The 54,507-nt window shown below is 70.7% G+C and carries 59 protein-coding genes and 1 pseudogene (1 of these 60 only partly in view); 25 read left to right on the plus strand and 35 right to left on the minus strand.

All coding sequences use genetic code 11. The annotated features are described in order from the left end of the window. Positions 1–153 precede the first annotated feature (153 nt). The 4 genes and pseudogenes from ABZS69_RS56675 to ABZS69_RS56690 all read left to right on the plus strand — a co-directional run bounded on the left by ABZS69_RS56675 (position 154) and on the right by ABZS69_RS56690 (position 1,927). On the plus strand, positions 154–651 hold the full coding sequence (locus ABZS69_RS56675) for a hypothetical protein (protein WP_355390094.1): 498 nt from the start codon (positions 154–156) through the stop codon (positions 649–651). Between the two features lie 103 nt (positions 652–754). Continuing rightward, positions 755–941, plus strand: a pseudogene (locus ABZS69_RS56680) (acetate--CoA ligase family protein); the annotation flags it as partial. Between the two features lie 90 nt (positions 942–1,031). Next, positions 1,032–1,154, plus strand: a complete 123-nt coding sequence (locus ABZS69_RS56685; RefSeq protein ID WP_355390096.1) for a hypothetical protein — start codon at positions 1,032–1,034, stop codon at positions 1,152–1,154. A 167-nt stretch (positions 1,155–1,321) separates the two neighbouring features. After that, positions 1,322–1,927: a CBS domain-containing protein gene (locus tag ABZS69_RS56690; RefSeq protein ID WP_355389927.1), complete on the plus strand. Its 606-nt coding sequence runs from the start codon at positions 1,322–1,324 to the stop codon at positions 1,925–1,927. Between the two features lie 103 nt (positions 1,928–2,030). On the opposite strand, the gene ABZS69_RS56695 is transcribed toward ABZS69_RS56690, so the two are convergent. The 4 genes from ABZS69_RS56695 to ABZS69_RS56710 form a co-directional block, all read right to left on the minus strand. Beyond that, positions 2,031–2,888, minus strand: coding sequence for a universal stress protein (locus ABZS69_RS56695; RefSeq protein ID WP_355389928.1), 858 nt, complete (start codon positions 2,886–2,888; stop codon positions 2,031–2,033). Beyond that, a complete protein-coding gene (locus ABZS69_RS56700) occupies positions 2,885–3,100 on the minus strand; it encodes a hypothetical protein (protein ID WP_355389930.1) in 216 nt (71 codons plus the stop codon). Before ABZS69_RS56700 ends, ABZS69_RS56695 begins: the two co-directional genes overlap by 4 nt. A gap of 61 nt (positions 3,101–3,161) precedes the next feature. Further along, positions 3,162–3,686 carry a hypothetical protein gene (locus ABZS69_RS56705; protein ID WP_355389932.1) on the minus strand — a complete coding sequence of 175 codons (525 nt, stop codon included), beginning with the start codon at positions 3,684–3,686 and terminating at the stop codon, positions 3,162–3,164. Between the two features lie 181 nt (positions 3,687–3,867). Then, positions 3,868–5,562, minus strand: coding sequence for a GAF domain-containing protein (locus ABZS69_RS56710; protein WP_355389934.1), 1,695 nt, complete (start codon positions 5,560–5,562; stop codon positions 3,868–3,870). Positions 5,563–5,770: 208 nt separating this feature from the next. Between ABZS69_RS56710 and ABZS69_RS56715 the strand changes: the two genes are divergently transcribed. After that, complete coding sequence (locus tag ABZS69_RS56715; protein WP_355389936.1) at positions 5,771–6,412, plus strand: response regulator transcription factor; 642 nt, start codon at positions 5,771–5,773, stop codon at positions 6,410–6,412. A 43-nt stretch (positions 6,413–6,455) separates the two neighbouring features. Here the strand turns inward: ABZS69_RS56715 and ABZS69_RS56720 are convergent, their stop codons facing one another. The 3 genes from ABZS69_RS56720 to ABZS69_RS56730 form a co-directional block, all read right to left on the minus strand. After that, complete coding sequence (locus tag ABZS69_RS56720; RefSeq protein WP_355389938.1) at positions 6,456–7,667, minus strand: hypothetical protein; 1,212 nt, start codon at positions 7,665–7,667, stop codon at positions 6,456–6,458. A 97-nt stretch (positions 7,668–7,764) separates the two neighbouring features. After that, positions 7,765–8,601, minus strand: a complete 837-nt coding sequence (locus ABZS69_RS56725; protein ID WP_355389940.1) for an FKBP-type peptidyl-prolyl cis-trans isomerase — start codon at positions 8,599–8,601, stop codon at positions 7,765–7,767. Between the two features lie 319 nt (positions 8,602–8,920). Further along, entirely contained in the window at positions 8,921–9,340 is a 420-nt protein-coding gene (locus tag ABZS69_RS56730; protein ID WP_355389942.1) for a hypothetical protein, read from the minus strand. 261 nt (positions 9,341–9,601) lie between these two features. Here ABZS69_RS56730 and ABZS69_RS56735 point away from each other — a divergent pair, with 261 nt between their 5' ends. Together ABZS69_RS56735 and ABZS69_RS56740 are read left to right on the plus strand one after the other, a co-directional pair. Next, positions 9,602–10,933: an ATP-binding protein gene (locus ABZS69_RS56735; protein ID WP_355389944.1), complete on the plus strand. Its 1,332-nt coding sequence runs from the start codon at positions 9,602–9,604 to the stop codon at positions 10,931–10,933. A 120-nt stretch (positions 10,934–11,053) separates the two neighbouring features. Beyond that, positions 11,054–11,971 carry a glycerophosphodiester phosphodiesterase gene (locus ABZS69_RS56740; RefSeq protein WP_355389946.1) on the plus strand — a complete coding sequence of 306 codons (918 nt, stop codon included), beginning with the start codon at positions 11,054–11,056 and terminating at the stop codon, positions 11,969–11,971. Positions 11,972–12,051: 80 nt separating this feature from the next. Here the strand turns inward: ABZS69_RS56740 and ABZS69_RS56745 are convergent, their stop codons facing one another. From ABZS69_RS56745 to ABZS69_RS56775, 7 genes are all read right to left on the minus strand, one after another. After that, positions 12,052–13,218: an aminotransferase class V-fold PLP-dependent enzyme gene (locus ABZS69_RS56745; RefSeq protein ID WP_355389948.1), complete on the minus strand. Its 1,167-nt coding sequence runs from the start codon at positions 13,216–13,218 to the stop codon at positions 12,052–12,054. Further along, entirely contained in the window at positions 13,215–13,952 is a 738-nt protein-coding gene (locus tag ABZS69_RS56750) for an amino acid ABC transporter ATP-binding protein (protein WP_355389950.1), read from the minus strand. The genes ABZS69_RS56745 and ABZS69_RS56750 overlap by 4 nt, the downstream gene beginning before the upstream one ends. Beyond that, complete coding sequence (locus ABZS69_RS56755; RefSeq protein ID WP_355389952.1) at positions 13,949–14,596, minus strand: amino acid ABC transporter permease; 648 nt, start codon at positions 14,594–14,596, stop codon at positions 13,949–13,951. The genes ABZS69_RS56750 and ABZS69_RS56755 overlap by 4 nt, the downstream gene beginning before the upstream one ends. Further along, positions 14,596–15,408 (minus strand): transporter substrate-binding domain-containing protein, encoded by an 813-nt coding sequence (locus ABZS69_RS56760; protein WP_355389954.1) that lies wholly within the window; start codon positions 15,406–15,408, stop codon positions 14,596–14,598. Before ABZS69_RS56760 ends, ABZS69_RS56755 begins: the two co-directional genes overlap by 1 nt. 215 nt (positions 15,409–15,623) lie before the next feature. Next, complete coding sequence (locus tag ABZS69_RS56765; RefSeq protein WP_355389956.1) at positions 15,624–15,974, minus strand: DUF3703 domain-containing protein; 351 nt, start codon at positions 15,972–15,974, stop codon at positions 15,624–15,626. Continuing rightward, positions 15,971–16,669: a cation transporter gene (locus ABZS69_RS56770; protein WP_355389958.1), complete on the minus strand. Its 699-nt coding sequence runs from the start codon at positions 16,667–16,669 to the stop codon at positions 15,971–15,973. The genes ABZS69_RS56765 and ABZS69_RS56770 overlap by 4 nt, the downstream gene beginning before the upstream one ends. Further along, a complete protein-coding gene (locus ABZS69_RS56775; protein WP_355389959.1) occupies positions 16,666–17,043 on the minus strand; it encodes a metalloregulator ArsR/SmtB family transcription factor in 378 nt (125 codons plus the stop codon). Before ABZS69_RS56775 ends, ABZS69_RS56770 begins: the two co-directional genes overlap by 4 nt. A gap of 192 nt (positions 17,044–17,235) precedes the next feature. On the opposite strand from ABZS69_RS56775, the gene ABZS69_RS56780 reads away from it, so the two are divergent. After that, on the plus strand, positions 17,236–17,880 hold the full coding sequence (locus ABZS69_RS56780) for a DUF4142 domain-containing protein (protein ID WP_355389961.1): 645 nt from the start codon (positions 17,236–17,238) through the stop codon (positions 17,878–17,880). 118 nt (positions 17,881–17,998) lie between these two features. On the opposite strand, the gene ABZS69_RS56785 is transcribed toward ABZS69_RS56780, so the two are convergent. From ABZS69_RS56785 to ABZS69_RS56825, 9 genes are all read right to left on the minus strand, one after another. Next, complete coding sequence (locus tag ABZS69_RS56785; RefSeq protein WP_355389963.1) at positions 17,999–18,847, minus strand: F510_1955 family glycosylhydrolase; 849 nt, start codon at positions 18,845–18,847, stop codon at positions 17,999–18,001. Positions 18,848–18,861: 14 nt separating this feature from the next. Next, positions 18,862–20,409 carry a multicopper oxidase family protein gene (locus ABZS69_RS56790; protein ID WP_355389965.1) on the minus strand — a complete coding sequence of 516 codons (1,548 nt, stop codon included), beginning with the start codon at positions 20,407–20,409 and terminating at the stop codon, positions 18,862–18,864. A gap of 66 nt (positions 20,410–20,475) precedes the next feature. Beyond that, positions 20,476–20,865: a hypothetical protein gene (locus ABZS69_RS56795; protein ID WP_355389967.1), complete on the minus strand. Its 390-nt coding sequence runs from the start codon at positions 20,863–20,865 to the stop codon at positions 20,476–20,478. Positions 20,866–20,965: 100 nt separating this feature from the next. After that, positions 20,966–21,898, minus strand: a complete 933-nt coding sequence (locus tag ABZS69_RS56800) for a M56 family metallopeptidase (protein ID WP_355389969.1) — start codon at positions 21,896–21,898, stop codon at positions 20,966–20,968. Then, on the minus strand, positions 21,895–22,251 hold the full coding sequence (locus tag ABZS69_RS56805) for a BlaI/MecI/CopY family transcriptional regulator (protein ID WP_355389971.1): 357 nt from the start codon (positions 22,249–22,251) through the stop codon (positions 21,895–21,897). Before ABZS69_RS56805 ends, ABZS69_RS56800 begins: the two co-directional genes overlap by 4 nt. A gap of 105 nt (positions 22,252–22,356) precedes the next feature. After that, positions 22,357–23,610, minus strand: a complete 1,254-nt coding sequence (locus ABZS69_RS56810; protein ID WP_355389973.1) for a hypothetical protein — start codon at positions 23,608–23,610, stop codon at positions 22,357–22,359. A gap of 46 nt (positions 23,611–23,656) precedes the next feature. Beyond that, a complete protein-coding gene (locus ABZS69_RS56815) occupies positions 23,657–24,328 on the minus strand; it encodes a DivIVA domain-containing protein (RefSeq protein ID WP_355389974.1) in 672 nt (223 codons plus the stop codon). A gap of 163 nt (positions 24,329–24,491) precedes the next feature. Beyond that, on the minus strand, positions 24,492–24,677 hold the full coding sequence (locus tag ABZS69_RS56820) for a hypothetical protein (protein ID WP_355389976.1): 186 nt from the start codon (positions 24,675–24,677) through the stop codon (positions 24,492–24,494). Positions 24,678–24,704: 27 nt separating this feature from the next. Continuing rightward, the gene (locus tag ABZS69_RS56825) at positions 24,705–25,316 is read right to left on the minus strand and encodes an SH3 domain-containing protein (protein WP_355389978.1); all 612 of its coding nucleotides are present in this window, start codon (positions 25,314–25,316) and stop codon (positions 24,705–24,707) included. Positions 25,317–25,711: 395 nt separating this feature from the next. Between ABZS69_RS56825 and ABZS69_RS56830 the strand changes: the two genes are divergently transcribed. From ABZS69_RS56830 to ABZS69_RS56855, 6 genes are all read left to right on the plus strand, one after another. Further along, the gene (locus ABZS69_RS56830; RefSeq protein ID WP_355389979.1) at positions 25,712–26,737 is read left to right on the plus strand and encodes a cation diffusion facilitator family transporter; all 1,026 of its coding nucleotides are present in this window, start codon (positions 25,712–25,714) and stop codon (positions 26,735–26,737) included. 142 nt (positions 26,738–26,879) lie between these two features. Next, positions 26,880–27,293 carry a metalloregulator ArsR/SmtB family transcription factor gene (locus tag ABZS69_RS56835; RefSeq protein WP_355389980.1) on the plus strand — a complete coding sequence of 138 codons (414 nt, stop codon included), beginning with the start codon at positions 26,880–26,882 and terminating at the stop codon, positions 27,291–27,293. Then, positions 27,293–28,192, plus strand: a complete 900-nt coding sequence (locus ABZS69_RS56840; RefSeq protein ID WP_355389982.1) for a cation diffusion facilitator family transporter — start codon at positions 27,293–27,295, stop codon at positions 28,190–28,192. The genes ABZS69_RS56835 and ABZS69_RS56840 overlap by 1 nt, the downstream gene beginning before the upstream one ends. Positions 28,193–28,339: 147 nt before the next feature. Then, positions 28,340–29,551: a trypsin-like peptidase domain-containing protein gene (locus ABZS69_RS56845; RefSeq protein WP_355389984.1), complete on the plus strand. Its 1,212-nt coding sequence runs from the start codon at positions 28,340–28,342 to the stop codon at positions 29,549–29,551. A 217-nt stretch (positions 29,552–29,768) separates the two neighbouring features. After that, positions 29,769–30,506, plus strand: a complete 738-nt coding sequence (locus ABZS69_RS56850; protein ID WP_355389986.1) for a thioredoxin domain-containing protein — start codon at positions 29,769–29,771, stop codon at positions 30,504–30,506. After that, positions 30,487–31,098, plus strand: a complete 612-nt coding sequence (locus ABZS69_RS56855; RefSeq protein ID WP_355389988.1) for a vitamin K epoxide reductase family protein — start codon at positions 30,487–30,489, stop codon at positions 31,096–31,098. Before ABZS69_RS56850 ends, ABZS69_RS56855 begins: the two co-directional genes overlap by 20 nt. A gap of 52 nt (positions 31,099–31,150) precedes the next feature. Here ABZS69_RS56855 and ABZS69_RS56860 read toward each other — a convergent pair whose 3' ends face one another. Further along, on the minus strand, positions 31,151–31,948 hold the full coding sequence (locus ABZS69_RS56860) for an alpha/beta fold hydrolase (protein WP_355389990.1): 798 nt from the start codon (positions 31,946–31,948) through the stop codon (positions 31,151–31,153). Positions 31,949–32,076: 128 nt separating this feature from the next. On the opposite strand from ABZS69_RS56860, the gene ABZS69_RS56865 reads away from it, so the two are divergent. Next, entirely contained in the window at positions 32,077–32,667 is a 591-nt protein-coding gene (locus ABZS69_RS56865; protein ID WP_355389992.1) for a DUF2218 domain-containing protein, read from the plus strand. A 29-nt stretch (positions 32,668–32,696) separates the two neighbouring features. Here ABZS69_RS56865 and ABZS69_RS56870 read toward each other — a convergent pair whose 3' ends face one another. After that, complete coding sequence (locus ABZS69_RS56870) at positions 32,697–33,275, minus strand: helix-turn-helix domain-containing protein (RefSeq protein ID WP_355389994.1); 579 nt, start codon at positions 33,273–33,275, stop codon at positions 32,697–32,699. A gap of 134 nt (positions 33,276–33,409) precedes the next feature. Then, complete coding sequence (locus ABZS69_RS56875; protein WP_355389996.1) at positions 33,410–33,619, minus strand: heavy metal-associated domain-containing protein; 210 nt, start codon at positions 33,617–33,619, stop codon at positions 33,410–33,412. A 149-nt stretch (positions 33,620–33,768) separates the two neighbouring features. Here ABZS69_RS56875 and ABZS69_RS56880 point away from each other — a divergent pair, with 149 nt between their 5' ends. Then, positions 33,769–34,911, plus strand: a complete 1,143-nt coding sequence (locus ABZS69_RS56880; protein WP_355389998.1) for an FAD/NAD(P)-binding oxidoreductase — start codon at positions 33,769–33,771, stop codon at positions 34,909–34,911. Positions 34,912–35,016: 105 nt separating this feature from the next. On the opposite strand, the gene ABZS69_RS56885 is transcribed toward ABZS69_RS56880, so the two are convergent. Continuing rightward, the gene (locus tag ABZS69_RS56885; protein WP_355390000.1) at positions 35,017–35,781 is read right to left on the minus strand and encodes a methyltransferase domain-containing protein; all 765 of its coding nucleotides are present in this window, start codon (positions 35,779–35,781) and stop codon (positions 35,017–35,019) included. Between the two features lie 46 nt (positions 35,782–35,827). On the opposite strand from ABZS69_RS56885, the gene ABZS69_RS56890 reads away from it, so the two are divergent. Both ABZS69_RS56890 and ABZS69_RS56895 read left to right on the plus strand, forming a co-directional pair. After that, positions 35,828–36,232, plus strand: a complete 405-nt coding sequence (locus ABZS69_RS56890; protein ID WP_355390002.1) for a MerR family transcriptional regulator — start codon at positions 35,828–35,830, stop codon at positions 36,230–36,232. Positions 36,233–36,307: 75 nt separating this feature from the next. After that, complete coding sequence (locus ABZS69_RS56895; RefSeq protein ID WP_355390004.1) at positions 36,308–38,671, plus strand: heavy metal translocating P-type ATPase; 2,364 nt, start codon at positions 36,308–36,310, stop codon at positions 38,669–38,671. A gap of 67 nt (positions 38,672–38,738) precedes the next feature. Here the strand turns inward: ABZS69_RS56895 and ABZS69_RS56900 are convergent, their stop codons facing one another. Genes ABZS69_RS56900 through ABZS69_RS56915 form a run of 4 tightly spaced genes read right to left on the minus strand, consistent with a single transcriptional unit; the run spans position 38,739 to position 42,476 of the window. Beyond that, positions 38,739–40,952, minus strand: coding sequence for a heavy metal translocating P-type ATPase (locus ABZS69_RS56900; RefSeq protein ID WP_355390006.1), 2,214 nt, complete (start codon positions 40,950–40,952; stop codon positions 38,739–38,741). Positions 40,953–40,980: 28 nt separating this feature from the next. After that, on the minus strand, positions 40,981–41,955 hold the full coding sequence (locus tag ABZS69_RS56905) for a hypothetical protein (RefSeq protein WP_355390008.1): 975 nt from the start codon (positions 41,953–41,955) through the stop codon (positions 40,981–40,983). Then, complete coding sequence (locus ABZS69_RS56910; RefSeq protein ID WP_355390098.1) at positions 41,952–42,164, minus strand: copper ion binding protein; 213 nt, start codon at positions 42,162–42,164, stop codon at positions 41,952–41,954. The genes ABZS69_RS56905 and ABZS69_RS56910 overlap by 4 nt, the downstream gene beginning before the upstream one ends. 30 nt (positions 42,165–42,194) lie before the next feature. Further along, positions 42,195–42,476: a metal-sensitive transcriptional regulator gene (locus ABZS69_RS56915; RefSeq protein ID WP_355390010.1), complete on the minus strand. Its 282-nt coding sequence runs from the start codon at positions 42,474–42,476 to the stop codon at positions 42,195–42,197. A 414-nt stretch (positions 42,477–42,890) separates the two neighbouring features. On the opposite strand from ABZS69_RS56915, the gene ABZS69_RS56920 reads away from it, so the two are divergent. The 6 genes from ABZS69_RS56920 (at position 42,891) to ABZS69_RS56945 (ending at position 49,750) form a co-directional block, all read left to right on the plus strand. Beyond that, the gene (locus tag ABZS69_RS56920) at positions 42,891–44,501 is read left to right on the plus strand and encodes an ABC transporter substrate-binding protein (RefSeq protein WP_355390012.1); all 1,611 of its coding nucleotides are present in this window, start codon (positions 42,891–42,893) and stop codon (positions 44,499–44,501) included. Next, positions 44,498–45,496: an ABC transporter permease gene (locus tag ABZS69_RS56925; protein WP_355390014.1), complete on the plus strand. Its 999-nt coding sequence runs from the start codon at positions 44,498–44,500 to the stop codon at positions 45,494–45,496. The genes ABZS69_RS56920 and ABZS69_RS56925 overlap by 4 nt, the downstream gene beginning before the upstream one ends. Then, entirely contained in the window at positions 45,493–46,344 is an 852-nt protein-coding gene (locus ABZS69_RS56930; RefSeq protein ID WP_355390016.1) for an ABC transporter permease, read from the plus strand. The genes ABZS69_RS56925 and ABZS69_RS56930 overlap by 4 nt, the downstream gene beginning before the upstream one ends. Next, a complete protein-coding gene (locus ABZS69_RS56935; protein ID WP_355390018.1) occupies positions 46,341–48,038 on the plus strand; it encodes an ABC transporter ATP-binding protein in 1,698 nt (565 codons plus the stop codon). Before ABZS69_RS56930 ends, ABZS69_RS56935 begins: the two co-directional genes overlap by 4 nt. Positions 48,039–48,147: 109 nt before the next feature. Further along, entirely contained in the window at positions 48,148–48,900 is a 753-nt protein-coding gene (locus ABZS69_RS56940; RefSeq protein ID WP_355390020.1) for a (2Fe-2S)-binding protein, read from the plus strand. A gap of 115 nt (positions 48,901–49,015) precedes the next feature. Further along, positions 49,016–49,750 carry a polysaccharide deacetylase family protein gene (locus tag ABZS69_RS56945; protein WP_355390022.1) on the plus strand — a complete coding sequence of 245 codons (735 nt, stop codon included), beginning with the start codon at positions 49,016–49,018 and terminating at the stop codon, positions 49,748–49,750. A 44-nt stretch (positions 49,751–49,794) separates the two neighbouring features. On the opposite strand, the gene ABZS69_RS56950 is transcribed toward ABZS69_RS56945, so the two are convergent. Together ABZS69_RS56950 and ABZS69_RS56955 are read right to left on the minus strand one after the other, a co-directional pair. Then, a complete protein-coding gene (locus ABZS69_RS56950; protein ID WP_355390024.1) occupies positions 49,795–50,640 on the minus strand; it encodes a hypothetical protein in 846 nt (281 codons plus the stop codon). A gap of 146 nt (positions 50,641–50,786) precedes the next feature. Next, entirely contained in the window at positions 50,787–52,793 is a 2,007-nt protein-coding gene (locus ABZS69_RS56955; RefSeq protein WP_355390026.1) for a heavy metal translocating P-type ATPase, read from the minus strand. Between the two features lie 66 nt (positions 52,794–52,859). Here ABZS69_RS56955 and ABZS69_RS56960 point away from each other — a divergent pair, with 66 nt between their 5' ends. Further along, entirely contained in the window at positions 52,860–53,243 is a 384-nt protein-coding gene (locus tag ABZS69_RS56960; protein WP_355390028.1) for a metalloregulator ArsR/SmtB family transcription factor, read from the plus strand. 78 nt (positions 53,244–53,321) lie between these two features. Here ABZS69_RS56960 and ABZS69_RS56965 read toward each other — a convergent pair whose 3' ends face one another. Beyond that, positions 53,322–54,086: an alpha/beta hydrolase gene (locus ABZS69_RS56965; protein WP_355390030.1), complete on the minus strand. Its 765-nt coding sequence runs from the start codon at positions 54,084–54,086 to the stop codon at positions 53,322–53,324. A 28-nt stretch (positions 54,087–54,114) separates the two neighbouring features. Next, positions 54,115–54,507 carry the 3' portion of a hypothetical protein gene (locus ABZS69_RS56970; RefSeq protein ID WP_355390032.1) on the minus strand. Its footprint extends 285 nt past the window's final position, so 393 of the gene's 678 nt are visible here — the last part of the coding sequence; its start codon lies off the right edge, out of view; the stop codon is at positions 54,115–54,117.

The following is a 54,507-nucleotide window of genomic DNA, read 5'->3' on the forward strand; positions in this document are numbered from 1 at the left end:
GGGCAGGGTGCGGCGGAGTCGGAGCTGCTGCAGGTGTGCCGTACGGCCGGGATGCGGCTGATCGGCCCGAACTGCCTGGGCGTGGTGAACACCGGAGCCTGGCTGAATGCCAGCTTCCTGCCGCACCGGCCCGTCCGCGGGCGTGTGGCGTTGATGTCGCAGTCCGGCGCCGTGGGCGCGGCCCTGTTGGATCGGCTGGATGTGTCGTCGTTCGTGTCGGTCGGCAACAAGGCCGACGTCAGCGGCAACGACCTGCTCGAATACTGGGAGGACGACGACGACACCGGGGTGATCGCGCTGTATCTGGAGTCGTTCGGCAACCCGCGCAGGTTCGCCCGCATCGCTCGCCGGGTCGGCAAGCGCAAGCCGGTTCTGCTGGTCAAGAGCGGCCGCGGCGAGGCCGGCGGCAGGGCGGTACGCTCGCACACCGCCGCCCGCCGACGCCTGCGAGGCCCACGGCCTGATCGTTCCGGAACTGCCGCCTGGGTTGCTGGAGGCACGTGCCGCCGCCGCGCTGGGCAACCCGGTCGACCTGACCGCCGACGCCGGCGCGGCCGAGATCGGCGCCGCCGTCGAAGCGCTCGCCGCTTCGCCCGACGTCGAATGGCGCCGACTCCCCGTCGAACCCGTTCCGGTTCCTCCACCGGCTGATGAAAAGACCGCCCGACAGATCGTCCGCTCGGAGTTGGCGGCGCGCCCGGAGGGCGGCTGGCTCTCCCCCGCCGGCACGGCCCGGCTGCTCTCCTGCTACGGCGTGACGCCGGCGGAGTCCGTCGACGTGGACGGGCCTGAGGCCGCGGCTGCCGCGGCCTCCCGCATCGGGCTGCCGGTCGTGCTCAAGACCACGGGCCCCGTGCACAAGAGCGATGTCGGCGGGGTACGGCTGAACCTCCGGACGCCAGATGAAGTACGGCAGGCGTATCACGACATGTCGGCACGGATCGGCGCTGAGATGACCGGAGCGATCGTCCAGCGCATGCTGCCCGGCGGCGTGGAGATCATCGTCGGCGCTGCTCGAAGACCTGCCCGAGGTGGCCGAACTCGACCTCAACCCGGTCATCGTCAGCCCGGACGGACCGGCCACGGTCGACGCCCGGATCAGGGTGGCGCCCTGCGACAAGCCACCCTCGCCACTGCTTCGGAGACTTCGCTGACCAACGACCGTCCCGTTCGGGACCTCCGCCCCTAAAACGTCGGCCATTCGCGAGATGCGATGGAAGTGACACGACAAGGAGGAAGGCATGAACGCCATCGTGCACCGGGAGCGCGGACTCCTCCCGGAGCTCTCCGGGGCCGACTCCACGAGGGAGGGCAGGTAGCCATGCTCGTACGCGAGGTCATGAGCAGCCCGGCCATCACGGTCCGCCACACCGACCCGGTGCGGCGGGCGATCCGGCGGCTCTACGGTCACAACATCACCGCTGCTCCGGTCGTCGACGAAAGCGATCTCCTCGTGGGCGTGGTCAGCGAGTTCGACCTGCTGCGCGGCGAGTTCGAGCCCGACCCCCGCGCCACCGTACGGCCCGCTCCGAGCTCCCATGAGCCCCCGCCGCGCCAGGTGATGGAGGTCATGACCAGTGACGTCGTCACCGTCACCGAGACGACCGATGTCACCTCCGCCATCGACCTCATGGTCGGCAAGCGCGTCAAGAGCCTGCCCGTACTCCGCGGCCACGAGGTCGTCGGCATGGTGAGCCGCTGCGACCTGATGGCCATGCTCGCCCGCCCCGACGGCGAACTGCGCGAGGCGGTGGTCGCCGCCCTGCGCGAGCAGTATCCCTCCGGCCCGAGCTGGGAGGTCGCCGTCCGCGACGGCGTGGCCGAGCTGAGCGGGCCACCCCACGAGCACGCCGACCACATCGCCGACCTGCTCGCCCGCACCGTGCCCGGCATCGTCCGGGTCAAGCACCGTCGGGGATCCCCATGAGAACCATCGACGGGCCAGGGCAGCAGGGCCTGCGTGGACCGGAGTGCCGCGCATGCTCAGGGCGACGGCACGCGGCAAGCACGTACCGGTGAGGGGATTACGGTCAGGGCCGTCTCCCCGGCGTGCCGATCACGGCCACCGGGCAGCGCGCCCTGTGCAGAACCCCGTGGCTGACCGAGCCCAGCACCGCCGCGGTGAACCCACCCCGGCCGCGTGACCCCACGACGACGAGATCGGCCGCCTTCGACGCCTCGACCAGGGCCGGAACCGGGTGTCCTGGCACGATCGACTCGACCAGCTCGACCTCGGGGTATTTGTCCCGCCAGGGCGCCACCCGCCGCCCGATCTCGGCCGCCTCGTCAACGGGAATGGGACCGTATCCGGCAGGATGCGGGGCGAGTACGGGGTACCGCCTGCCGTAGAGCACGCGAACCCGCGCCGTGCGAGCGGTCGCTCGGTGGAGGGCGTACGCCATCGCGCGGTCCGCGTCCGGGGAGCCGTCGTAGCCGACCACGATCTCACCACGTTCCTCGCGCGGGAGCACCCGGACGACCACCAGTGGGCTGTCCGTGTGTCCGGCGAGCCCGAGCGCGACCGATCCGACCGCCAGCCCGGCGTATCCGCCCAGCCCTCTGCTGCCCACCACCAAGGTCTCGGCCGTCTCCGACTCGCTCCTGAGCCGCTCCATCACCGCACCGGTGACCAGGGCGATCGAGATCCGCGTCCCCGGGGCGAGCGTACGCGCCCGCTCGGCCGCGCCGTCGAGCAGCAGATTGCACCGCTCGGTCAACGTCTCCTTGCCACTGGCGGCGGTGAGCGGGTGCTCGGCCGCCCAGGGCTCGCGCACGTTCACGATGCGCAACGGCAGGCCAGTACGTTCGGCGTCCTCGGCGGCCCAGGCGAGGGCCGTCCCCGCGGCCTTCGATCCATCCACGCCCACGACGATTGCTCGGTTCATCATCGACCTTCTTCGGAGACGCTCGCCCAGGTGTCGGTGTTCGACGGTGATCCGCCCTCGCTTCCTTCGACCGGCCCCACGCCGCCCTTGTGGACCGCCTGCACGTCGTCGGTCCTGGCCGGCAGCGTCACCGTCCGGGAGATCTCCCACCTCTCCAGCTCACACCCGACGCGTCTGTGGCGGCAGGGGAGGAAGTCCTCGTTGCCAGGGACCATCGGCCGAAGCAGGCGCGACGCCCGCCTCCGGTGGCCGGAGGCGGGCGTGTGGCGGTCGGCACTACTTCAGCCAGGGGGTGCGCTGGACGATCGGCAGGTTGCCGAGTCCGAGCGTGGTGCCCGCGCCGGCGAGGGCGAGGCCGATGAGCACGATCGAGTAGACGATGTGCTCGTCCATGAACGGGTTGTTGGCCAGCGGCAGCTCCGCCGCCCACATGAGGACCAGCATCAGCGTGCCGGCGCCGGCGACGACGCGGGTGCCGATGCCCAGGACCAGCGCCAGGCCGATGCCCAACAGGCCGGCCATGAACAGCCAGTCCACCCAGGTCTGCCCGGCGAGGGCGCCGAAGAAGCCGCCGAGCGCGTTCTCACCGGTGCCCTTGAGGAAGCCGGTCGTGGGGCTGCCGCCCTCGATCCAGGCGCGGTTGGCGGGAGTGGCGAAGCCCCAGCCGAAGGTCTTGTCCAGGAACGCCCACAGGAAGATCCAGCCAATCGAGATCCGGGCGATCGCCCAGACGTAGTCGACCGGGTGCTTGCCGGCGGGGGTGGCGGTCTGTCTGGCGGGCGTGTTGACGGTGGTGGCCATGACGGCCCCCTTTCGCTGCGGATGCGTCGTCCTTCTCGCACCTCAAGCACACCGTCTGCGGCTGTTGAGAAGCAGTGCCGTACGGCCCTTCAGCGTCGGGACCTTCGTCCCGTCCATGCGCGGGGAGGCGGTCAGCGGTCCACTCAAGGTGGCCTGCAGCCGGTTGGAGGCCGGCTCGATCTCACAGCGGGATCTGCCAGCGCAGCCGGGTGCCTCCCCCGTCGGGCGTCTCCAGCTTCGCGGCCCCGCCCAGCCGGGTGGCGCGTTCCTCGATGTTGCGCAGGCCGCTGCGACGTCCCGCCTCTCCCAGGCCGATGCCGTTGTCGGTGACCACCAGAACGAGTTCGCTGCGCGCGACCTCGACGAGGACGTCGGCGCGGGTCGAGTGGGAGTGGCGGACCACGTTGGACAGGGCCTCGCGCAACACGGCCAGCAGGTGCTCGGCGAGCGGTTCTGGCACCAGGGTGTCGATCTGCCCCTCCATGCGCAGGCCGGGCATGAATCCCAGATGGCCGCCGGCGCCCTCCACCAGTTCCACGATCTGCCCCCGCAGACTGGGCGCGGCCTCCCCGCCCGAGCCTTGCAGCGCGAAGATGGACGAGCGGATCTGCCGGATCGTCTCGTCCAGCTCGTCGATCGCGTACTGGACCCGCTTGGCCGCCTCCGGCCGCTCGACCAGCCGGATCGTGCTCATCAACGTCATCGCCGTCGCGAACAGCCGCTGGATGACCACGTCGTGCAGATCCTTGGCGATGCGGTCGCGGTCCTCCAGCAGGCCCAGCCGTTCGGCGTCCTTGCGTGCCTCGGCCAGCTCCAGCGCGATCGCCGCCTGGCCGGCGAACGCCTCCAGCATCTGCTGATCCGCCCCGCTGAACGGCAGCCGCCCGCTCCGCTTGGCCAGCACCAGCACCCCGCGCACGTTCGGCGCGCCACCGAGCGGCACCATCATCCCGGACCCGTACCCCAGCCGACGCAGCGGCGAGTCAGGGTACGGTGCGCTCTGCAGGTCCACATCGGAGAGCGGATCACCCTTGGCGAACACGTCTCCCGCGAGCGTGGCCGACACCTCGAAAACCGTGCCCAGCAGTTCGTGCGCGCCCTCCCCCTCCACGACCTCGGCGATCAGGGACTGTCTCGACGGGTTCGGCAGCAGCACCTGGACCAGGTCCGCGTCGCTCATCTCGCGGGCACGGGCCGCCACCACGCTCAGCACCTGCTGCGGGTCGGCACCAGAAAGCAGGTTCGTGGTGACCTCCGAGGACGCCTGCAGCCAGGTCTCACGCCGCCGCGACACCTCATACAGCCGGGCGTTCTCCACGGCGACGCCGGCGGCGGTGGCCAGCGCTATCACGACGGCCTCGTCCTCCTCGTCGAACTCGCCGCCGCCACGCTTCTCGGTCAGGTAGAGGTTGCCGAACACCTCGTCCCGCACCCGTACGGGGACGCCAAGAAACGTCCCCATCGGCGGGTGGCCCGGCGGGAAGCCGTACGACTCGGGATGGTCGGAGATGCGGCCCAGTCTGAGCGGCCGCGCGTCCTTGATCAGCAGGCCGAGCAGGCCCAGGCCGTGCGGCCAGTGCTCGATCCTGGCGATCTCCTCCTCGGTCAGCCCCACCGGGATGAACTGGAGCAGCGTGTCCTCGTGGCCCACCACGCCCAGCGCGCCGTAACTGGCGTCCACCAGCTTGGTCGCGGTCTCCACGATGCGGCGCAGCACCGTCTCCAGGTCGAGGTCGCTGCCCACCGACACGACGGCTTCGAGCAGTGCGTGCACCCGGTCCCGGGTGGCCAGCACGGCGCTGAGCCGTACCTGCAGCTCGGCCAGCAGGTCATCCAGCCGCATCTGCGGGATCAACGGGCGGTGCTCGCTTTCCATATCGATCAGTCTCGCACCGCGTCACAACGCCGCCTACCCTCCATCGGCAGGTGCGGGCGGGCGCTCACCGCGTTCCGAAGGTGAAGGTCCCCGGCGTCTTTCCTCCCTCCGAAGGCTGCCGGGATCATGGACGACAGCCGCGCCAAACGACCGGCTTTGGGACTTTGGCCTCTTTGTGAGCCTTGAACGGGTGACTAACGTCGGGGGCATGATTCGTGTGTTCCTCCTTGACGACCACGAGGTCGTACGGCGCGGGGTCGCGGCCCTGCTGGACTCCGAGGACGACTTGGAGGTCATCGGAGAGGCGGGCACCGCCGAGTCGGCCATCGCCCGCATCCCCGCGCTGAAGCCCGACGTGGCGGTGCTGGACGTCCGACTGCCGGACGGCAGCGGCGTGGACGTCTGCCGGGAGGTGCGCTCGCAGTTACCGGGGCTGGCGTGCCTGATGCTGACCTCGTTCGCCGATGACGACGCGCTGTTCGACGCGGTGATGGCCGGGGCCTCCGGCTACGTGCTCAAGCAGATCCACGGCTCCGACCTGGTCGGCGCCGTCCGCACGGTCGCCTCCGGGCAGTCGCTGCTCGACCCGCAGACCACCGCCGCCATGCTGCAGCGGTTACGCGAGCAGGCCGCCCGCAAGGACCCCCTCGCCGCGCTGACGGAGCAGGAGCGGCACATCCTCGACCTGATCGGCGAGGGGCTGACCAACCGGCAGATCGGCGAACGGATGTTCCTGGCGGAGAAGACGGTCAAGAACTACGTCTCCAACCTGCTGGCCAAGCTCAACATGCAGCGCCGCACCCAGGCCGCCGCCCTCTCTGCCCGGCTGCGTGACGACCGGCGCGCCTGACCCAGGCAGCGGATCCCCAGGAGCAGAGGGCTACCACGTGCGGTCAGTCGCCGTGCAGGCCGTCCGGGTCGCAGTAGTCGACCTCGTTCGTCGGCCTGAAGGAGGAGACGATGATCTCGCGCTTGAACGGGCCGCCCTTCGGCACGTCCTCGGCCGACACCTCCAGCGTGAAGTGCTGCATCGCCCGCAGCGCGCGGCCGCCGACGACGACCGGACGGCGCACCAGGTAGATGGCGGACCAGGGGCAGCAGTAGTAGCTGCCGAACGGCTTCCCGCCGGCATCGGTCGCGAAGACGATCGCGCCGCTGTGCCGCGCGGCGTCGATCTCGGCCTGGATGCGCAGCGTGAGAGCGGGGGCAGGGTCGTAGTCCCACATCTCCTTGATCGCCTGACGTGCCCGCGGATCGGCCTGCCAGAAGCTCCGCTTCTGCGGGTCGGTCAGGCACCACGGGTCGAAGTCGCGGACGTCGGCGACCCCCAGGTCGGCGGGCGGAACGACCTGCCGTGCACCGGGCCCCTTGTAGGCACCGATCAGCCCGGGCATCGCGATGAGCTGGCCGAGGTGGTAGTAGATCTCCAAGGCGCGCTGCAGGCGCTGCTCGATGGCCTCGTGCATGCGCGCGGCAGGGTTGGTGTCCAGCAGCCCCTCGGCGTAGTCGGCGGCCGTCGCCGCCTCGGCGGCCAGCTGGCGCAGCCGTTCCAGCGCGTAGCGGTGCCTGTCGGCGTCGGAGACGGTCTGCTCGAAGACACCGAGCGCGACCTCGGCGTGCCGGCGGACGGCGCGCGCGGCGGCGAGCATGCCGTGCAGGTGCGGCAGCGGGCACGGGCTGGCCTCGGCCCATTCGGGCAGGTCGGCGGGGAGCAGCACTTCTTTCTCCACCAGGTAGCGGGAGTTGCCCGCGGCCTGGCGCGCCCGTGACACCCAGCTCTCCACCTGGGCGAAGCAGGCGTCGACCTGCAGAGCGGTGACCTGCGGCACGTAGCCGACGGTGCTCGGGTCGGCGGCGTAGTCCGCGTCGAGCAGGTGCTCCCCGATGGCCTGCAGGACGAACGCGTTCCAGGTGCACAGCAGTTGCCCGGCGGCCGCCTGCGGGCCGTGCCACAGGTTCACTCCTTCGGCGGCCAATCTGGAGCGCAGTGCCTCGGCCTGCTCCAGTTCGGTGTAGACGAGCCCGCCCGCCCGGCGATAGGCCTCAAGCTCGTCGGCCCGGACCTCCCCCTTGAACGCCGCCGTCATCCGCGTCATGAACGACATGCATGCCTCCCCGTTGCCCCGTTTCGTCGTAGCGTACGGGCGAACATGATCCCCCAGGCGGGACATTTCGATCACGACTTGCGAACATCGCGGCGTCTCAGTACGCGCCCAGAATGTCGATGACGAAGACCACGGTGTCGTCGTCCTTGATCCCCGCCCCCTCCGGGGCCTTCTTGCCGTACCCGTCCGCGGGCGGGATGACCAGCAGCACCCGGCTGCCGACCGTCTTGCCGGTGAGCCCTTCGAGGATGCCGGGAATCGTGCCGGTCAGCGACGACAGCGGCGCCACCTCCCCCCTGTTCCAGGAGGAGTCGAACACCTTTCCGCCCCGCCAGATCTGCCCCTGATAGTGGGTGATCAGCATCTGGTCCGCGCGGATGGCCGGGCCGTCTCCCTCGATCAGGGTCTCCGCCCGCAGTTCGCCAGGAGGATCCGACGCCGGGATCGCCACCGCCGGAGCCCCGCCCGCCGGCCCTGCCGTGACCTGCGGGAGTCCCGGGCCGGCCGGGCGAACGCGCCCGGCCGCGGTGGCGGTCTTCGGGTAGGCGGCGAGCAGGTCGACGACGTAGACGAGCGTGTCGGCACCGGTCACCCCGGTCTCCGCGTTACCACCGGCCCCATAGCCGTCCTTGGGGGGAATCGACATCACCACCCGGCTGCCGACCTTCTTGCCGAGCAGGCTCTTGCCCAGGCCGGGAATGAGCTCTCCGATCCGCATCACCGCGGGCTTGCCTCGGTCATGGCTGTTGTCGAGCCCTCTGTGAGACGTGCCGGTCCAGGCGTAGCTGGCGAACTGGACGACGGCCAGGTCTCCCTGGGCCACGGCCGGGCCGTTGCCCGCGATCGCGGTCACGGCTTCGAGGTCCTCGCCCGGCTGCTCTCCCTCGGCGAAGGTCACCTGCGGCTGCTCACCGAAGGCCCCGGTGACCGTCAAAGGGTCCTTTCCCGGGAGCAGGGAGGACGTGACCCCTGCGACGAACGCCAGAACGGCCACCACCCCGCACGCCAGGACGATCAGGCGTGTCGAGCGCCTGCGTTTCGTGTGGCCGCCGGCACTCCCCCGCAGGCCGGAAGCGGATGTGACTTCAGCGAGGTGCCCCATCAGGCCTGTTCCCCTCCCACGGTTCGCCGATCATCGACAGCTACGCACCGTCGCCGCCGGTGGTTCAACCACCGGGGCGGACCGGTGCGGCGACGCCCCCGGCTCCGGATGATCGCCTCAAGCGCGACCGCCGAAGTGAGTGTGGCCGGTCTCAAGCACCTGACGGAGTGGCGCTCTGGCCTGTCTGCAGTTCGCCGCCCAAGGTCTTGCGCAACGTCTCCAGGACGGCGGGCGCGGCCGAGACGACCCAGCGGCGTCCGACGAGGTGGGAGCCGCCGTACATCTGCGCGTAATCCAGCCACTCCCGCCTGCCCTGCTCCGTCGTGAAACTCGTGACCACGTAGTTGCCGTCAGCCGTCCTGCACACCCCCTCGCGCAACTCGGCCGCCTTGGTCCGCATGGCGGGCTTGCACCCGACCTTCGCGGCGAGTTCCTCGGCGCTCAGGGCGGCCTCCTGGTAACGGCCGGGCGCAGGGCTTGCCATGGCCACGGGCCGGGCCTCCGAACCGCACCCGGCGACCAGTACGAGCGCGGCCAGCGCGCCGATGACACCCTGCGACGAACCTGGCATGGCGAACCCTCCCACAAGCGACCGATGGGAGATACGCCCGGCACCATGCCCGCAGTTCAGTCAGGAACGAGGATTGTCCGCACCACATAGAGTTATGCGAAACCCCCTTCTCCCGGGGCCTTCCTCGCCGACCGGCAATCCGGCATATGTAAAGGTCAACGGCGATTCTTTTGCGAATCCCCTCTCCGGGTAGGTGTCACAGTTAGTGACACGGGGGATCGAATGGCGGCACGACTGTTTCCGCGCTCGATCCGAGCGCGCGTGACCACGCTCGCGACCTTGATAGCGGCGTTGGTCTTCACCGTCACGTCCACCATCGCTCTCGCCACCGTGCCGTCGAACCTGCGCGGACTCGTGCATACCAGGGTGGAACTGGCCGTACACAAGGTCGCCGACCAATCCCATACCAGTCGCCTTCCGGCGAAGCTGGAGACGCCGTCGCACGTGCATCTGCTGCAGGTGGTCTCCGAGGACGGCAAGGTGCTCGCCGCCTCCCCCGATCCGCACGGAGCCTCGCCCGTGATGACCCTCCAGCCGGACAGGCGCGAGAGAATCCACGTCGCCGAGCGTCAACTGCCGCCCGTCCGGGGGGAGGACGGCGGCGAGTACCTCGTGATAGCCAGGCCCGTGCACACCCCGCAGGGCCGTGTCATGGTGTACGGCGCGGCCTCGCTCGCCGAGGTCAACCGGGTGCTGGCGTGGCTCCACGTGCTGGTGTTCCTCGGCGGGCCGCTGATGCTGGTGATAGTCGGCGCGACGACGCGGGCGGTGGTCGGGCTCGCCCTGCGTCCGGTCGAGCACATCCGCGTGGAGCTGGCCGAGATCACCGGCCAGGACTTCAGCAGGCGCGTAGGCATACCTGAGACCAGCGACGAGATCGCCGACCTGGCTGCCACCACGAACCGTACGCTCGACCGGCTCGAACGCTCCGCCGAGTCCCAGCGCCGTTTCGTCGCCGACGCCTCTCACGAGCTGCGCAGCCCCCTCTCGGCCCTGCACGCCCAGCTGGAGGTCGCCAACGCCTACCCGGACGAAACGGACTGGCAGTCCACGGGCGCGCAGGCGCTGGCCGCCGCCGACCGCCTGACAGGCATCATCGACGAGCTCATGATGCTGGCCCGGCTGGACGCCGGCGCGGTCGTGCAGCGCCGCGTGGTGGACATGTGCCGGGTGGCCCAGGAGCAGGTGCGTCGCCGAGAAGGCTCCCGGGCCCGCATCTTCATCAACCCGTGCAAGCCCGCCCCGGTGTACGGCTCGCCGATCCAGCTCGACCGCATGCTGACGAACCTCCTCGACAACGCCACCCGGCACGCCGCCACCAGGATCGACCTCTCGGTCGAGGTGGCGGGCGACAAGGTGGTCGTGACCGTGGCGGACGACGGTGAGGGCATCCCGCCACAGGACAGGGAACGAATTTTCGAACGCTTCACCCGCCTGGACGACGCACGGGCCAAGGACAAGGAGGGCAGCGGGCTCGGCCTGTCCCTGTCCCGCGAGATCGCCACCGCCCACGGCGGCACCCTCACCGTCGCCGACCACTGGCCCGGCGCCCAGTTCGTAGCCGTCCTGCCGCTCTACGAGGGAGAGCCGTAGCCTCCCCACGCGCGTCACCCTTTTATCTCTACAGATGAACAGCTGGTCAGCTGTTTAAACTCTGTGCAATTGGCCAACTACTCTTAGTGTCGATCCTTGGTGGTCAGAAAGGGGCTGTACATGAGAACCGTCCCCTGTCCCCGTCGGCTCCGTCCGGCCGGAGACGGCACCCCCGACGCACCGCCCTGGCGGCACGCGCGGCCGGCACGCGCGTGGCGGCGGCCCGCCGTGACAGTCGTGCTCATCGTGCTCACGTTGATCCCCACCACGGCCGTCCCCGCCGACGCCGTCCGGGCGGGCGGCCGGTGCCGCACGCCCGGCCTGATCGCCCATCGCGGGTATCCCCTCCCGGGGTCGGACAACACGCTCACCTCCCTGCGCCGGGCGCTGGCCGCAGGCGCCCGGCAGGTGGAGATCGACATCCGCTTCACCAAAGATCATCAACCGGTGCTCATGCATGACGCCACGCTGAATCGCTCCACGAACGGCACCGGCCTGGTGGCCACCTCGACCCTGGCCCGGGTGCGCACGCTGCGTGCCGGCGACGGACTCGCGCCGCCCACCTTGGCGCAGGCGCTGAGCGTGCTGCGCGGCCGCGCCAACCTGGTGCTGATCGAGCTGAAAAGCGTCCCGGACGAGGCCGACATTCAAGCTCTCGCCGCCGTCTATCACCGTTATCGCCCCTATCGCTGGACGGCGCTGACCTCGTTTCTCCCCGCCGCGCTGACGCGAGTGTCCTTCCTGCCGGTCGCCCGGGGGCTGGTGGCCCGCACCGCGCCCTCTCCCGCCCAGGCCCGGCGCTACGCCTTCGTCGCCGTCCGCTACGACCGGCTCTCCCGCACACAGGTGCGCCGCTACCACTCCGCCGGGGTGCCCGTCTACGCCTGGACCCCCAACACGCCCGCCGCCTGGCGACGCCTGGCCGGATATGGCGTCGACCGCATCATCACCGACCGAAGCGCCCAGTATTCGAGGTGGGCGAGCAGCAAATGCGGCAAACGCGGCAATCCGCGCCCGCACCGCCCCACCACCGCGTAGCGCACGACCAGGGCCGCGCGGCGGCCGTCGGCGACCCCGTCCAAGCGTCCGAGGGCGAGCCGATGACCGCCGCGCCGAGGTCAATCCGCCAGTTCTTCGAGGAGCCGGTCCATCTCCTCCTCGGTGTTGTAGTAGTGAACGGAAGCCCGCACCACCGAGGCCAGCCCGCGATCGGTCATGTCCAGGAGCGTCGAAGGCGCGCGTGAGACGCTGACGTTGATCGATTGAGCGGCCAACCGGCCCTTGATCTCATCGGCGGGCACTCCGTCGATGGTGAAGGTGACGATGCCGCACTGCTCAGTCCCTTGATCACGTATCCGGCAGCCGGGGATCGCCGCCAGCCGGGCGCGCAGCAGACCGGCGAGGGCGTAGACGCGGTCACGGATATGCGCCAGGCCCCAGCCGAGTGCCTCGTCGATGGCCGCGCCGAAGCCGAGCCGGGCGGCCACGCCGTACTCCCAGTTCTCGAACCTGCGCGCGCCCGGGTGCACCTCATAGCGGCCCGAGGCGACCCAGCGGGCGCCGTGCAGGTCGAGGAAGGGCGGGTCGAGCCGGTCCAGCGCGGATTGCCGTACGTAGAGCAGGCCCGTGCCGCGCGGAGCCCGCAGATATTTGCGGCCGGTGGTGGACAGCAGATCGCAGCCGAGCTCGGCGACGTCGACCGGGAGCTGGCCCACCGACTGGCAGGCGTCCAGCAGGAACAGCGCCCCGGACTCCGCCGCGGCCTTGCCCACCTCGGCGGCGGGGTTGACCAGGCCGCCGTTGGTCGGGACGTGCGTGATCGAGATGAGCCGGACACGATCGTCGATCATCTCGCGCAGGGCCTCGACGGAGATCTGGCCGAGCCCGTCGTTGGGCACCACGTCCACCTGGACCCCGAAGCGCTCGGCGACCTGGAGGTAGGCGATGAAGTTGCTGGCGTACTCCGCCTTGCTGGTCAGGATGCGGTCGCCGGACCGCCACGGCAGGGCGTAGAAGGCCAGGTCCCACGCCCGGGTGGCACTGTCGACCAGCGCGATCTCATGCGGCGCGCAGTTGAGCAGCCGCGCCGCGGAGACATGGACGGCGGCGAGCCGGTCCGCCGCCCGCGCCGCCGCCTCGTAGCCGCCCAGCTCGGATTCCAGGCGCAGGTGGCCGACGACGGTGTCGAGCACCCCGCTGGACGGCAGGGCGGAGCCGGCGTTGTTGAAGTGAGCCACATGCCCGGTTCCCGGGGTCTGGGCGCGGGCGAGCGCGACGTCGATCACGAGGCCACCAGCCGCAGGAACGCCCGCACCCTGGGATGATCGGGCGCGGTGAAGAAGCTCGTCGGCGGCCCCTGTTCGATCACCGTGCCGCCGTCCATGAACACGACCCGGTCGGCCACCTCCCGGGCGAAGGCGGTCTCGTGCGTCACCACCACCATCGTCATCCCCTCCCGCGCGAGCTCGCGCATCACCTGGAGCACCTCCGCGTGCAACTCGGGGTCGAGCGCCGAGGTGGGCTCGTCGAACAGGATCACCTCGGGCTCCATCGCCAGCGCCCGGGCGATCGCGACCCGCTGCTTCTGCCCGCCCGACAGCTTGGCCGGGTAGCAGTCGCACTTGTCCGCCAGCCCCACCCGGGCCAGCAGGTCCCGCCCGCGAGCCGCCGCCTCACCCCGCGGGACCCGTCGTACGGAGACCGGGCCTTCCATGACGTTCTGCAGGGCAGTCAGGTGCGGGAACAGGTTGAACTGCTGGAAGACCATCGCGGTACGGCGGCGCAGCTCCCTGACCTGCCTGGCCGGAAGGCGGGTCCCGCAGGTCACCTCGGCGCCGCACACGCCGATCGTGCCCCGCTCCGGCTCCTCAAGCAGGTTCAGGCAGCGGATCAGGGTGGTCTTGCCCGAGCCCGACGGGCCCATGATCACCACTACCTCGCCCCGCTCGACATCCAGATCGATGCCCTTGAGCACTTCCAGGTCGCCGAATCGTTTGTGCAGTCCGCGAACGCTGATCATGCGTAGGCCCTTTGCATCCGCCGTTCCAGTGCCTGCTGCCCGATCTGCAGCAGGGTGTTGACCATCCAGTACAGAGCTCCGACCAGCAACAGAGCCTCCATGTAGCGGAAGGTCGAGGTGCCGATCCCCTCGGCCACCCGGGTCAGCTCGACCACGGTCACCGCGGAGGCGAGCGAGGTGTCCTTCATCAGCGCCACGAACCTGCTGCCGACGGCCGGGGTGGCGATCCTGATCGCCTGCGGGAAGATGATCCTGCGCAGGGTTTTCCAGTACGGCATGGCCATCGAGGCCGCCGCCTCCCACTGCCCCTTGTCGACGCCGAGCACCCCGGCGCGGAAGTTCTCGCTCAGGTAGGCGGCGCTGAACAGGGTGAACGCCACGATCGCCGACGGGATGGGCGGGATCTCCAACCCGATCTGCGGCAACCCGAAGTAGATGATCATGATCTGGATGAGCAGCGGCGTACCTCTGAAGACCGACACGTAAGCCGCGGCGAGGGCGCGCAGCACGCGGCTGGCGGAGATGCGGGCGAGCATCACGAGTGCGCCCAGCGCGCTGCCGAGGACGAACGAGACCACGCCCAGCACGATCGTCAGCGCGAGCCCGGTGAGGAGGTCGGGCAGGAACTCGATGAGGAGGTCCATCAGATCTTCCCCAGCTCGGCCGCCATGTCCAGGCCGCCGAGCCACTTCTTCGAGATCGCGCTCAGCGTCCCGTCGGAGATCATGTCGCCCAGGGCCTTGTCCACGGCCTGCTTGAAGGCGGTCGACCCCTTGGCGAAGGAGATCCCGTTGACCTCCGACTCCAGCAGCGGGCCCGCCGGCCTGACGGCCAGACCGTTCTTCTGCGCCAGGAACGCGCCCTGGAAGCGGGAGACCAGGACGGCGTCCGCCCGGCCCCTGCCGACCTCGGTCAGGCCCAGCGTGGCGTTGTCGTACGTCTTGACGTCGGCGTCCGGGATCGACTTCTTCGCGAACGCGGCCTGGGTGGTGCCCGCGGTGACCGCGAGCTTCTTGCCCTTGAGGTCCGCCACGCCGTTGATGGAGGTGTCGGCATCGGCCACGAAGATCGAGATCCCGTTCACCTGGTACGGGCGGGAGAAGTCGACCTGCTTCTTTCGCTCGTCGGTGATGGTCTGACCGGCGATCACCGCGTCGAACCTGCCGGCCTGAACCCCGGCGATGAAGCTCTGGAAGTTCGACGCGACGAACTCCACCTTGGCGATCCCGAGCCGCTTGGCCAGCTCGTTGGCCACGTCCACGTCGTAGCCGGCGGGCTTGCCGCCCTCCAGGAAGTTCCACGGCGGGTTGGCCTGGGTCTGCGCCACCCGGATGACACCCGCGGCCTTGACTCTCTCCAGGAGATCGCCGCTCTTGCCCTGCGCACCGCAGGCGGTCAGGGCAGTCGCCGTGGCGGCGATCACCACCAGCCGAAGGATCGAATTACAGTCAGCCACCGCCGGTGCCTCCTTCTCGCGCATGACGCGCGGCTTGCCGGTCGGTCGTGAGCCCCCGATGCCCAAAAGAGCACCTCAAGACCTACATAGTCACATATGTTCATATGACTAGTTGTTACCAAGAGATTGCATCGGCGGGACCGTATCCGTCAAGAGGCTTTTTGACAGTAACAGCACAGGATTCGCCGCCGTGCGGCGGCTCCTCCTCCACCCGATCAGGCGGCCCGCAACAGCGCGGCCAGGTCCTCGGGGACGGGCATGGGCTGAGTGAGGCCGACGGTGGCGCGGCCGGTGCTGCCCTCGGGGTAGCGGCCCAGGGCGGAGCCGGGTGCGGCCACGATGATCCGTACGACCTGGCCGAGCGCCTCGCGCCGGTCGCGCCGGGCCACAGCCAGGGCGAACATGGCGAGGTGGTTGCGAGTGTGCGGCCACGGCCAGGGCTGGGAGATGATGTGCGCCCGCTCCAGGTGCCGCCAGCGGGCATCGTCGCCGGTCGCGGCACGGGCCGCGCGCATCTCACCGCGGTAGGCGGCCCGCACGCGGACGGGCATCCGGCGGCCGATCACCGAGGGTCCTCCTTGCCGGTCGGGCAGCAGCCGTCCGCGCAGCCGTCGGGCTCGGCGGCCGAGGCGGCGGGGACGGCGCAGCAGGCGTCTCCGCGCCAGGCTTCGCGGCCCTCCTTGACCGCGACGGCGGCGATGACCAGGGCGGCGATCGGGTCGGCCCAGGACCAGCCGAACAGGCTGTTGAGCGCCAGCCCGACGAGCAGCACCGCCGACAGGTAGGTGCACAGCAGCGTCTGCTTGGAGTCGGCCACCGCGCTGGCGGAGCCGAGTTCGCGGCCCGCGCGGCGCTGGGCCCGCGACAGGAACGGCATGATCACCAGCGACAGCGCGGCCAGGATCAGGCCGGGGGTGGAGTGCTCGGCCTCGCCCACACCGAACAGGGCGCGCACGGCGTCGAAGGTGACGTAGGCGGCCAGGGCGAAGAAGGAGATCGCGATGACGCGCAGCGCGGCTTTCTCGCGGCGCTCGTGGTCGGCGGTGGAGAACTGCCAGGCCACCGCGGCGGCCGAGGCGACCTCGACGATCGAGTCGAGACCGAAGCCGATCAGCGCCGCGGAGGAGGCGACGGTGCCGGCGGTGATGGCGACGGCGGCCTCGATCACGTTGTAGGTGATGGTCGCGGCGACCAGCAGCCGGATCCGGCGCTGGAGCACGGCGCGACGAGCCGGTGCCGGGCCCAGGTTCAGCGCGGTCACGACACCGCCTCCTCCGCCTGGCCGGGGGCGGGGCGGAGGGCGACCTCGTGGCCGGTGGCGGCCAGCAGTTGCTCGGCCGAGGCGAGCAGGTCCATCAGCTCGGGCCGGGTCAGGGAGTAGAAGGACTGGCGGCCTTCGGCCCGATAGTCGATCAGGTGACAGTCGCGCAGGCAGGCCAGGTGCTTGGACACGGTGGACTGGGCCAGCCCCAGCTCGGCGGTCAGGTCCACCACCCGCGCCTCACCACGCGCGAGCCGCTGCACGATGCGCAGCCGCGTCTCGTCGGCCAGGGAATGGAACAAAGCCGCCGCCGGTGGGATCCCCGCGGCGATGTCGGCGCTCACACAGCGCCCGCCGCCATCATTGATTGCCATATTGCGATGATAGCTCGATTTCGGCATGATCCCTAGAGATTTCTACATGCGGTCGAACTTGTTGGGCCGGGCTCGCGTACCTCCGAAGGAACCGCAAGCGTCAAGTGGAGGTACGCCGACGATGACGACCATCACCATCCTCGTGTTGCCGGGAGCCTGAACATGGCCGAAGAAACAGGCATGCCCCGGACCGTGAAGAGGTTGCTCCGCGGCGAGCTGTTCATGCTCGCCGGCTTCGTGGTGGCCGCCGCGGCGACGATCGTGCTGGTCATGCCGCCCTCGAACGATCCCGCCGCCCTCGCGGCGACGCAGACGCCATCAGGCCCCCTCACGGCGGCGGACCGTGACCTGCTCATCAAGGTGCGGCAGGCGGGCCTGTGGGAGATGCCCGTGGGCGAGTACGCCCAGACCCGCGCCGAGTCCCAGCGGGTCAAGGAGGTCGGCAGGCAGATCATGAACGAACACGCGAAGCTGGACCTGATGACCCGCCAGACCGCGAAGAAGCTGGGCGTCGCGCTGCCCGCCGAGCCCAACGCCGACCAGCAGAGCTGGATGGCCCAGCTGGCGGCGGAGAGCGGCCCCGCCTTCGACAGGGACTACGCGAACCTGCTGCGCGCCGCCCACGGAAAGGTCTTCAGCACCCTGGCCGCGGTGCGATCCGGCACCCGTAACTCCGAGATCAGGAAGTTCGCCGGAGAAGGCATGAACTTCGTCATGCGCCACATGACCTACCTGGAATCCACCGGCCTGGTCGACCATGACCAACTGCCGGAACCCCCGACCCCCTCACCCGCTACGCCCCGCGCCGTGCCGGTCGAAACGGGGGCACAGAGCTGAGGAGACAAGCGACTGAGCGGCCGTCGGCCAGGCCTGCGGCGGGGTCGCTCAGCTGATTTCCCCGCCGCAGGACCTGGCCGGCCCGCTGACCTCGCGTCCGGGGCGGCCTCGCCCCTTCTCAGGGCTGGTGGACGGTCGTGAAGTCCTTGCCGCCGTTCGTCGACTCGTAGACCGTGCCGTCCATGGCGGCGGCCAGGAGACGGTCGGCGGACACGGCGGTGAAGGCGACGGCCTGCATGGGCAGGCGGCCGGCCGGCTGCCAGGTCGCTCCTCGATCGGCGCTGGCCTGCACCTGGCCGCCCGGGTCCACGCCGACCAGCCGATCCTTGCCCACCACGTCCAGGAACGACAGCAGCGGGGCTCCCTTCAGAGCTTCGAAGGTCTTGCCGGAGTCGGCGCTGACCTTCACCCCGTCGGGCGTCGTGGCGTAGAGGCGGTCGGGCGCATCGGCGCCGGCGGCGAGGTCGAGCAGGTCAAGCCGGGCGGCCGGCTTGAGGTCGGCCCCCTGCCCGCGCCAGATCTGGCCGGTCTGGCTGTCGTACCCGTAGGCCGTCGTCCCCGCGACCTGCAGGGCGTGGAAGTCGGCCTTGCCCGCCAGCGCCACCTGCTCCCAGGTGAGGCCGGAGTCGGTGGAGCGGATCAGCCCGAGGTGCGGCGGCTCGCCGGAGGTGATGTCGGCGGCGGCGGGGTGACCGCTGGCGTAGAAGGTCTTCGGGCCGGCGACCGTGAACCCCATGTGGTCGGCGTCCCGGTCCCCCACCTTGACGAGCTTCCCGTTCTCCAGGGTGAACAGGCCGAAGTGGCCCGCGACGTAGGTCTTGCCGGTCGCGGGGTCCATCCCCAGGCCGTGAACGTGCCCGACCCCCACGTCGGAGGGCCGGGCGGAAGGGGCGGCGGCCGGTTCGCCCGCGCCGCACGCCGTCAGGCCGACGGCCAGGGCGAGCGCCGGTCCCAGTTTCTTGATCATCGCGCGGGTCCCTTTCAGGCCTGGTAGCCGAGCAGGCTCATCATCCCGGCCTCGGCGTGGTAGACGTTGTGGCAGTGGATCATCCACAGGCCGGGGTTGTCGGCGTCGAAGTCGACGTCGAGGGTCGCGCCCGGGAGCACGATCGCGGTGTCCTTCCTGAGGCCGGTCCGCGCCAGGGCGAAGGTGTGGCCGTGCAGGTGCATGGGGTGCCACATCAGGCTCTGGTTGACGAACGAGAGCCTGACCCGTTCCCCGGACCTGATCGGCTCGATGACCTTCGGGTCATATTTCCTGCCGTTGATGGCCCAGTCGTACTTGGCCATGGTTCCGGTGAGTTTCAGGGTGATCGTCCGGTCCGCGGCCCGCTGTGGCAGCCGTACGGCCTGCGCGGGTTTCAGCTGGTCGTAGCCGACGATGCGGCTGTTCAGCTCGTCGGGCCGGGCGTCCGCCAGCGGGGTTCTGGCGCTCTTGGCGGTGCGGACCAGGGCACGGGCCAGCCCCCGCTTGCCTTCCGCCAGCGCGACCAGGGGAAAGGCGCCGTCCTTGAGGGTGACCAGCACGTCGTAGCGTTCGCCCATGCCGAGCAGCAGCGCGTCGGTCTCGACCGGCTCCACCGGGAAGCCGTCGGTGTGGGTGACGGTCAGCCGGTGGCCGCCCAGCGCCACCCGGAACGCGGTGTCGCCACCGGCGTTGATCAGCCTGATGCGCACCCGGGCACCCGGCTTGGCGGTGAACGTCTCGGGCGCGGCGGCCACCCGCCCGTTGATCAGGAAATGCGGGTAGTAGACGTCGCCGGCGTCTCCGCCGAGCAGGTCGCTCTCGGCGTTCATCATCATGTGCGGCCACTTCGCCGACGTGGTCGGCGTGGGCATCGTGGGCGTGGGCGTCGTCGGCATGGCCATGCCGCCGTGGCCGTCGTGTCCGCCGCCGGCCGTCATGCCCGCCATCGAGGTCAGCTCCGCCAGCACGTCGTCAGGGGTGCCGGTCACGCCGTCCATCCAGTCGTCCAGGACGACGACCCATTCCTCGTCGTAGCCGAGCGGCTCGGCCGGATCCTCGACGATCAGCGGCGCGTAAAGGCCGCGGTCGAGCTGCGTGCCATGGTGCGGATGGAACCAGTAGGTCCCCGGATGCGCGGCGGTGAACTCGTAGAGGTGCTCGCCACCGGGCGGAACGGGCCGCTGGGTCACGCCCGGCACGCCGTCGGCGTCGTTGCGCAACGCCAGGCCGTGCCAGTGCACGGTCGTCTCCTTCGGCAGCCGGTTGACGAGCCTGGCCCGGACCACCTCCCCCTTGGCGACGCGGATCGCCTGGCCGGGCAGGCGATCGCCGTACAGCCAGGTCCGCACGGTCGGCCCGCCGAGGTCGGCTCGCCCCTCATGGGCGAGCAGCCGGAACTCCCGTACGGAGCCGGGGCGCCGGGCGGCTTCGGCGGCCCGGACCTGCGCCCCACCGGGCTGGACAAAAGCGGTGCTCTCGCTCGCCGAGCACGCCGACAACACGGCTCCTCCCACTGCGGCCACGCCGGCACGCAGGAAGAACCGTCGATCGATGGATGTCATGAATCACTCACGGTTCGAAACGGACGGGACTCCTTGGCGCCGGGCTCAGCCCGGCGCGGAGGACTCCTACGTCCGCAGAACCGCCACCCGTTGGAGGGAGAGCGCGTACAGTGGCGGCGACCCGCGCACCGCGGGCAGCCTCCTCGGGCGCCGCGTGCCCGAGCCGCCGACGGCGTTCGGCCGGCCGAGGCCGAACAGGGCCAGCACGAACACGACGACCACTGCGACCAGCGCGGCCAGGCACAACACGACAGGGCCGTGATCGGCGCCGACGGACTCGTGGCCCGCGCTCATGCCGGGATGATCGTCGCTCCCCATGGAGGCGCAGGCGCCGACCGCGGTGTGGGAGGCCGCGCAGTAGTGCGCGGTGGCGTAGCTGAGCCCGACGCCCAGCAGCACGGCGGCCACGAGCACGAGTTTCGGCAGGACCGCGGCGAACGCGTTCCTCCCGCTCATGACTCATCCCCCCAGACAGGCACGGCTTCACCTTACCGGCACGGGGTATCGCCCTCCGTCCTGCCTCGGGTGGAAGGGCGACCCGCGCCGGGTGGACCGGTCAGGTGGTGACGAAGATGAGCGGGGCGAGGAGCACCGTGACCGGGCCGCCCAGCAGCAGCATGGCCGTGGCGTAGGCGGTGGCGGGCACCCACGGGGTGTGCGCGCGCCGCGTCAGCAGGCGCTGGAGGCGTTCGGCGGTGCCGGTGTCGGTCAGGGTGAAGGGCGCGGGTCGCGGGCCGTCGTCGTGGCCGGCCATCCGGACGAGGGCGCGGGCCAGCGGCAGGTCGCCGTGGGCCTGGCGGGCGTGGTCGTCGGCGATCATCTCCAGGAGCACGGCCACCGCGTGGCGGGCGGTGTGTGCGGCGGACAGGCGGGGGAAGGCGTGGGTGAGGGCGAGGAAGGGCAGCAGCGCCAGGTCGTGGTGGCCGCGGGCGTGCGCGTGCTCGTGGCGCAGCACGGCTTGGAGTTCGCTGGTGGTGAGCAGGTCCAGGGTGCCCTGGCTCACGACGACGCGGTGGTGTCTGCCCGGCACGCAGTAGGCGGCCTTCTTGCTGCTGGGCAGGACGTAGACATCATGGCCGGGGTGATGGTCGGCGACGATGTCGATCAGCAGCCGTTGGCGGCGCCGCTCGCGCGCGATGCCGGCGGTGGCGTGGATGGTGTGCGCCAGCAGCCAGATCGGCAGGGCCGTCGACAGCAGCAGGGCGAGCAGTTGCGGCGGGCCGAGACCGTCCAGGCCGTGGCCGGTGACGAGATGGCGGGCCAGGGTGTGCACGCCGTGGGGGAAGAGCGCGGCCAGCGGCGCGACCCCGGCCACCAGTCCGACGCAGATCGCGCCCAGTCCGGCGGCCAGCCCGGCCGCCTGCCAGAGTACGAGCGCGGCGCGGGGGCAGCGATGTGTCCAGGGCGCGCCGGCCAGCGCGCGGGCGGCGCGGTCGCCGAGCGCCACCGGAAGGAGCGCGATCCCGGGGGGAACCAGCCAGGCGATCATGAGGCGGACCCGTCGCGTTCGCCGAGGGCTTCGAGCAGGGCCGCCGCCACCTGCGGGGTCACGGTGCCCACGAAGCGCTGCGCGGCCGCCTCCAGGTCGCCGGCCTCGTTGAGGGCGGCGCGCATGACCTCGGCGACGAAGGCGTCCTTGGTGGCGGTGGCCTTGTAGAGGTGGGCGCGGCCGACGCGTTCGCGGGCGACCAGGCCCTTGTGCGACAGGCGTACCAGGACGGTCAGCACGGTCGTGGTGGCCGGCCCGGAGGGCAGGATGGCCGCCAGGCGGTTGGCGAAGACGCCCTCGGGATGCTCCCACAGGGCTTGCATGATCGATCGCTCCAGGGTGCCGAGCCGCATCGTCGCCGTCCTCTCGCGTCGTGGTGTGTGCACTGAGGTGGATGGGTTGCGCGGAAGCGATCTGGCCGGCCCGCGGGGGGATGGCGTCGATCCGTGCCGTCCGCCTCACCGGTGTTGCGAACCCGGCTCGTCGCTCAGCGCGCTGAGCAGGAGATGGCGCTGGCGCAGGGTGAGGTCGCCGATGGCGGTGCCGGTGCCGATCTTGGCCTGGCGCAGTGTCTGGGTGATCTGCTCGGGGCTGTGCTCGGGCAGGGCGCGCAGCAGGGTGGCGGCGTCGGCGCTGATGGTGGCCGGGTCGCGGCGGGCGAGCAGTTGTTCGAGGCTGAGCTGCCCGCCGGTGATGGCGGCGCGTAGCTGGGTCGTCGTCAGCTGCCGGGCCGGTGCCGCGGGCGGGCCGGGCATGCCGGGGCGAGGGACGGGGGCCGGGGTGACGCCGTGGGCGGCGGCGATCGGCAGAGTCGGCCGGGGCGGCCCGCCCGCGAGCACGGTCTGCGTGGTGATCAACAGGCCGCCGATGCCGGCCACGACGGTGCCGGCGATGACGAGGTGGCGCCGGGACAGGCGCCGGCTGTCGCGGGCGATGGTGAGCCCGATGACGGCGGTGCGCAACAGTACGCCGGTGACCATGCCGAGCAGGATCGGCACGCTCTGGGCGGGCAGGGGCGCCAGGGTGGCCAGGACGACACCGGCGGCCGGGGCCAGGCAGGACAGGGCCAGCCAGGGGGCCGCGCGCCTGCGCGCGAGGTCGAGCAGGGCGGTCAGGGCCAGCCCTTCGCTGGCCGAGTGGATCACCAGGGCGGCCACCACGACGGCGGAGGCGACCAGCGCCAGGGTGGCGCCCTCGATCATGCGGTGCAGGGACAGCGCGGCGGCGGTCCCGACCCCGCCGTAGACCGCGGCGCTGACCGCCCGCTTGACCCGGCGGTGCAGGCCCGGCGCATGGCGTCCGCCGCCTGCGGCGCCGTCGTCGTGACTGTGACCGCATCCCTTGCGGGTGAAGAACGTGATGACCGCGAACCCGAACACCCCCGCCAGGCCCACCACCCAGATCGGCACGCCGGTGGCGTCGGCCTCCTCCCAGGCGTCGGGCAGCAGGTCGACCAGGGCGGTGATGAGCATCAACGCCGAGGCGACGGCCAGCCAGATGCTGATCCTGGCGCTGTTGCGGCGGGCCAGATACGCGCCGGCCAGCGTGGACGAGGCGACCATGACGACGGCGACCCACGTGGTCCAGGCAGGCAGGGCGACATCCAGCGTGATGTCTTTCGGGCCCAGGTCGTACAGGGCCAGGGTGTGCAGGGGCGCCAGTCCCCCGGGCGGCACGAACATGGCACGGCCTTTCCGGCGAAGTTCGGGCATTTCGGCGATCGCACGGTGACCGTGGGCACCGGGGATCAAACGTCTGTCAGGGGCTGGGGAGGTGGTCGGGCGCGCCGGGCGTGCGCAGCGGCGCCGTGGCCGGCCGTACGGGCACCGGTGGGGCCTCGTGCGCGCCGTGGCCGGGCGTGGTGAGGTCTTCCAGTACGGCCCGCAGCTGGGCGACCCGGTCGTGCAGGGTGTGCTGCAAGTGCCTGCCCTGGTCGGTGAGGGCGATCGCGAGCTGGTCGATCTGTTCGTCGATGGTCTTGCGGGCGGCCTGGGTCAGCGCGTCGGCGGTCGCCGCGACCTCCCGCTGCCTCTGCTCGGCCTCGGCGAGGATCTGACGGGCTTCGTTCTGGGCGGCGGCGATGGTCTCCTCGGCGCTTCGGCGCGCCGCGGCCAGCGCCTCCGCGCCGGCGGACGCATCCGATGGCGCGGCGGCCTCGGCGGCCAGGCGCTCGCGCAACTGGGCGTTGTCCCGCCAGAGCAGGCTGAGGGTGGTCTCCACCCGGGACAGGAAGGCGTCCACTTCGGCCAGGTCGTAGCCGCCGCGCAACCGCACCACGGTGAAGACCTGGTGGTGCACCGCGGCGGCGGTCAGCAGGGCGAACTGGCCGGGCATGACCGCCTGAAGCGATGGTGAGGTGGGGTCGTCGGGGCCGGCGTGGCTGTGGGGAAGATGAGGGCCGTGGTCGTGTTCTTCGTGCTCGGCATGCATGGTGACTGTGCAACCTTTCGCCGTCGGCTCGTGGCCATGACTCGACGGGGCGGCGGGCGTGGTCCTGGCGACGCCGCCCAAGGACGCCTGTCGCCAGGACCACGGATCAGCCGCGGGAGCGGGGTAACGGTGTGACCGCCGGGCGGCAGGCCGGCATCACCGGCTAGTGCGAGGCGGCGTCGTGCTCGTCGTGGCAGTGCCCCGGGCCGCAGTCCGGGCCCTGGCCCTGCTCGGCCGCGTGGACCTCGACGTCGGCGCACTCGGCGGCACAGTCGCCGGTGCCGTGCGTGGTGTCCTCGGCGCAGGCGGTGTCGTCATGGTGGTGGTGGTGAGCGTGTGGTCCGGTCATCGTCGTTCCTCTCGGGACAGGCGCCTTCTACGTGGCGGAGCGGGGGCTGACGGTGGCGCTCTTGCGCAGATAGCCGTTCCAGGCCCAGCCGTGTACCCCGGCGGGGGTGGTGACCCGCAGCCAGCCGCGCCTGCCGGCGCAGGTCCCGGCGATGGCGTGGGCGCCGGCCTTCAGCGCGGCGATGGGGCGATAGCGGAGACCGGCGCCGGAGCGGACGTTGAGGTGGCTGATGCGGCGCACCCCGGTCACGCTGTAGCGGCAGGCTCCCGCGGGCGTGCCCATCCTGGCTGAGCCGCCGGTGCCGGTGGGCAGTTTGCGTAGGTGATGCCCTGATGCCCAGCCACGGATCCCGGCCGGGGTCGTGACGTGCAGCCAGCCGCCCTTACCGGCGCAGGCTCCGGCGATGACACCCGCACCGGAGCGGAGCTGCCCGAGGACACGCGCGTTCCGCCGGGGTGCGGAGTGAACGGGGATCGATTCGCCGGGCGCCAGATGGTTGAGCTCGTAGCGGCACGATCCGGCCGTGGCCGGTGGGGTGAGCCGAGCGGAGGTGGCCTGGGCCGGCAGCCCGGTCAGCGCCAGGCATCCAGCGGCCGCGGCGATCATGGCGGTGGCGGTGGCGGTGTGGACACTTCTCATTGCGTGAACCCTTCCTGTGCGCGTGGCCGTACGGGGTTACAGGAACCCGGTACGGCACAGGCCGGACCCTGACCGCCCAGCCTGCAACTTCTACGCAATGTAGTTGACTCATTACAGCCCGCTTAAACATCTGATCAGATATTCATGCGTAGAGGCTTGACCCGGCGCGCCACAACGGAGAGCATCTGTATATATGAACATCCCATCAGGTGTTGAGGCCGACGACGGTCCGGCCGCCGAGAGGCGATCCGCCGCGGTCTCGCACGCGTTGCGGATGTCGCACGGCCGTCGGATCGCGCGGGCACGGCGTGCCGGCCGGCTTGCCGACGCCCACGTACGTAACCTGCCGCAAGTGGCCATCACCCACGTCACCCACCCCCCGAGGAGCTCCGCGGATGCCTGAACGTCACTCTCACGACCACGGTCATGGGCACGGTCCCGGTCATGGGCATGGTCACGGGCATGGGGTCAGTGCGGATGCCGATCGCCGGCAGCTGGGCGGCGCGCTGGCATTGATCGTCGGCTTCATGGCCGTCGAAGTGGTGATCGGTGTGATCGCCCAATCGCTGGCACTGATCTCCGACGCCGGCCACATGCTCACCGACGCGATGGCGATCGTCCTCGCGCTCATCGCCATGCGCATCGCGGCCCGCCCGCCCCGCGGCGGCTACACTTACGGCCTCAAACGCGCCGAGATCATCTCAGCCCAGGTCAACGGCATCACGCTGCTCCTGCTCGCCGTCTACTTCACCTACGAGGGCATCCACCGCCTGATCGACCCGCCCCAGGTCGAGGGCCTGTACGTGGTCATCACCGGGCTGGCCGGCATCGCCGTCAACCTCGTCGCCACCTGGCTCCTGTCCAAGGCCAACCGCTCCAGCCTCAACGTCGAAGGCGCCTTCCAGCACATCCTCAACGACCTGTACGCCTTCATCGCCACCACCCTGGCCGGCCTGGTCGTCTGGCTCACCGGCTGGGGCCGCGCCGACGCCATCGCCGCGCTGATCGTCGCCGCCCTCATGCTCAAGGCCGGATGGGGCCTGGTCCGCGACGCCGGACGGGTATTCATGGAAGCCGCCCCGGCCGAGGTCAACCCCGCCGAGGTCGGCCGCCAGATCGCCGCCCTGGACAACGTGGTCGAAGTACACGACCTGCACATCTGGGAGGTCACCTCCGGATACGCCGCCCTGTCGGCACACGTCCTGGTCACCCCCGGCGCCGACTGCCACGCCGCCCGCCTGGCCATCGAAGAGCTCCTCCGCGACAGCCACGGCATCACCCACACCACCCTGCAGGTCGACCACGCCACCCCCGACAGCCCGCAACAGCTCACACAACACTGCGCCGACCCTCACGGCCCCACCCACCACGCCCTCCGCCCCGACGAGATGGCGGTCAGCGACGGTCACACCGGCCACTGAGGCGCTTCTTCCGGCCTGGCGAAGCGGCCCCGCGCCCTGCCGCGGTGGGGCCGGTGCCGCATCAAAGGGCTGACACTCCACGACATCAGCCAACAAAACGGGCGCTTGACACGACCTCCAGGCAGCACCCTATCTTCATTATATGAATGAGTCTTCAGATGAGCGCGTGTTGATGATGGACGGGTGCGCGGTCAAGGTGGTGGACGCGGAGCGGGTGGCCGCCGTGTGCGAGCGCATGCCCGCCGCCGAGGACCTGACCGACACGGCCGACGTCTTCGGGCTGCTGTCCGACCCGAACCGGCTGCGCCTGCTGGTCGCCCTCCTGGACGGCGAGCTGTGCGTGTGCGACCTGGCCGCGGTGACCGGCCAGAGCGAATCGGCCGTCTCCCACGCGCTGCGGCTGCTGCGTGCCCACCGCATCGTCGCCGCCCGCCGCGCCGGCCGGATGGCCTACTACCGCCTGGAAGACCCGCACGTACGAATGCTGCTCGACCTGGCACTCGCCCACACCGAGCACACCGACGCCATCCACCCCGAACGCGACGGAACCACCTGATGGGCGCCGGGCACGGACACGGACACGCGGGCAGCCGCCACCGCTGGCGCCTGGCGGTCTCCTTCGCGCTCATCGGCTCCTTCTTCCTCGTCGAGCTCGCCTACGGCCTGATCTCCGGCTCGCTGGCGCTGATGTCCGACGCCGGGCACATGGCCGCCGACGTCGTCACCCTCGGCGCGGCGCTGGTCGCGACCAGGATCGCCACCCGTCCGGACACCACGGGAAGGCGCAGCTACGGCTCCTACCGGGCCGAGGTGTTCGCGTCCCTTCTGGCCGTCGTGCTGATGCTGGGCGTCGCCCTGTACGTGGTCGCCGAGGCCGTGGGGCGCATCGGCGAACCAGCCGAGGTCTCCTCCGGCCCCATGCTCGTCGTCGGCGCCATCGGCCTGATCGTGAACGTCGTGGCCCTGTTGCTGCTGCGCTCGGGCGCGAGCGAGAGCCTCAACGTCAAGGGCGCCTACCTGGAGGTCGTCGCCGACACGGCCGGATCCGTCGGGGTCATCGTCGCGGGCTGGCTGGTCTCCACCACCGGCCAGACGTTCTGGGACACCGTCGTCGCCCTGGCCATCGGCGTCTTCGTCGCCGTACGGGCGATCTCGCTCGGCCGTCAGGTCTTCGCCGTGCTCGGCCAGCACGTGCCCGAAGGCATGGACGCGACCACGGTCGCGCGGGACCTGGCCGCGATCGAGGGCGTGCGCGACGTGCACGACCTGCACCTGTGGACCCTCACCTCCGGCATGAACGTCGCCACCGCCCACCTCGTCACCACCGACCAGAACGACAACCACGCCGTGCTGGACCAGGCCCGCGAGGTGCTACGCCGGCGCCACGGCGTGGCCCACGCCACCCTGCAGGTCGAGCCCGTCAACCACGAAGGCTGCGACGAACTCGGCTGGTGAAGCCGGTTTCCCGCATGGAGCCCTGTCCCCACCTCGATCGATAAGGCCGTCATCAGGCTTCGCCGATCATCCGGGCCATCGGCTTAGCCGCTCCTTACGCGACTCTTGACACCCTTCGAGGGCATCGGCACTTCAAGGAGATGACGGATGAACGCGAGCGAGCCCCATCAGCACGGGACCGGCGGGTGGAGTCAGCTCGGCAGCGCACCGCCGGTGACCGGGGACTTCCCCCGATATGACACGATCGCCATGGAGCAGCCGCCACCGCCGCCGCCTCCCGCCGGCAACGGCCGAAGGGCCGTCGCCGCGCTGGCCCTGGCCGCCGTGGCCATCGGCGGCGGCGTCGTGGGCGCCGTCGTCGCCAACACGTTCCGGCCCGAGCCGGTGGCCACCGCGAGCGCGCCGAGTCCCGTCTCCAAGCCGGCCGCCGGCCAGCTCTCCGTGGCCGAGGTCGCTGCCAAGGTGCAGCCGACCGTCGTGATGATCCAGGGCCAGAGCGGCGAGGGCTCCGGCGTGGTGCTGTCCCCGGACGGCCTCATCCTCACCAACAACCACGTGGTCGAGGGGGCCGGTCAGGGCGGCGGCCAGATGACCGTCAAGTTCAGCGACGGCAAGACCGCCAAGGCAGGCGTCGTCGGCACCGACCCGGCCACCGACCTGGCCGTCATCCGGGCGGAAGGCGTCTCCGGGCTGGCCAAGGCCACTCTCGGCGACAGCGACGCGCTCAAGGTCGGCGACTCCGTGCTGGCCATCGGAAGCCCGCTCGGGCTGGACGGATCGGTTACGGCGGGCATCGTCAGCGCGCTCGACCGTACCCTCACCACCGGCCCTGACCAGCGGCAGCAGATCCCGCCGGGCTTCGGCCAGGAGCAGCAGCAGAGCGCCGGGACCACGATCGGCGGCGCCATCCAGACCGACGCCGCCATCAATCCCGGCAACTCCGGCGGCGCGCTGGTGAACGCCGCCGGCGAGCTGATCGGCATCAACACCGCCATCGCCTCGAACGCCGCGGGCGGCGGCGTCGGCTTCGCCATCCCGGTCAACACCGCCAAGCAGGTCTCCGAGCAGCTCATCAGCACCGGCAAGGTCACCCACGCGTTCCTCGGCGTGAGCGTCACCGACGCGACCGGCGACGTGCCGGGCGCCCTGATCGGGCAGATCACCGCGGGGAGTCCGGCGGACAAGGCGGGCCTGAAGCAGGGAGACCTGATCACCAAGATCGGCGACACTGCGGTTGACGCAGGGGAAACCGTGGTGGGGCAGGTCAGAGGGTTCAAGCCGGGCCAGCAGGTCAAGATCACTTACATGAGGGACGGCAAGCTCAGCGAGGTCACCGTCACCCTCCAAGAGAAGAAGTAGCAGGACACCTTCAGGTCCCGGCGGCCCACCACCGTCCACCAGGACGGGCGCTGACGCGCGCCCTCACGACATCGTGCCAAGGGCCAGGCCGACCGCCCCGGCCACTCCATGAACCCTCTCGGTTACGTGATTTATGTCGAGAGTATCCCCGCATCTTCTACACTGCGTAGAACTTCGGCCGCCCCGGCCGATCAGACGTGGTTGGAAGGAGTTGCGGGTGTCGCGAGAGCAAGAGCGAACCGAGATGCGGCGCGCCAAGGTGGAGGCGGCCCGGGAGGAGGGTAGACGGCAGGACGCCCGCCGCCGCAATCTCAAGGTGTCGCTGGTGGTGATCGGGGTGTTCGTCCTGGTCGTGGGCGCGTTCGTGGTGATCAACCGGCTCGACGCCGCCGGCGAGCGGGCAGGTCAGCTGGCGGCGGGTGAGACCCAGTTCGTCCGCAAGGACAGCCACAAGCTGCAGACCGCTCCCGACGGCAAGGTCACGCTCGTCGAGTTCCTCGATTTCGAGTGTGAGGCGTGCAAGGCGTACTTCCCGACCGTTGAGGAGATCCGGAAGCAGTACGCCGGGAAGGTCACCTTCGTGGCGCGATACTTCCCGATCGCCAGCCACTTCAACGCCGAACGGGCCGCCCGCGCGGTCGAGGCGGCCGCGCAGCAGGGCAAGTTCGAGCCGATGTACCAGCAGATGTACCAGACCCAGAGCCAATGGGCCGAGAAGAAGGTGGCGGCAGATCCGTTCTTCCGCCAGCTCGCCCAGGGCCTGGGACTGGACATGGCGGCCTGGGACAAGGCCTACGCCGACCCGGCCACGCTGGCCCGGGTGAAGAAGGACGCGGCCGACGGGGAGGCCCTGGGGGTCCAGGGCACGCCCACGTTCTTCCTCAACGAGAAGAAGATCGAACCGCGCTCATCCGACGAGTTCAAGGCGGCCATCGATGCTGAGCTCGCCAAGTAAGCTCGACGAGCCGCGGGTGGCCGCCGATCCGTTCCCCCGGCTCCTGCCTCGGCTGCTGCTGGCCGGCGGCCTGATCGGGCTCGTGGCGTCGTTCGTGCTGACGGTCGAGAAGATCGCGCTGCTGAAGGACCCGGCCTACGTGCCCAGCTGCAGCATCAACCCGGTCCTGTCCTGCGGCTCGATCATGCGTACGCCGCAGGCGGAGCTGTTCGGCTTTCCCAACCCGCTGCTGGGCATAGCCGGGTTCGCCGTCGTCACCACCGTGGGGGCGGCGCTCCTGGCGGGTGCGCGGCCACGCCGCTGGTTCTGGCTCGGGTTGCAGGCGGGTGTGACCGCCGGGGCGGTCTTCATCCACTGGTTGATCTTCCAGAGCCTCTACGTCATCGGCGCGCTCTGCCCGTACTGCATGATCGTCTGGGCGGTGACCATGCCGATCTTCTGGTACGTCAGCCTGCACAACCTCAGCTGCATGTCGAGCGGGCCTCAGCGCAAGCTGACGGAGTACCACACGGTGACGCTCACGGTGTGGTACCTGGTCATCCTCACGTTGATCGGGATCCGGTTCTGGTCGTACTGGAGCAGCCTGCTGTAGTCGTCGCGCGGTCTTCGCCGCGGTGGCCGGAGGGATCCGGCCACCGCGGCGTTCAGGACACCGTGCCCGCGAGAAGCCGGCCGAGCTCCGCGGCGAAGCGGGGAGCGTCGGTGACGAAGCCGATATGGCCGCCGGGCAGCTCAAACAGGTCCCTGGACAGGCGCCCGGCCAGCTCCACCGCCGCCCGATGGCACGGGTAGCCCTGCGACTCGCGACCGGCCGCGGGGACGATCCGATCGGCGTGCGCGGCGAGCGCCGTCAGGTCGAGCGCGGCGGGCGGGTACTGGCGTAGCTCGTGCTCGAACCAGTAGGCGGCGTTGGCATCGTTCCTGGGAGCGCGGGCCATGTGCCGGTGGTCCGACGGCGCGAACGTCCGTTCCCTGAACGTCTTCATCGCCGGCTCGATCCCTTCGAGCCGGTACAGGTCATAGACCTCGGAAAAGAAGTCCTCCCATTTGTCCCCGTCGGGGAGCAGCCGCAAGGCGGGCGGCTCGTACGGGATGAGAGTGCGGACCGTGGACGGGTGGCGGGCGAGGAGCTCCAGGGCGACGGTGGCCCCGGAGCTGGCGCCGAAGACGATCGCCGGCCCGAGCCCCAGGTGCTCGATCAGGCATCCCACGTCGTCGGCGTCGGTCCGCAACCGGCGGTCGTAGTCCTGCGGGCCGTCGAGGTGGCTTCTGGAGAAGCCACGACGGTCGTAGACGGCGACGGTGTGACGCCCGCCCAGGTGCTGGACGACCTCCCGGTACACCTCGGCCACGCCCGGCGCTCCGGTGATCAGGACCGTCAGCGGGCCGCTGCCGTGGGTCTCGTAGTAGAGGCGGGCTCCATCCACCTCAAGCGTGCTCATACGCCTTGAACTCCTCACATGATTCGCGCCGGCTCCGGAATTTTGCGATACATAGTGTATATATCAGATACAGTTCGCTCACTTAGACGCGTACGTGTCGCCCTACCGGAAACCCCGAAAGGAACCCCGTGCCAACCGCCGAAGCCCACGTCACGACCGACCGCGCCGGCCGCTACCTCGCCCAGCTATGCCGGCACGCCACCCAGATGGGCCACGGGCTGCCCAGCCACCCCGGCCGCCGTCCCCACCCGGGCGGCGAAAGGCCCAAAGACATCAAGGCCGAGTATTCGGAAACCGAGGGAACCATCACCGTCGACGGGGCGATCTGTTTCCTGCGGGCCACCCCCACTGCGCTGACTGTGCGCGTCGAGGCCGAGGACGAGGACGGGTTGCACCGCGTCCAGGCGCTCGTCACCAGGAACATCACCAGAATGGGCAGGCGCGACAACCTGACCGTGGACTGGAGCGGGCCCGGCGCGACCTTCGACGCGGCCATCGCGGACCCCGCGCCGCGCCGGCGACGGCACACCGTGCTCGGCCTCACTCTGGCCGCGGTCCTGGCCGTGGTCGTACACGCCGGCCTGGCCGCGGGTGTGCTGGCGATCCCGCAATGGGCGGGCCTGGGCGCGGACGTCGTCCTGGTGGCCGTTCTGGTGAAGGTCGCCCTCGTGGCGACCCACTTCTGGCGCCGCCGCCGCTCGACGGCCAAGGCCGGCTGAGACCGGAAGGCCGAGCCGCCGCTACCGGCTCAGCGAGCGCGCAACCCGTCCAGGGTGACCGCGACGAGCCGCCGGACGGCGGCCTTCGAGGAGAGGACGGTGGCCGCCTGCAGCGCGTGCAGGCAGTACGCGGCGAGCTCCGCCGCCGCCACGTCGTCACGTACGGCACCGGCCCGCACGGCCTCGGCGAGCGCGTCGCCCAGCAAGGCGTGCAACTGGTGCTGGGCGTGGCCGACGTCCTGCGACCGGTGCAGGAGCGCGACCAGGTCGGGGGCGAACCCGTGGCGGGCCATCTGCTGGTGCATGAGCGCGTACGTCTCCAGCATGGCCTCGAGCCGCTTCCCGGCGTCGCCCTCATGCTCCCCCGCCCGGGAGAGGTGCTCCAGGTGCCCCGCGACCTGGCGGCTGTGCCAGGCCACCAGGATCGTCTCGACGTCGGGGAAGTACTTGTAGAGCGTCGCCCGGCCGATGCCGGCCTTCTCGGCGATCTGCGACATGGTCACCGCCAGCAGCCCCCGCTCGGCCACCAGCTCGACGGCGGCGTCCAGGATCGCGTCATGCACGGTACGGCGATGCGCCTCGATCGTCTCGTTCCACAGTTTCGGCACCCGGCCAGTGTACGAGGCGACATCCGGCATACATATTGTCGGAGTCCGCACACCCTGTCTTAGATCAGATGGCGCCGGGGATGCGATGACAGTCGCTCCCCGACCCAACGTTCACGCGCCCACTCCGCGCATGATCAGCCGGCGACCACTTCGTAGCCGACCTCTTCCACAACGTTCACGATCGCGGCGTCGTCGATCGGGCCGTCCGAGGTGACGGTGACCTGCCCGGTCGCCAGCTCGACGGACACCGAGGAGACCCCGGCGACCTTGCCGATCTCCGTCTTCACCTTGCCGGCGCACCCGTTGCAGGTCATCCCCGACACCTTGTACGTGCTCGTGCTCATTCGCCACATCTCCTTCTTCATACCCCCATTGGGTATACGCAGGAGACGGTACGCCGCGATCACCTTCAACGCAAGACATACGGGTCAGGGGTATATGAGACTCAAGTCACATTGCCACACCAATACCCCCTATAGGTATGGTCGACGGCATGAGCAGACTCAACAGGATCGTCGTCGTCGGTGCCTCGCTGGCGGGATTGCGGGCCGTGCAGGCGCTGCGCCGGGAGGGCTTCGAGGGCGAGGTGACGCTGGTCGGCGCCGAGACGCACGTGCCGTACAACCGCCCGCCGCTCTCGAAGAGCGTGCTGCACGGCGACGACGACGTCACGCTTCCCGGCGCGGAGGAGCTCGGCGACCAGTGGCTGCGGGGTCGGCAGGCCGTACGCCTCGACGTACGGGACCGGACGGTCACCCTCGACGACGGCACCGGGATCGGCTACGACGGCCTGGTCATCGCCAGCGGTGCGCGCCCGCGGCGGCTCGACGGCGTGCACGCCCTGCGCACCCTTGAGGACGCGCTGGCGCTGCGCGCGGAGCTCGAATCGGGACACGAGCACGTGCTGGTCATCGGCGGCGGCTTCATCGGGGGCGAAGTGGCCTCCACAGCCCGGCAGCTCGGCAGGAAGGTCACCCTGGTCGACTCGGCGCCGAACCCCATGCACTTCGGGCTGGGCGAGGAGGCGTCCCGCTGGCTGGCCGGGCACCACGAGCGCAACGGCGTCGAGCTCGTCACGAACGTCCGGGTCACCGCCGTGGACGGCGGCCAGGTACGGCTCAGCGACGGCCGGGCCATCGCCGCGGACCTGGTCGTCGGCGGCATGGGCGTGCTGCCGAACACCGAATGGCTGGACGGCAGCGGTCTGGCCGTGGACGACGGCGTGCTGTGTGAGCCGACGCTGTTCGCGACGGAGTCGACCGACGTCGTGGCCGCGGGGGACGTCGCGCGCTGGCCGCACGCCCTCTTCGGCGGGGAGCTGGTGCGCGTCGAGCACTGGTCCAACGCCAACGAGCAGGGCGCGGTCGCCGCCCGTAATCTGCTGGCGGGGCCGCAGGACGCTCAGCCGTTCGTGGACGTGCCGAACTTCGCCACCCATGTGCACGGCGCCCGCATCCAGACGGCCGGGCTGCCGCACCTCGCGGACGCGGCGAGCATCGCCACCGGCTCCCCGGAAGAAGATCGCTTCGCCGTGGCCTTCAGCCGGCGCGGCGTGCTGGTGGGCGCCGTCGTGGTCAACTCCCCCAAGGACCTGATCAAGCTCAAGCGGGCGATCACGGCACGCGAGAAGGTCTGACCACCACGATGCGCGGCCTCGGCGAACACACCGAGGCAGGCGCTCGTCCTGAGCGGGCGGGGCCCCGCGAGCAGCGCGCCGCGGGGTCCCGGCTCCGTGGGCGCGCTATTCCTCCGGTCGCGATGCGGAGGCCACGAAGATGGGCAGCGCCAGGAACATGCGTCCGGCCTGGGCCCGCTCTGTCTGCTCGGTCACCCAGGCCGTCTCCTGTTCGGCGGTGACGGCGCCGGCGACGCGGGCGCCCTGCGCGATGCCGGTCAGCATGGGCAGCATGGCGGCGTCGGTGAAGACACCGGCCTGCGCCTCCACCTGGACGTCCTGGAAGCCCTCGTCGAGCAGCAGGTTGCGGTAGCGGCGAGCCGCACGTGGGTTCGGGATCAGGTCGGCGCGCGCGTGCACGATGGTCCGCGTGAGCGCGGGGTCGTCGGAGTCGATGATGAAGGCGTCCCAATCCTGCCCGATGAGCACGATGCGCCCGCCGGGAGCGAGCACCCGCCTGGCCTCCCCCAGCGCCTTGGCCGCGTCGGCGAGCTCGTGGTAGACCTTGTCGGCCCGATATCCGGCGACCTCCCCGTCCTCGAGCGGCAGGTCGAAGGCGTCGCCGATCCTGAAGTCGGACCGCGGCCGGCGATGGCGGGCCACCGCGATCATCTCCTCGCTGAGGTCCACGCCGATCGCCCGCATCCCGCGCTCCCCGAGCTCGTCGACCGCACGCCCGGCGCCGCAGCCGACGTCCACCACGGCCGCGCCGTCGGGAAGGGTGAGCAGGTCGTACGACCGAGCGCGCAATGCGACGGCCGCGGGCAAGGCGTCGACGACGTCGAGCATCCGGATGAGCGACTCCATGGAGTCGTTGTTGTTCTTGGACATGTGCCCCAGCATGCGACTTAATGTCGACATGAAGTCAAATGCGACCATGAGCATCGGTGAGATCGCGGAACGGTTCGGCCTGGCCACGCACGTCCTGCGGCACTGGGAGTCGATGGGGCTGCTCACCCCGGCCCGCATCGGAGGCGAGCGGCGCCGCTACGGGCCCGACGACCTCTACCGGGTCGCCGTGATCCTGCGCGCCAAGGAAGCCGGGTTCAGCCTGGAGGAGATCCGGGAGATGACGGCCACCTCGGATGCGGCGGAACGGCGCGCCGTGCTGCTTCGCCGGCGGGAGGAGCTCGCCCGGCACCTCGCCGAGCTTCAGGCCTCGCTCGAGCTCATCGACTGCGCGCTGGACTGCGATCACGAGGACTTCACCAGCTGCCGCCACTTCCAGTCCATGGTCGCGGAGCGGATCTCTCTGTACCCTGCGCCACACGTACGGGCGTGAAGCCGGTTACTACTATGACAAGTGGTAGATCCACGCTTCCTGCGAGCACGCCATCGGCGGGTATGGAGGGCGACCATGACGACCGGGGATCGCAGCACGGCGGTTCTCGACGTGAGCGGGCTGCGGTGGGCCTCTGAGCAGAACGTCGTGCGTACCGTCCTGAGCCGCCGCCCTGGCGTGATCGAGGTCGAGGTGAACCCGGTCGGGCAGACCGCCACCGTGGTCTTCGACCCGAGGGCCACGTCCTTGGCCGAGCTGCGCCGCTGGGTGCGGGAATGCGGCTATCACTGCGCGGGCCAGTCCGTGCCGTCGCACGTCTGCGACCCCATGGCAGAGCCCGGACCACCAGGCGGCGAGCACGCCCACCGCGCCACTTCGGCCGCTCCGCGTGAAGAACACGCGGGCCACGAGGCCGGCCCGTCGCCGCACGAGATGATGGGGCACGGGGGGCATGGCGCCGGGTCGATGGAGGCCATGGTGGCCGACATGCGCAACCGGTTCCTGGTGGCGGCCGTGATGTCGGTCCCGATCCTGATCTGGTCGCCGATCGGGCGCGAGGTGCTGGGGCTGCACGTGCCGGTGCCGTTCGGCCTGCGCGAGGACGTGTGGGCGCTGCTGCTCAGCCTGCCGGTGATCTTCTACTCGTCGTGGATCTTCTTCGACGGCGCCGCACGGGCTCTGCGGGCCCGCACGCTGGACATGATGGTGCTGGTCGCGGTGGCGATCGGGGCGGGCTGGCTGTACTCGCTGTACATCACGCTGACCGGCGGCGGCGAGGTGTTCTACGAGGCGGCGACCGTGCTGGCGGCGTTCGTGCTGCTGGGGCACTGGTTCGAGATGCGGGCCAGGGGCGGGGCGAACGACGCGATCCGCGCGCTGCTGGACCTGGCCCCGCCCAGGGCCGTGGTGATCCGCGACGGCGAGGAGGTGGAGGTCCCCACCGCCGAGGTCGTGGCCGGGGACCTCCTGCTGGTCCGTCCCGGTTCGAAGATCGCCGTGGACGGCACGGTCCTGGAGGGCGAGAGCGAGGTCGACGAGTCGATGGTCACCGGCGAGAGCCTGCCGGTGCACAAGTCCCCCGGCTCCGCGGTCGTCGGCGCCACCATCAACAAGAACGGCACGCTGCGGGTACGGGCCACCAAGGTCGGCGCCGACACCGCCCTCGCCCAGATCGTCAAGCTCGTCCAGCAGGCCCAGAACTCCAAGGCCCCGGGGCAGCGCCTGGCCGACCGGGCGGCGTTCTGGCTGGTCTTCGTCGCGCTCATCGGCGGCGGGCTGACGCTGGCGCTCTGGCTGCTGGCGGGCGCGGCGGCCGGCACGGCGATGCTGTTCGCGATCACGGTGGTCGTGATCACCTGTCCCGACGCGCTGGGCCTGGCCACCCCCACCGCGATCATGGTGGGCACCGGCCTGGGCGCCAAGCGTGGCGTGCTGTTCAAGAACGCGATGGCGCTGGAGACCTCCGCCCGCGTCCAGACCGTGGTCATGGACAAGACCGGCACCCTGACCAGGGGCGAGCCCGAGGTCACCGACGTGATCGCCGACGGGATGGAGCAGGCCGAGCTGCTGCGGCTGGCCGCCGCCGTCGAGCGCGAGTCCGAGCATCCCCTGGCCGAGGCCGTGGTCCGGTACGCCGGCCCGGACGTCCCGCGGGCCGTCACGTTCGAGAACGTCCCGGGTCACGGCGCCACGGCGCAGGTGGACGGGCACCGGGTCGCGGTGGGCAACACCAAACTCATGCAGGCGGAAGGCGTCGACCTGGGGCCGCTGGCGGCCCGGCGCGAGGAGTTGGCGGCGGGCGGGCGTACCGCGGTCGTCGTCGCCGTGGACGGGCGCGCGGCCGGGGTGATCGGCCTGGCCGACGCGCCCCGCGACAGCTCGGCGGCCGCCGTCGCGGCGCTGCGCGCGGCCGGTGTCGAGGTGGTCATGCTGACCGGTGACAACGAGGCCACCGCCCGGCGGATCGCCGACCGGCTCGGGATCGGCACGGTGATCGCCGAGGTGCTGCCGGGCGACAAGGCCGACAAGATCGCCGAGCTGCAGCGCGGCGGGCGCCGGGTCGCGATGGTCGGCGACGGCGTCAACGACGCCCCCGCGCTCGCCCGGGCCGACCTCGGCATCGCGATCGGCGCCGGGACCGACGTCGCCATCGAGACCGCCGACGTGGTGCTCATGCGCTCCGACCCGCTCGACGTGCCGACCGCGCTGGCCATCGGCCGCGGCACGCTGCGCAAGATGCGGCAGAACCTGGGCTGGGCGATCGGCTACAACACGATCGCGCTGCCGATCGCGGCCGGCGTCTTCGAACCCGCCTTCGGGCTGGTGCTGCGACCGGAGATCGCCGCGCTGTCGATGTCCGGATCTAGCCTCATCGTCGCGGTCAACGCGCTCGCACTCAAACGGCTCCGCCTCCCCCGCCCTGCCGCCGCCGGAGACTGAGCGCCGAGGCACACGAACGCCCTGTGGCCGAAGGCGTTGATCGCCTTCGGCCACAGGGAGCGGTTTCTTACTTGAAGCGGCGCAGCCGCAGGCTGTTGCTGACCACGAACACGCTGGAGAACGCCATCGCGGCTCCGGCGATCATCGGGTTGAGCAGCCCGAGCGCGGCCAGCGGCAGGGCGGCCACGTTGTAGGCGAAGGCCCAGAACAGGTTGCCCTTGATGGTGGACAGCGTACGGCGCGACAGCCGGAGCGCGTCGGCCGCGACCCTGAGGTCACCGCGGACCAGGGTGAGGTCGGACGCCTCGATGGCGGCGTCGGTGCCGGTGCCCATCGCCAGGCCCAGGTCGGCCTGGGCCAGTGCGGCGGCGTCGTTGACCCCGTCACCGACCATGGCCACGACCTTGCCCTCGGCCTGCAGCTTCTTGACCGCTTCGACCTTGTCGGCGGGCAGCACCTCGGCGATCACCTCGTCGATGCCCACCTCGGCCGCCACGGTCCTGGCGACCGCCTCGTTGTCGCCGGTCAGCAGCACCGGGGTCAGGCCAAGAGCCCTGAGCTCGGCGATCGCCTGCTTGCTGGTGGGCTTGACCACGTCGGAGACCACCAGCACCGCACGGGCCTGGCCGTCCCAGCCGACCGCCACCGCGGTGCGGCCCGCCGCCTGTTCCTCGGCCAACTGGCGTTCGAGGTCGACGGGCAGGTGCTGGGACCACTCCGCCAGCAGCCGGGGCCGGCCGACCAGGACCGCGTGGCCGTCCACGATGCCCTGAACGCCGAGCCCTTCGACGTTGGCGAAGTCCTCCACGGTGGCGTCGGACCGGGCCTCACGGGCGATGGCCTGGGCGATCGGGTGCTCGGAGGCGTGCTCCAGCGCGCCCGCCAGCCTGAGCACCTGCTCGCGGCTCTCCCCTTCGGCCAGGTGCACGGCGACCAGGGTCATCCTGCCCTCGGTGACGGTGCCGGTCTTGTCCAGCACGATCGTGTCGACCTTGCGGGTGGACTCCAGCACCTCCGGGCCCTTGATCAGGATGCCCAGCTGGGCACCCCGGCCCGTACCGACCAGCAGGGCGGTCGGAGTCGCCAGGCCCAGTGCGCACGGGCAGGCGATGATCAGCACCGCCACCGCGGCGGTGAACGCGGCGCCCGTGCCGTTTCCGGTGCCGAGCCAGAACCCGAGCGTGCCGACCGCCAGCGCGATCACGATCGGCACGAACACCCCGGAGATCCGGTCGGCCAGCCGCTGCACCGCCGCCTTGCCGGTCTGCGCCTCTTCCACCAGTTTCGCCATCTGGGCGAGCTGGGTGTCGGCGCCGACCCGCGTGGCCTTGACGATGAGGCGGCCGCCCGCGTTCACCGTGGCCCCGGTCACCGCGTCGCCCGGTCGCACCTCGACCGGCACGGACTCGCCGGTCAGCATCGAGGCGTCCACCGCGGAGGAGCCCTCGGTGATCACGCCGTCCGTGGCGATCTTCTCTCCGGGCCGGACCACGAAGGTGTCACCGACCTGCAGCTGCTCGATCGGGACGCGGCGGCCGTCGGCCAGCTCCACCTCCTTGGCGCCCAGCTCCAGCAGCGTCCGCAGCGCCGCCCCCGCCCGCCGCTTCGCACGGGACTCGAAATAGCGGCCGGCCAGGATGAACGCGGTCACCGCCGCGGCGGTCTCCAGGTAGATGTTGCCCGAGCCGTCGGTGCGCTCGATGGAGAACTCGAACGGGTGCGTCATCCCGGGCGTGCCCGCGGTGCCGAAGAACAGCGCCCACAACGACCATCCGAGCGCGGCCAGCGTGCCGACCGAGATCAGCGTGTCCATCGTGGCGGCACCGTGCCGCAGGTTCGTCCAGGCCGCCTTGTGGAACGGCCATCCCGCGTACACCACCACCGGCGCGGCCAGCGTCAGCGACAACCACTGCCAGTTCGTGAACTGCAGCGCCGGAACCATCGCCATCGCGACCACCGGCACGCTCAGCACGACGGCGGTGATCAACCGCTCACGCAGCGGCCGCAGCTCGTCGGCGGGCTCCTGCCCGGCCTCGGCCCCCGGCTCGGGGGGCGGGGCGGGCAGCGCGGCGGTGTAGCCGGCCTTCTCCACCTCGGCGATCAGCTGCTGCGGATCCACCCCCTCGGGGAAGGTGACCTTGGCCTTCTCCGTCGCGTAGTTGACGGTCGCGCTCACGCCTTCGAGCTTGTTGAGCTTGCGTTCGATCCGGTTGGCGCAGGACGCGCAGGTCATGCCGCCGATCGACAGCTCGACAGCCCTGCCTTCAGTCAGGGACGACATCACGTCTCCTTTCTTTCGTGTCCTGCGATCAGTGCGGGTGCTTGCCGTGAGACGGGCTGGCGCTCGGCTCCGACGTGGGCTTGGGCTGTCCGGGCCCGGCCTGTGCGGCGAAGTCCGCCGTGCGGACCTTACCGTCGTGCTGGAAGTCCAGGAACAGCCGGTAGTCGCCGCCGCTGGGCACCTCGGCGTAGAAGGTGATCTCGGGTCCGGCCGCCGTCTTGCCGTCGCCCGGCTCGCCGTCCGGGTGCACGTGCAGGTAGGCGAGGTCACTGGCCCGCAAGGCGACCAGATGTCCGTACGCTCCCAGGTACGGCTGCAGATCCGTGACCGGCTTGCCGTCCTTGCTCACACTGAGCGTGAGCTTGCTGGCCTGGCCGGGCACGAGATCGCCCGTCAGGGAGACCGTGTAGCCGTCCACCTCTGCCGTCCGAGCCACCTCGGGCAGGGGCTTCGGCTTGTAGTCGCCCGCGACCAGCAGATCCGCGCCGAGGGTCAGGCCGCTCCCACCCGTGGGGGCGAAGTCGGCGAAGGCCCGGTAGGCGCCGGGGTCGTCCAGCGTCAGCTTGACCGACCACACGCCGTCGGCGGCCATGTCGGGGTGTACGTGCTGGAATGTCGCCAGATCCCGCGAGACCACGATGAAGTGGAGCTTCTTGTCGTGCTGGACCTGGTAGTCGGTCACCGGTTTGCCGTCGGACCCGGTCACGGTGAAGCGGAAGTCCGTGGACTCGCCGGCCTTGATCGTGGTTAACGGGTTGAGGGTGTAGCCGTTCTGGGACACTTGGAGCCCCCCAGGGGTATCGTCCTGCGCTGTTGCGGTGGTGGTCTCCTCATGGCCGCCGTGACTTTCGGCGGTGGCGGCGGGAGTCGAATGGGTCGCGCCATGCTCCGGCTTGGCCGGCGCCGGACCGACGTCTCCCATCGCGTTCCCGACGCCCAGGGCGCCGCCGAAGACGACGGCCAGCCCCAGCGCGTAGGCACCCAGTTTCGTTGCCGCGTTCATGCCGGATTCGCCACCTCGTAGCCCGCTTCCTCCACGGCCGAAACGATCTTCGCCGCGTCCACGGGGTTGTCGCTCTCGACGGTCAGCAGGCCACTGGCCAGATCCACCTCGACCGAGGTGACCCCGGCAACCTCACCGACCTCTTCCTTCACCGAACTCACACAGTGGCCACAGGTCATGCCCTTGACGGTGTAGGTAGCGGTAGCCATATCGATCAACCTTCCGGTGTGTTGGTGTTGTCAGGAGCGGACGAGCCGCGCGATGGCGTCGGAAGCCTCTTTGACCTTGGCCTGCGCCTCGGGCCCGCCCTTGGCGGCGGCCTCGGCGACACAGTGGGCCAGGTGATCCTCGAGCAGGGAGATGGCGACCGACTGCAGGGCACTGGTGGCCGCCGACACCTGCGTCAGGACGTCGATGCAGTATTTGTCGTCCTCGACCATCCGCTGCAGCCCCCGCACCTGACCCTCGATCCGGCGCAGCCTACGCAGTTGGTCCTGCTTGTTGTCGCTGTATCCGACCATGTCTCCTCCTTCCGACTTCTCCAAAGTACTATACCCCCCTACCGTATTTCAACTCGCGAATATTCCCAGTTGACGGACGGGCGGAGAGGGTAGCCAGGTGCTGCCGGTCGTTCTGGAGCGCGTCACGCACGGGTTCGCCAAGGTCGCCACCGGCGGCATCTCAGATGGTTCAACGCTCAAGTGGGCGATCACAGCAGCCAGCCGGGCTATTAGGGGGCATAGTAGAGCGCTGATCAACCGCACACAAGAGTCGCCGCCCGCGGACCGTCTAAGGCGAGTATTCCCAGGTCAGCGCGAATCATGGTGTTTACACGATCGACGCTTGCATCTACGTGGCAGACCTATAGAGTCACGTGCAACGCACGCCCTCCCCCATGGGGTCATTTGCACCTCATATACCCCCCGGAGGTTTTGTTGTACCACCGACCCGCCGCCGCACTGCTCTCCCTCGCGCTCCTCACGGCATGCGGATCCAGCACCGGCACGACACCCACCGCACCCGCCGCCCAGCAGGCGAAGAGCATCACGATCGCCATCTCCTCGGACGAGGGCACGCTCACGCCCTTCACCAATCAGACCGGTTACCCGGGCAACAACCTGGTGAAGCTGCTCTTCGACACGCTGGTGATCGTGCGGGGCGACGCCGTCACGCCCCTGCTGGCCAGGGAGATCAAGACCTCCGACAACAAGACGTTCACCCTGCCGCTCCGGCCAGGCGTCACCTGGCACGACGGCAAGCCGCTCACCGCCGACGACGTGCGGTTCAGCGTCGAGTTCTACCGCAAGAACCTGTCGGGCGACTCGTCGATCGACGTTCGCCCGATCGACGAGGTCAGCGTCAGCGGCGACGTGGTGACCATGACCCTCAAGGCGCCCGACCCCGAGTTCCCGCGCCGGATCCTGGCTGACATGGCGATCCTGCCCAAGCACCTGTGGGAGTCGGTGCAGAAGGTCAGCACGGCCGGGGTGGACAAGGCCGTCGGCAGCGGGCCGTACAAGTTGACCCGGTACGACAACGCCCGTGGCTACACCCTGACCGCCAACCCCGCCTACGCCCTGGGCAAGCCCAAGGTGGACTCGGTCAAAGTGGCCGTGATCCCCGAGGAGTCCACGCAGTTCGCCGCCCTTCGCACCGGCGAGGTGCACATGTCGGCCCGCATCGTCCCTCCGCAGCAGCTCGCGACGCTGGAGAGGCAGCCGAACATCGGCGTGGTCAAGGGCACCGAGTTCGCCTCCACGCTGCTGGCGTTCAACACCACCAGGCCGCCGTTCGACCGGGCCGAGGTGCGGCGGGCGCTGGCCAAGGCCATCGACACCACCGACCTGGTCAAGACCGCGCTGCTCGGGCAGGGCACGCCCGGAAACCCCGGATTCATCCACGCGGAGTCGCCGGTCAAGGGTGACCAGCTTGCGCCGATCTTCGACGCCGAGGCGGCCAAGCGGGAGCTCGACGGCCTCGGCGCCAAGCCGGGACCGGACGGAACCCGGGTGCTGGACGGCAAACCCATGTCGTACGAGCTGCTCGTGCAGAGCTCCTCCACCGACCGGCTGCGCAGCGCCGAGCTGATCCGCGACATGCTCAAGAACGTGGGCGTCGCCGTCAAGGTCACCTCGCTCGACTCGGACTCGCTCGACACCAAGGTGTGGCCCGACTACGACGTCCGCAAGGGGCGTAACTACGACATGTCCATGTGGGGCTGGTCCGCCCCGGTGATGCTCAGCAGCGGCACCATCGGCCAGCTCCTGGCCTCCGACCCGGACGACGGCAGCCTGAACGTCGTCGGCTTCAAGAGCCCGGCCGTCGACGAGATCATCACCACCATGACCGCCGCACCCACCATGGAGGCCAGGACGGAAGCCGCCAGGAAGCTCCAGGCCCAGATAGCGGAGCAGGTGCCGTTCCTCACCCTGTACTACCGCAACGGCGCCTATGCCTTCCGCAAGGATGTCTACAGCGGCTGGACCTGGCAGAACGGCGCCGCCGCGCTGAACAAGTTCTCCCTCGTCGACTACCGCCTCGGATGACGGCGATCCAACCCGGCCGCCTGCGCTACTCCCGCTACTTCGCGGGCAGGCTGGCCGAATACCTCACCGTCCTCCTGGTCGCGCTCACCCTCAATTTCGCGCTGCCCCGGGCACTGCCCGGCGGCCCGCTCAAGCTGTTCGGCAGCCCGGAGGCGCTGGCCAGGTTGACGGCCGACGAGCGCGCGCAGATCGCCACGCAGTACGGCTTCGGCCGACCGCTCCCCCAGCAGTTCCTCGACTACCTGACCGGCGTGTTCACCCTGGACCTGGGCACCTCGCTGTCGGACGGCCGCCCGGTCACGCAGGCGCTGGCGGACGCGCTGCCGTGGACGCTCCTGCTGGTGGGCACCAGCACCGTGGTGACCGCCGTCCTGGGGGTGACGCTGGGCGTCGCGGGCGCGCTGCGCCGCCGCCGGGGCAAGGGTTCCGGACTGCTCGGCGCGGCCGTGGTCGCCGACTCGGTGCCGCAGTTCTGGCTGGGCATGCTGCTGATCGTCCTGTTCGGGGTGAAGCTCCAGCTGCTGCCCACCTACGGCGTCTCCGGGCCGGACGGGGTGACGGCGGCCGGGGTCCTGCAGCACCTGATCCTTCCGGTGACGACGCTGACCGTCACCGGCCTGGGGTATCTGTTCCTCTACACCCGCTCGTCCCTGCTCACCGTGCTGACCAGCGAGCCGGTGCAGCACGCCCACGCCCGCGGGGTGCCGTACGGCAGGCTCGTGCGCAGGCACGCCCTGCGCCCGGCGCTGCTGCCCGTGCACACGATCCTCATGCTGGAGATCGGCTTCCTGGCCGCCGGGGCGATCGTGGTCGAGACCGTCTTCGCCTATCCCGGCCTCGGGCGGCTCACGTTCGACGCGATAACCGCGCGCGACTACCCGCTCATGCAGGGGGCGTTCCTGGTGCTCACCGTGATGGTGGTGCTCATGAACGCGCTCGCCGACGCGACGTACCCGCTGCTTGATCCCCGCGCCAGAACCGGAGGCCGGAGATGATGTTCCTCAAGGCGCCGCGCCGCCACCTGCTCGGGACGCAAGGAGTGATCGGCGTAGGCGTCCTCGGCGCGATCGTCGCCATCGCGCTGTACGGAGTCGCCCTGCCCGATGACGCGGGACGCGAGCGGGTGGCCGAGCCGTACGCGCCGCCGCGGGCGGGCTTGCCGCTGGGTTCAGACGATCTCGGCCGGGACCTGCTCGACCAGCTCATCGTGGGCGCCGGCACCTCCCTGAGCCTGGCGTTCATCGTCTCCGTCTGCACCACCCTGCTGGCCGCGATCATCGGCGGCGCCGCCGGGATCGGCCCGCGCTGGCTGTCGGTCTCGCTGATGCGCGGCGCGGACGTCCTGCTCATCCTGCCCGAGCTGATCCTCTACATCCTGGCGGCGGCGTTCCTCGGCCAGTCCTTCGGCGTCCGGGCGGCGATCCTGGCGCTCATCCTGTGGCCGGTCCCCGCCCGCGTGCTCCGGGCCGGGGTGCTCACCGCCTGGTCCCGCGGCCATCTGGAGGTGTCGCGGGCCATGGGCGCACCGGCCTGGTGGTTGCTGGCCCGCCACGGCACGTACCTCATCGGGCCGCTGCTCATCCCGGTCTTCGTCCGCACCGCGAAGGTCGCCATCATCTACGACGCCACCCTGTCCTTCCTCGGCCTCGGCGACCCGACCACGCCCAGCTGGGGCACCACGCTCTACTGGGTGCAGACCAACGGCGTCTTCCTGTCCGACGCCTGGCTGTGGTGGGCTCTGCCGCCCGGCGCCGCCATCACGCTCACAGTGCTCTCCCTCGCCCTGATCGGCGTCGCGGTGGAGGAACGGCTCAACCCTGCCCTGCGGGAGGCTGCGCGATGACGTTGAACGTACGTGACCTGACCGTCAGCTACGGCGGCCTGGCCGCGGTCTCGCAGGTCAGCCTCGACATCGCCGACGGCGAGATCCTGGCGCTGGTCGGCGAGAGCGGCTGCGGCAAGACCTCGTTGGCCCGCACCCTGCTCGGCCTGCTGCCCGCCACGGCGCAGGCCGGCGGGTCCGCAGTGCTGGGTGGGCACGAGCTGGTGGGCCGCACCGACTGGGCGGGGGTACGCGGCACCCGCGTCGCCACCGTGCCACAGGGCGCGATGACCGGGCTCAGCCCCGTGCACCGGATCGGCGCCCAGCTCGCCGAGATGCTCACCCTGCACGGCGGCGCCGCGGACCCCGCCGATCTGCTCGACCGCGTTGGGCTCCAGCGGACGATGCTCAGGTCCTATCCGCACGAGCTGTCCGGCGGACAGCGCCAGCGGGTGGCCATCGCGCTCGCCCTGGCCGGCGAGCCGGACCTGCTGGTCGCCGACGAGCCCACCACCGGGCTGGACGCCATCACCCAGCGGCAGATCCTGGCTCTCCTGGCGGAGCTGCGGACCAGCATGCTGATCGTCTCGCACGACCTGGCGGGATTGCTCCCGTACGCCGACCGCGTCGCCATCATGTACGCGGGCCGCCTCGCCGAAGTCCGCCCTGCTCGCGCGCTCTCCCCGGCCACCGCCCACCCCTACACCGCCGGGTTGCTCACCGCGACCCCCGTCGCCGACCGCGAGGTCGCATGGGGCAGCATCCCCGGCTCCGCGCCCGCCCTCGGGCACGCCCTGCCCGGCTGCGCGTTCGCGGCACGCTGCCCGCTCGCCGTCGACCGCTGCCGTGAGGAGACACCGCCCCTGGTCGCGTCCGGAGAGGCGCAGGTCGCCTGCCACCGCCACGCCGAGCCGGAACACCCCTCCTACCCGAACGTGCCCCGCGCCGACAGCCCGTTGGGCGGCGTCGTGGTCAGCGCGTCGGGCATCCGGCACACGTACCGGGCCCGATCACGGGTCGTGGACGCACTGCGCGACGTCAGCATTGAGATCCGCGCGGGCGAGATCGTCGGTCTGGTGGGCGAGAGCGGATCGGGCAAGAGCACCCTTGCCCGGATTCTGCTCGGTCTCATCAAGCCGACCGCGGGTGTTGTGACGCTCGAAGGCCAGAAGCTGACGACCGGCCGTGCGCTACGGCGTCTGAGACAGCGCATCGGCTTCGTCCACCAGGACCCCTACGACTCGCTCCACCCGGGAATGCGGGTCGCGGCGCTGGTGGGTGAGCCGATGGCGGTGGCGGGGGTGCCTCGCGGCGAGCGGCTCGGCCGCGTCCGGGAGTCGCTGGCCGCCGCCGGGCTGCCGGACGACCCCGAGTTCCTCGCCCGCTTCCCCGGCCAGCTGTCCGGCGGCCAGCGCCAGCGGGTGTCCATCGCCCGAGCGCTCGCCGGCGGTCCAGCGCTGCTCATAGCCGACGAGGCCACCTCCATGCTGGACGTCTCGACCCGCGCGGGGATCGCCACCACCCTCCGATCCCTGACCACCGACTGCGGCCTCGCCGTCCTGCTCGTCACCCACGACCTGGGCGAGGCCGTCCAGTCGTGCGACCGCATCCTGGTCCTCCAGGCAGGCCGGATCGTCGAGCACGGTCCGGCGGAAGACCTGGCCCGATCCCCGTCCCACGCCTATACGACCCAGCTCCTTCAGGCCTCCACCTGAGCCTGTCCGGGGCCGGCCCGTGCCCCCTCGGCGAATCATCCCTTTCTACCTCATACCCGTTAGGGGTATCATCGTCTACTATGACACTACGTAGTGCGGTTCCGCTCTGATGGATGTCTTCTCGCGACTGGAGTCCTTCGGGGACCGTTTCCGGCTCGAACGCGGCCTGACGCCGCACGACGACTGGATCGCCTGCGACCGGCTGCTCGACCCCTCATCGCAAGAGCTCTCCCGCGTGCTGGCGGCCGAGCGCGTGGCCAGCGGCCAGAAATCGGATCACGCCACCGCACTGACCGTCATGGCCGTGTACGCGGGAACGGTGACCGCGTCCGCGCTGCTCGCATGGGCGCTAGACAGGGTGGTCGTGGACATGCGGCCGCACAACGTGGCCATCCGGCTTTCCGAGCACCACGGGTTCGAGGCGGTCGCGCTGCGCGAGCCGCGCACCGTGGAGGCGCCCGTCGAGACGCTTGTCTCCTGGGTGCTCGATGAGCATCTGCTCCCGCTCGCACGCGCCATGCGTACGCGGACCCGGGCGGGCTTACGCCAGCTCAACGGCGGGGTGGCGCACGGGTGCGCGGCGGCGTTCTGCATCGCCAGCCGGCGCGGCGGCGACGTCGACCTGCTGCAACGGGCCTACGAGGAGTTCCTCTCCGCCTCCACCCGCGGGCTCGAGAAGCTCGGCGAAGTGATCAGACTGCGGGAGGACGATCGCGAAGGGCTGTTCTACCTGCGCAACACGTGCTGCCTCTACTACACCTCGGACGAGGCGGTGAAGTGCTCCAGCTGCTGCCTGGACAGCGTCGAGGACCGGGTGGCGGTCTACCGTCGAGTTCTGGCGGACGGAGTGGTCCCCCACTGAGGCCGAACCCGTCGCGCTGACCAGCGCGGTCCTGCGTCGAGGGCCGAGCCCGGCCGGAGCCGGGCTCGGCCGACGCGGTCACCCGGCTGCCCGGCCTGTGATTCCATGATCACCCATGAACGCAGCAGCAACGGTCCCGCGAAGAAGATGGCTCAAGCTTCTCGCGGCCCTTCTCACCGTCCTCCTCCTTGGCGCGATCGGCCTGTATCAGCTGATGAACTCGCGGACCTTCCAGCTGGCGGGCGAGCTGATCGACCGCGTGCCCACCGACGAGAAGGTCGTCGCCCTCACCTTCGATGACGGCCCTGACGAGCACACCCCCGAGATCATCGACATCCTCGCCCAGCAGCGCGTCCACGCGACGTTCTTCGTCATCGGATCCCAGGTCGAAGCCCGGCCACAGGCCGCGCAGGCGCTGGTCGCCGCGGGCCATCAGCTCGCCAACCACACCTACACCCACCGGCGGATGGTCTTCGTTCCCCCCGCCACCGTGGCGAGTGAGGTCGAGCGCACCGATGCGGCCATCCGGACGGCGGGGCAGCGCGGCGAGATCCTCTTCCGCCCGCCGACGGGCAAGAAACTGCTGGCGCTACCGCTCTATCTGGCCGACCACCAAAGGCGCACGGTCATGTGGGGCGTGGAGCCCGACTCCGGCGCGACTCCCACCGCCGCCGAGATCGTCGCGGCTGTGCGCGAGGAGACCAGGCCGGGATCGATCATCCTGCTCCACCCGTGGTACGCCGGCGGGCAGAACACTCGTGAGGCCATCAAAAGCCTGGTCGCGGGCCTGCGTGACCAGGGATACCGATTCGTCACGGTCTCGGAGTTGCTCGCTCTGCGACCTCGTTGACAGGCGTCCAACCCACCGCCCGCGGCGGGGCAGGTGTGCGGGTGTCAGGTGAGGGTCGCGTGCAGGCGGGCCAGCCTGGCGGCCAGGTCGGTGTGGCCGGATGCGGCGACCTCGTGGTGGATGCGGTCGAGGCTGTGCCGGTACAGCGGCAGGAGTTCGTGGCCGAGCAGGTCGGCGGCGGCGGTGACGTCGGCGATGCCCCGGGTGCGCCAGCGCGCGGCGTGGTGCACCAAGGTGCCGGAGGTTCTGGGGGTGGCGGTGTACCAGTGTGCGGCGGTGTCGTTGCGGCCGAGTGCGCCGGTGACGACGGTGTAGAGGAGTCGTACGGGCAGGAGCACGACCTTGGTGACGGCTCGCGCGCCCTTGCGGGCCAGGCCGTCGGCGTCGCGCAGCATCCGCAGGTGGTCAGGGTCGGCGCATTTGGCCGCGGCGAAGGTGGCGCTGTCGAGGAGAAGGTCTCCGTGGCCGGGCCGGGCGCAGGTGGCGCGCTGGTCGCCGCCGTACAGGAGCACGCCGGAGTCGAGCAGGTCGAGCCGGTCGGTGGCGGGAAAGCGCCCGGCGTGGTGGCCCGTGCGCAGGTTCTCCCAGTCGCTCCAGAAGATCGACAGCCGTTCGGCCAGGGCGTGGCGGGCCGAGCCGGCGTAGTCGCGGATCGTGTGGCGCCGGACCGTCACGATGCTCTCATCGGTGTGCTCGTCGGCCCGGTCGACGATCAGCGCCATATCCACGTCGCTGACCTCGGGTACGAAGCCGCCGTGGGCCAGGCTGCCGATCGCGAACGCCGCCCGCAGGCGGCCGTTCAGCACGGCTTCGGCATGGCCGAGCGCGGTCCGCAGGATGTCATGGCCCGCTGGATGGGACACCTGGTCGTGGGCAGGGCTGGGGGTCACGCGCTTCTCCTCTGATGGGTCCGGTCGTTCCGCCACCACAGCGTTCGGGTGATGCCGTACGTTCATACCGGGTAGTACCCAACCCGCCCGCCGGGGCCCAAGCGGGCCCCGGGCAGGGACGGGGAGGAGTTCGGCGGCGGTCCCGGTCAGCTCCGCCGGCCCGCGGGCGTGCTCATGGCCGAGGCGCGCCGCCAGGCGGCGTTGCGCAGCAGCCGCAGCCCGTTGAGGCCGACGATGACGGTGGATCCCTCGTGCCCGGCCACGCCGAGCGGCAGCGGCAGGTCGCCGAACAGGTCCCAGGCCACCAGCACGGCGATGAAGGTGCCGGCGATGACGAGGTTGGCCACCACCAGGCGGCGGGCGCGCCGGGCGAGGGCGAGCACGGCGGGGACGGTGGCCAGTTCGTCGCGGGTGATGACCGCGTCGGCGGCATCGAGGGTGAGGTCGGCGCCCGTGCGGCCCATCGCGATCCCGACGTGGGCGGTGGCCAGGGCGGGGGCGTCGTTGACCCCGTCGCCGACCAGTGCCACCCGAGCCTGGTGCTGCTGCAGTTCGCGCACCGCGTGCACCTTGTCCTCGGGCAGCAGCCCCGCCCGTACGTCGGTGATCTGAGCCTGGCCCGCCACCCGGGCCGCCGCCCGCGGGTTGTCGCCGGTCAGGAGCACCGGAGTGGCGCCGGTCAGGCTGGTCAGCTGCGTGACCACCTGCGCGGCGCCGGGGCGCATGCGGTCGGCCAGGCCGAGGACCGCGGCGGGGCGTCCGTCCAGGAGCATCAGAACGGCGCTGTGCCCGTCGTCCTCCAGTTCGGCCACCGCCGCGTGCGCCGGTGCCGCATCATCGGACGGATCCAGCAGGTGGGCAGGGCTGCCGATCTCGACCACCTGGCCGTCGACGCGGGCCCGCACCCCTCGCCCGGGCAGGGCGGCGAACTCGGTGGCGGCCGGCAGCGGCAGCCCCTGCTGGTGGGCGGCGGCGACGATGGCTCGACCCAGCGGGTGCTCGCTGCCCTGCTCGGCCGCGGCCGCGAGCGTGAGCAGCCGGTCGGTTTCCGTTCCCGCCTCGACCTCGGGCAGGGCGCGCAGGTGGGCCAGGTACGGGCGGCCCTCGGTCAGGGTGCCGGTCTTGTCGAAGGCGACGTGGGTGACGTCGGCCAGTTGTTCCATCACCACGGCGGACTTGACCAGCACGCCGTGGCGGCCGGCGGTGGCGATGGCGGCCAGCAGCGGCGGCATGGTGGCCAGCACCACCGCGCACGGCGAGGCCACGATCATGAACGTCATGGCCCGCAGCAGGCTGTCCTGCACCGACGTGCCCCACAACAGGGGCAGCGTGAACAGGGCGAGGGTGGCGGCGACCATGACGATGGAGTAGCGCTGTTCGACCTTCTCGATGAACAGCTGGGTGCGAGCCTTGGTGGCGCTCGCCTGCTCGACCATCGCCACGATGCGGGCGATCACCGTCTCGGACGCCGGCCGGGTGACGTGCACGCGCAGCGCGCCGGTGCCGTTCAACGTGCCGGCGAACACCTCGTCGCCGGTCTGCTTGTCCACGGGCAGGCTCTCACCGGTGATGGAGGCCTGGTCGACGTCGCTGGCCCCGGCCACCACCTTGCCGTCGGCGCCGATCCGTTCTCCCGGCCGTACCAGGATGATGTCGCCGACCCGCAGGTCGGCGGCCGCCACGACCTCCTCCTCGCCGCTGTCGTCGATGCGGGCGGCCTGGTCAGGGGCCAGGTCGAGCAGGCCGCGCACGGAGTCCTCGGTGCGTTTGGTGGCCACGGCCTCCAGCGCGCCGGAGGTGGCGAAGATGACGATCAGCAGCGCGCCGTCGAAGACCTGCCCGATCGCGGCCGCGCCTATGGCCGCGACGACCATCAGCAGGTCGACGTCCAGCGTCTTCTCGCGCAGCGCCTTCAGCCCGGACAGGCCCGGCTCCCAACCGCCGGCGGCGTAGCAGGCCAGGTACAGGGTCCACCACAGCCAGGGCGGCGTCCCGGCCAGCTGGGCGAGGCCGCCGGCGGCGAACAGCGTGGTGGCGGCGACGGCCCAGCGCACCTCCGTCAGCGAGCCGGCCCCGGACCGCCACCACGTGGCCGGCCGGGACGTCGCTGCCGGCGTCGGGGCAGCGAGGGAAGGTCTCAGATCTGTTGTCACTGAAGCATCGTATATGCGCACTCACGCAGATATGCAAGTGGTGAGGTTCGGGGATATGCTGACCGTATGCACACCTCGCTGACCGATTTCGACATGCCGAACGAGGAGCAGGTGCACCTGGCCGCAGAGTCGTTCCGGCTGCTGTCCGACCCCACTCGCATCAAGATCCTGTGGGCGTTGCTGCAGGGCGAGTCCAACGTCGCCTGCCTGGCCGAGCTGGCCGACGCCTCCCCCACCACGGTCAGCCAGCACCTGGCCAAGCTGCGCCTGGCCGGATTGGTCAAGGGCCGCCGCGAGGGCACTTTCGTCTACTACAGCGCGGCCGACGAACACGTGCGCCGCCTGCTCGCCCAGGGCCTCTACCACGCCGACCGCATCGACCGCGGTGTCGAGGCCGACCATCCGGCCGACGATCACGCCCCCGCCGCGACCGTCCACACCGGTTCCTGACCTGGGATCGCGCTGCACGATCCGGATCATCACCGATCGCCACGGCGGGATGATCACCGGACGGTTGAGCTCCCGGAATCAGCCGCCCTTCGGTAGCCGGTCCAGCCAGTTGGTGATCAGGCGGATGGTTCTTGCGGGGTGTTCCAGGTGCAGGAAATGGCCGCTGCCCGCCCACGCCTCCACCCGTGAGCCGGGAGGCGCCGGCAGGGCCGCCTCCCACACGCTGGGCTCGGCCCGCGCGCGCAGACACAGCACCGGGCACCGGCGCCGGGCCAGGTAACGCTCGGACGCCGGCCGGGCTCCGAACGCGCCCGGGTCGGTGTAGAGCCCGGCGTAGCAGGCGGCGAGCACCGGTCCTGGGGTGGCCAGGACCTGCTCGCGCACTCCCGGCGGCAGCGGGACGGGCGGGTCGAGCGCGGCCCCGGCGCCTTCAGCCCGCAAGCGCGCCAAGCGATCGTGGAAGCCCTCGGCCTCCTCGCCGTCGGCGCCGTAGGCCGGATCGATCACGACGAGCGCGGCGAGCAGCGCGGGATGCTCGACGGCGAGGGCGGTCACCACCTGTGCGCCCATCGAATGACCGATGGCCACCACTGGCCCGGCCTCCAGCCGGGACAGCAACTGAGCGAGATCGCCGGCGAGGTCGGCCGGCCGGTAGCCGTGCCGCGGTACCGAGGACCGGCCGTGGCCGCGCAGGTCCACGGCGACAGTGCGGTGATCACAGAAGCCGAGCGGTTCCCACACCCGCAGGTCACCACCCCACCCGTGGACGAGCAGCAGGGTCGGCTCGCCCGCGCCGGTGTCTTGGTAGTGCAGCGTGATCTCGTCGAGTTCGGCGTACGGCATGTCATCCTCTCGCCACGAATCCGTACGGTCATGTCTTCTCGCGGGCTCGCGCGGCGGCGAACCCCCAGGAGCGGTTGACGACGTCGACCGCCGCCGCCCAGGCTGCGGGAACGAAGAGCAGGAGGCTCGGGCCGACAAGCGGAAGATCGGTGACGAGCACCGCCGCCAGCAGCAGGAACAGCCAGGCCAGCGGTATGTGGGGGCGGCGAGCGGCGGATCTGAGCACCATGTGCAGCGTCACCGCGAGCCCGCAATGTCGCGTGTCCGCGACCGTGGCGCCGATGAGGATCAGTCCCAGCAGCGTCCCCACGGTCACGGCGAGAACCGGCACGGCCGGGTTCGTTGCGCCGTAGAGAGCGAGGTCGTACGCGAGAAGCAGGGCAAGTGCCGGCAGCGACCACCAGAGCACTCTCAGACCGCG

Origin of the sequence: Nonomuraea sp. NPDC005650 (genome assembly GCF_040605375.1) — a bacterium.
Lineage (GTDB): Bacteria > Actinomycetota > Actinomycetes > Streptosporangiales > Streptosporangiaceae > Nonomuraea.

Excerpts from the sequence above, each read along its gene's own strand:
- ABZS69_RS56690 (WP_355389927.1), top strand. The coding sequence starts at position 1,322 with ATGCTCGTACGCGAGGTCATGAGCAGCCCGGCCATCACGGTCCGCCAC.
- ABZS69_RS56825 (WP_355389978.1), bottom strand. The coding sequence starts at position 25,316 with ATGAGAAGTGTCCACACCGCCACCGCCACCGCCATGATCGCCGCGGCC.
- ABZS69_RS56720 (WP_355389938.1), bottom strand. The coding sequence starts at position 7,667 with ATGTCGTTCATGACGCGGATGACGGCGGCGTTCAAGGGGGAGGTCCGG.
- ABZS69_RS56800 (WP_355389969.1), bottom strand. The coding sequence starts at position 21,898 with ATGATCGCCTGGCTGGTTCCCCCCGGGATCGCGCTCCTTCCGGTGGCG.
- ABZS69_RS56930 (WP_355390016.1), top strand. The coding sequence starts at position 45,493 with ATGATGTTCCTCAAGGCGCCGCGCCGCCACCTGCTCGGGACGCAAGGA.
- ABZS69_RS56895 (WP_355390004.1), top strand. The coding sequence starts at position 36,308 with ATGACGACCGGGGATCGCAGCACGGCGGTTCTCGACGTGAGCGGGCTG.
- ABZS69_RS56945 (WP_355390022.1), top strand. The coding sequence starts at position 49,016 with ATGAACGCAGCAGCAACGGTCCCGCGAAGAAGATGGCTCAAGCTTCTC.
- ABZS69_RS56940 (WP_355390020.1), top strand. The coding sequence starts at position 48,148 with ATGGATGTCTTCTCGCGACTGGAGTCCTTCGGGGACCGTTTCCGGCTC.
- ABZS69_RS56730 (WP_355389942.1), bottom strand. The coding sequence starts at position 9,340 with ATGCCAGGTTCGTCGCAGGGTGTCATCGGCGCGCTGGCCGCGCTCGTA.
- ABZS69_RS56935 (WP_355390018.1), top strand. The coding sequence starts at position 46,341 with ATGACGTTGAACGTACGTGACCTGACCGTCAGCTACGGCGGCCTGGCC.
- ABZS69_RS56755 (WP_355389952.1), bottom strand. The coding sequence starts at position 14,596 with ATGGACCTCCTCATCGAGTTCCTGCCCGACCTCCTCACCGGGCTCGCG.
- ABZS69_RS56700 (WP_355389930.1), bottom strand. The coding sequence starts at position 3,100 with ATGGTCCCTGGCAACGAGGACTTCCTCCCCTGCCGCCACAGACGCGTC.
- ABZS69_RS56845 (WP_355389984.1), top strand. The coding sequence starts at position 28,340 with ATGAACGCGAGCGAGCCCCATCAGCACGGGACCGGCGGGTGGAGTCAG.
- ABZS69_RS56705 (WP_355389932.1), bottom strand. The coding sequence starts at position 3,686 with ATGGCCACCACCGTCAACACGCCCGCCAGACAGACCGCCACCCCCGCC.
- ABZS69_RS56695 (WP_355389928.1), bottom strand. The coding sequence starts at position 2,888 with ATGATGAACCGAGCAATCGTCGTGGGCGTGGATGGATCGAAGGCCGCG.
- ABZS69_RS56900 (WP_355390006.1), bottom strand. The coding sequence starts at position 40,952 with ATGTCGTCCCTGACTGAAGGCAGGGCTGTCGAGCTGTCGATCGGCGGC.
- ABZS69_RS56905 (WP_355390008.1), bottom strand. The coding sequence starts at position 41,955 with ATGAACGCGGCAACGAAACTGGGTGCCTACGCGCTGGGGCTGGCCGTC.
- ABZS69_RS56790 (WP_355389965.1), bottom strand. The coding sequence starts at position 20,409 with ATGACATCCATCGATCGACGGTTCTTCCTGCGTGCCGGCGTGGCCGCA.
- ABZS69_RS56960 (WP_355390028.1), top strand. The coding sequence starts at position 52,860 with ATGCACACCTCGCTGACCGATTTCGACATGCCGAACGAGGAGCAGGTG.
- ABZS69_RS56925 (WP_355390014.1), top strand. The coding sequence starts at position 44,498 with ATGACGGCGATCCAACCCGGCCGCCTGCGCTACTCCCGCTACTTCGCG.
- ABZS69_RS56675 (WP_355390094.1), top strand. The coding sequence starts at position 154 with ATGTCGCAGTCCGGCGCCGTGGGCGCGGCCCTGTTGGATCGGCTGGAT.
- ABZS69_RS56785 (WP_355389963.1), bottom strand. The coding sequence starts at position 18,847 with ATGATCAAGAAACTGGGACCGGCGCTCGCCCTGGCCGTCGGCCTGACG.
- ABZS69_RS56750 (WP_355389950.1), bottom strand. The coding sequence starts at position 13,952 with ATGATCAGCGTTCGCGGACTGCACAAACGATTCGGCGACCTGGAAGTG.
- ABZS69_RS56805 (WP_355389971.1), bottom strand. The coding sequence starts at position 22,251 with ATGCGGCTCGGCACCCTGGAGCGATCGATCATGCAAGCCCTGTGGGAG.
- ABZS69_RS56810 (WP_355389973.1), bottom strand. The coding sequence starts at position 23,610 with ATGCCCGAACTTCGCCGGAAAGGCCGTGCCATGTTCGTGCCGCCCGGG.
- ABZS69_RS56710 (WP_355389934.1), bottom strand. The coding sequence starts at position 5,562 with ATGGAAAGCGAGCACCGCCCGTTGATCCCGCAGATGCGGCTGGATGAC.
- ABZS69_RS56835 (WP_355389980.1), top strand. The coding sequence starts at position 26,880 with ATGAATGAGTCTTCAGATGAGCGCGTGTTGATGATGGACGGGTGCGCG.
- ABZS69_RS56740 (WP_355389946.1), top strand. The coding sequence starts at position 11,054 with ATGAGAACCGTCCCCTGTCCCCGTCGGCTCCGTCCGGCCGGAGACGGC.
- ABZS69_RS56775 (WP_355389959.1), bottom strand. The coding sequence starts at position 17,043 with ATGGCAATCAATGATGGCGGCGGGCGCTGTGTGAGCGCCGACATCGCC.
- ABZS69_RS56965 (WP_355390030.1), bottom strand. The coding sequence starts at position 54,086 with ATGCCGTACGCCGAACTCGACGAGATCACGCTGCACTACCAAGACACC.
- ABZS69_RS56890 (WP_355390002.1), top strand. The coding sequence starts at position 35,828 with ATGAGCATCGGTGAGATCGCGGAACGGTTCGGCCTGGCCACGCACGTC.
- ABZS69_RS56910 (WP_355390098.1), bottom strand. The coding sequence starts at position 42,164 with ATGGCTACCGCTACCTACACCGTCAAGGGCATGACCTGTGGCCACTGT.
- ABZS69_RS56840 (WP_355389982.1), top strand. The coding sequence starts at position 27,293 with ATGGGCGCCGGGCACGGACACGGACACGCGGGCAGCCGCCACCGCTGG.
- ABZS69_RS56715 (WP_355389936.1), top strand. The coding sequence starts at position 5,771 with ATGATTCGTGTGTTCCTCCTTGACGACCACGAGGTCGTACGGCGCGGG.
- ABZS69_RS56830 (WP_355389979.1), top strand. The coding sequence starts at position 25,712 with ATGCCTGAACGTCACTCTCACGACCACGGTCATGGGCACGGTCCCGGT.
- ABZS69_RS56915 (WP_355390010.1), bottom strand. The coding sequence starts at position 42,476 with ATGGTCGGATACAGCGACAACAAGCAGGACCAACTGCGTAGGCTGCGC.
- ABZS69_RS56855 (WP_355389988.1), top strand. The coding sequence starts at position 30,487 with ATGCTGAGCTCGCCAAGTAAGCTCGACGAGCCGCGGGTGGCCGCCGAT.
- ABZS69_RS56815 (WP_355389974.1), bottom strand. The coding sequence starts at position 24,328 with ATGCATGCCGAGCACGAAGAACACGACCACGGCCCTCATCTTCCCCAC.
- ABZS69_RS56795 (WP_355389967.1), bottom strand. The coding sequence starts at position 20,865 with ATGAGCGGGAGGAACGCGTTCGCCGCGGTCCTGCCGAAACTCGTGCTC.
- ABZS69_RS56820 (WP_355389976.1), bottom strand. The coding sequence starts at position 24,677 with ATGACCGGACCACACGCTCACCACCACCACCATGACGACACCGCCTGC.
- ABZS69_RS56875 (WP_355389996.1), bottom strand. The coding sequence starts at position 33,619 with ATGAGCACGAGCACGTACAAGGTGTCGGGGATGACCTGCAACGGGTGC.
- ABZS69_RS56880 (WP_355389998.1), top strand. The coding sequence starts at position 33,769 with ATGAGCAGACTCAACAGGATCGTCGTCGTCGGTGCCTCGCTGGCGGGA.
- ABZS69_RS56860 (WP_355389990.1), bottom strand. The coding sequence starts at position 31,948 with ATGAGCACGCTTGAGGTGGATGGAGCCCGCCTCTACTACGAGACCCAC.
- ABZS69_RS56885 (WP_355390000.1), bottom strand. The coding sequence starts at position 35,781 with ATGTCCAAGAACAACAACGACTCCATGGAGTCGCTCATCCGGATGCTC.